General features: G+C 61.6%; 62 protein-coding genes and 1 pseudogene (2 of these 63 only partly in view). 29 read left to right on the top strand and 34 right to left on the bottom strand.

Features of this window, described 5'->3' with window-relative positions; genetic code table 11:
• The 3 genes in view from mutY to AC25BC_RS03530 are tightly spaced (at most 5 nt apart) and all read left to right on the top strand, a layout consistent with a single transcriptional unit that may run on beyond the window.
• Positions 1–1015 carry the 3' portion of an A/G-specific adenine glycosylase gene (gene mutY / locus AC25BC_RS03540; RefSeq protein ID WP_128407839.1) on the top strand. Its footprint begins 77 nt before the window's first position, so the window shows 1015 of its 1092 coding nt (coding positions 78–1092); its start codon lies beyond the left edge, outside the window; it ends in the stop codon at positions 1013–1015.
• 2 nt (positions 1016–1017) lie between these two features.
• Positions 1018–1632 carry an HAD family hydrolase gene (locus tag AC25BC_RS03535; protein WP_026157271.1) on the top strand — a complete coding sequence of 205 codons (615 nt, stop codon included), beginning with the start codon at positions 1018–1020 and terminating at the stop codon, positions 1630–1632.
• Positions 1633–1637: 5 nt separating this feature from the next.
• Complete coding sequence (locus AC25BC_RS03530; RefSeq protein ID WP_128440098.1) at positions 1638–2003, top strand: nuclear transport factor 2 family protein; 366 nt, start codon at positions 1638–1640, stop codon at positions 2001–2003.
• A 99-nt stretch (positions 2004–2102) separates the two neighbouring features.
• On the opposite strand, the gene AC25BC_RS03525 is transcribed toward AC25BC_RS03530, so the two are convergent.
• The 3 genes from AC25BC_RS03525 to AC25BC_RS03515 form a co-directional block, all read right to left on the bottom strand.
• Entirely contained in the window at positions 2103–3242 is a 1140-nt protein-coding gene (locus tag AC25BC_RS03525) for a site-specific DNA-methyltransferase (RefSeq protein ID WP_017993203.1), read from the bottom strand.
• Positions 3243–3420: 178 nt separating this feature from the next.
• Positions 3421–3771 (bottom strand): antibiotic biosynthesis monooxygenase family protein, encoded by a 351-nt coding sequence (locus tag AC25BC_RS03520; protein ID WP_128440097.1) that lies wholly within the window; start codon positions 3769–3771, stop codon positions 3421–3423.
• Complete coding sequence (locus AC25BC_RS03515; RefSeq protein ID WP_018069138.1) at positions 3768–4097, bottom strand: NIPSNAP family protein; 330 nt, start codon at positions 4095–4097, stop codon at positions 3768–3770. The genes AC25BC_RS03520 and AC25BC_RS03515 overlap by 4 nt, the downstream gene beginning before the upstream one ends.
• A 72-nt stretch (positions 4098–4169) precedes the next feature.
• On the opposite strand from AC25BC_RS03515, the gene AC25BC_RS03510 reads away from it, so the two are divergent.
• Positions 4170–4856: an ArsR/SmtB family transcription factor gene (locus AC25BC_RS03510; protein WP_020397366.1), complete on the top strand. Its 687-nt coding sequence runs from the start codon at positions 4170–4172 to the stop codon at positions 4854–4856.
• Positions 4857–4891: 35 nt separating this feature from the next.
• Here AC25BC_RS03510 and AC25BC_RS03505 read toward each other — a convergent pair whose 3' ends face one another.
• Positions 4892–5332: a hypothetical protein gene (locus tag AC25BC_RS03505; RefSeq protein WP_245459902.1), complete on the bottom strand. Its 441-nt coding sequence runs from the start codon at positions 5330–5332 to the stop codon at positions 4892–4894.
• A gap of 147 nt (positions 5333–5479) precedes the next feature.
• On the opposite strand from AC25BC_RS03505, the gene AC25BC_RS03500 reads away from it, so the two are divergent.
• The gene (locus AC25BC_RS03500) at positions 5480–5704 is read left to right on the top strand and encodes a hypothetical protein (RefSeq protein ID WP_012756369.1); all 225 of its coding nucleotides are present in this window, start codon (positions 5480–5482) and stop codon (positions 5702–5704) included.
• On the opposite strand, the gene AC25BC_RS03495 is transcribed toward AC25BC_RS03500, so the two are convergent.
• Complete coding sequence (locus AC25BC_RS03495; RefSeq protein WP_003557162.1) at positions 5701–5910, bottom strand: hypothetical protein; 210 nt, start codon at positions 5908–5910, stop codon at positions 5701–5703. The two genes, AC25BC_RS03500 and AC25BC_RS03495, sit on opposite strands and share 4 nt — an antisense overlap.
• 262 nt (positions 5911–6172) lie before the next feature.
• On the opposite strand from AC25BC_RS03495, the gene AC25BC_RS03490 reads away from it, so the two are divergent.
• From AC25BC_RS03490 to AC25BC_RS03475, 4 genes and pseudogenes are all read left to right on the top strand, one after another.
• The gene (locus AC25BC_RS03490; RefSeq protein ID WP_012756368.1) at positions 6173–8005 is read left to right on the top strand and encodes a methyl-accepting chemotaxis protein; all 1833 of its coding nucleotides are present in this window, start codon (positions 6173–6175) and stop codon (positions 8003–8005) included.
• Positions 8006–8042: 37 nt separating this feature from the next.
• Positions 8043–8271: pseudogene (locus AC25BC_RS03485) on the top strand (hypothetical protein); the annotation flags it as partial.
• Positions 8272–8421: 150 nt separating this feature from the next.
• Positions 8422–9831: a Dyp-type peroxidase gene (locus tag AC25BC_RS03480; protein ID WP_128440095.1), complete on the top strand. Its 1410-nt coding sequence runs from the start codon at positions 8422–8424 to the stop codon at positions 9829–9831.
• A gap of 358 nt (positions 9832–10189) precedes the next feature.
• Positions 10190–10879, top strand: a complete 690-nt coding sequence (locus AC25BC_RS03475) for an HAD family hydrolase (RefSeq protein ID WP_012756366.1) — start codon at positions 10190–10192, stop codon at positions 10877–10879.
• A 302-nt stretch (positions 10880–11181) separates the two neighbouring features.
• On the opposite strand, the gene AC25BC_RS03470 is transcribed toward AC25BC_RS03475, so the two are convergent.
• Positions 11182–11826: a hypothetical protein gene (locus tag AC25BC_RS03470; RefSeq protein WP_012756365.1), complete on the bottom strand. Its 645-nt coding sequence runs from the start codon at positions 11824–11826 to the stop codon at positions 11182–11184.
• A 275-nt stretch (positions 11827–12101) separates the two neighbouring features.
• On the opposite strand from AC25BC_RS03470, the gene thrC reads away from it, so the two are divergent.
• Genes thrC through AC25BC_RS03450 form a run of 4 tightly spaced genes read left to right on the top strand, consistent with a single transcriptional unit; the run spans position 12102 to position 18381 of the window.
• The gene (gene thrC / locus AC25BC_RS03465) at positions 12102–13526 is read left to right on the top strand and encodes a threonine synthase (protein ID WP_128440094.1); all 1425 of its coding nucleotides are present in this window, start codon (positions 12102–12104) and stop codon (positions 13524–13526) included.
• Between the two features lie 3 nt (positions 13527–13529).
• A complete protein-coding gene (locus AC25BC_RS03460) occupies positions 13530–14828 on the top strand; it encodes a M16 family metallopeptidase (RefSeq protein ID WP_012756363.1) in 1299 nt (432 codons plus the stop codon).
• 29 nt (positions 14829–14857) lie between these two features.
• Positions 14858–15472, top strand: coding sequence for a GNAT family N-acetyltransferase (locus AC25BC_RS03455; RefSeq protein ID WP_012756362.1), 615 nt, complete (start codon positions 14858–14860; stop codon positions 15470–15472).
• Positions 15469–18381 (top strand): sensor domain-containing phosphodiesterase, encoded by a 2913-nt coding sequence (locus tag AC25BC_RS03450; RefSeq protein ID WP_128440093.1) that lies wholly within the window; start codon positions 15469–15471, stop codon positions 18379–18381. Before AC25BC_RS03455 ends, AC25BC_RS03450 begins: the two co-directional genes overlap by 4 nt.
• A 25-nt stretch (positions 18382–18406) precedes the next feature.
• On the opposite strand, the gene AC25BC_RS03445 is transcribed toward AC25BC_RS03450, so the two are convergent.
• The 4 genes from AC25BC_RS03445 to AC25BC_RS03430 form a co-directional block, all read right to left on the bottom strand.
• Positions 18407–18916 (bottom strand): DEAD/DEAH box helicase family protein, encoded by a 510-nt coding sequence (locus tag AC25BC_RS03445; protein WP_128440092.1) that lies wholly within the window; start codon positions 18914–18916, stop codon positions 18407–18409.
• A 112-nt stretch (positions 18917–19028) separates the two neighbouring features.
• Positions 19029–19655 (bottom strand): class I SAM-dependent methyltransferase, encoded by a 627-nt coding sequence (locus AC25BC_RS03440; protein WP_128440091.1) that lies wholly within the window; start codon positions 19653–19655, stop codon positions 19029–19031.
• Between the two features lie 280 nt (positions 19656–19935).
• Positions 19936–21045 (bottom strand): sulfite oxidase, encoded by a 1110-nt coding sequence (locus AC25BC_RS03435; RefSeq protein WP_281024028.1) that lies wholly within the window; start codon positions 21043–21045, stop codon positions 19936–19938.
• 314 nt (positions 21046–21359) lie between these two features.
• Entirely contained in the window at positions 21360–22031 is a 672-nt protein-coding gene (locus AC25BC_RS03430) for a DUF938 domain-containing protein (RefSeq protein ID WP_128440089.1), read from the bottom strand.
• A gap of 410 nt (positions 22032–22441) precedes the next feature.
• Between AC25BC_RS03430 and AC25BC_RS03425 the strand changes: the two genes are divergently transcribed.
• Positions 22442–22792 (top strand): DUF2200 domain-containing protein, encoded by a 351-nt coding sequence (locus tag AC25BC_RS03425; RefSeq protein WP_128440088.1) that lies wholly within the window; start codon positions 22442–22444, stop codon positions 22790–22792.
• 87 nt (positions 22793–22879) lie between these two features.
• On the opposite strand, the gene AC25BC_RS03420 is transcribed toward AC25BC_RS03425, so the two are convergent.
• Positions 22880–23578 carry a TetR/AcrR family transcriptional regulator gene (locus AC25BC_RS03420; RefSeq protein WP_128440087.1) on the bottom strand — a complete coding sequence of 233 codons (699 nt, stop codon included), beginning with the start codon at positions 23576–23578 and terminating at the stop codon, positions 22880–22882.
• Positions 23579–23769: 191 nt separating this feature from the next.
• Here AC25BC_RS03420 and AC25BC_RS03415 point away from each other — a divergent pair, with 191 nt between their 5' ends.
• The 4 genes from AC25BC_RS03415 (at position 23770) to AC25BC_RS03400 (ending at position 25920) form a co-directional block, all read left to right on the top strand.
• Positions 23770–24249 carry a RidA family protein gene (locus AC25BC_RS03415; RefSeq protein ID WP_128440086.1) on the top strand — a complete coding sequence of 160 codons (480 nt, stop codon included), beginning with the start codon at positions 23770–23772 and terminating at the stop codon, positions 24247–24249.
• 141 nt (positions 24250–24390) lie between these two features.
• The gene (locus tag AC25BC_RS03410) at positions 24391–24816 is read left to right on the top strand and encodes a hypothetical protein (protein ID WP_128440085.1); all 426 of its coding nucleotides are present in this window, start codon (positions 24391–24393) and stop codon (positions 24814–24816) included.
• A 133-nt stretch (positions 24817–24949) separates the two neighbouring features.
• Positions 24950–25258 (top strand): Dabb family protein, encoded by a 309-nt coding sequence (locus AC25BC_RS03405; protein WP_128440084.1) that lies wholly within the window; start codon positions 24950–24952, stop codon positions 25256–25258.
• 77 nt (positions 25259–25335) lie between these two features.
• The gene (locus tag AC25BC_RS03400; RefSeq protein ID WP_128440083.1) at positions 25336–25920 is read left to right on the top strand and encodes a cation efflux transmembrane domain-containing protein; all 585 of its coding nucleotides are present in this window, start codon (positions 25336–25338) and stop codon (positions 25918–25920) included.
• 112 nt (positions 25921–26032) lie between these two features.
• Here the strand turns inward: AC25BC_RS03400 and AC25BC_RS03395 are convergent, their stop codons facing one another.
• From AC25BC_RS03395 to AC25BC_RS03350, 10 genes are all read right to left on the bottom strand, one after another.
• Positions 26033–26932: a metal ABC transporter substrate-binding protein gene (locus AC25BC_RS03395; protein WP_128440082.1), complete on the bottom strand. Its 900-nt coding sequence runs from the start codon at positions 26930–26932 to the stop codon at positions 26033–26035.
• 17 nt (positions 26933–26949) lie between these two features.
• A complete protein-coding gene (locus AC25BC_RS03390) occupies positions 26950–27822 on the bottom strand; it encodes a metal ABC transporter permease (RefSeq protein ID WP_128440081.1) in 873 nt (290 codons plus the stop codon).
• Positions 27819–28568, bottom strand: coding sequence for a metal ABC transporter ATP-binding protein (locus tag AC25BC_RS03385; protein ID WP_128440080.1), 750 nt, complete (start codon positions 28566–28568; stop codon positions 27819–27821). Before AC25BC_RS03385 ends, AC25BC_RS03390 begins: the two co-directional genes overlap by 4 nt.
• The gene (locus tag AC25BC_RS03380) at positions 28565–28693 is read right to left on the bottom strand and encodes a hypothetical protein (RefSeq protein WP_258719863.1); all 129 of its coding nucleotides are present in this window, start codon (positions 28691–28693) and stop codon (positions 28565–28567) included. The genes AC25BC_RS03385 and AC25BC_RS03380 overlap by 4 nt, the downstream gene beginning before the upstream one ends.
• 689 nt (positions 28694–29382) lie before the next feature.
• Complete coding sequence (locus AC25BC_RS03375) at positions 29383–30075, bottom strand: amino acid ABC transporter permease (RefSeq protein WP_012756346.1); 693 nt, start codon at positions 30073–30075, stop codon at positions 29383–29385.
• A gap of 19 nt (positions 30076–30094) precedes the next feature.
• Positions 30095–30802, bottom strand: coding sequence for an amino acid ABC transporter permease (locus tag AC25BC_RS03370; RefSeq protein WP_017993182.1), 708 nt, complete (start codon positions 30800–30802; stop codon positions 30095–30097).
• A 56-nt stretch (positions 30803–30858) separates the two neighbouring features.
• Positions 30859–31683: an amino acid ABC transporter substrate-binding protein gene (locus tag AC25BC_RS03365; protein WP_012756344.1), complete on the bottom strand. Its 825-nt coding sequence runs from the start codon at positions 31681–31683 to the stop codon at positions 30859–30861.
• A gap of 16 nt (positions 31684–31699) precedes the next feature.
• Positions 31700–32440 carry an amino acid ABC transporter ATP-binding protein gene (locus AC25BC_RS03360; protein ID WP_017993181.1) on the bottom strand — a complete coding sequence of 247 codons (741 nt, stop codon included), beginning with the start codon at positions 32438–32440 and terminating at the stop codon, positions 31700–31702.
• A complete protein-coding gene (locus AC25BC_RS03355) occupies positions 32433–33923 on the bottom strand; it encodes an NAD(P)-binding domain-containing protein (RefSeq protein WP_128440078.1) in 1491 nt (496 codons plus the stop codon). Before AC25BC_RS03355 ends, AC25BC_RS03360 begins: the two co-directional genes overlap by 8 nt.
• Positions 33920–34918 carry a LysR family transcriptional regulator gene (locus AC25BC_RS03350; protein ID WP_017993179.1) on the bottom strand — a complete coding sequence of 333 codons (999 nt, stop codon included), beginning with the start codon at positions 34916–34918 and terminating at the stop codon, positions 33920–33922. Before AC25BC_RS03350 ends, AC25BC_RS03355 begins: the two co-directional genes overlap by 4 nt.
• 161 nt (positions 34919–35079) lie before the next feature.
• On the opposite strand from AC25BC_RS03350, the gene AC25BC_RS03345 reads away from it, so the two are divergent.
• The 6 genes from AC25BC_RS03345 (at position 35080) to AC25BC_RS03320 (ending at position 38597) form a co-directional block, all read left to right on the top strand.
• Positions 35080–35562 (top strand): CMD domain-containing protein, encoded by a 483-nt coding sequence (locus AC25BC_RS03345; protein ID WP_113545762.1) that lies wholly within the window; start codon positions 35080–35082, stop codon positions 35560–35562.
• On the top strand, positions 35559–36134 hold the full coding sequence (locus tag AC25BC_RS03340; RefSeq protein ID WP_017993177.1) for a peroxidase-related enzyme: 576 nt from the start codon (positions 35559–35561) through the stop codon (positions 36132–36134). Before AC25BC_RS03345 ends, AC25BC_RS03340 begins: the two co-directional genes overlap by 4 nt.
• Positions 36135–36266: 132 nt before the next feature.
• Positions 36267–36854 carry a TetR/AcrR family transcriptional regulator gene (locus AC25BC_RS03335; RefSeq protein ID WP_017993176.1) on the top strand — a complete coding sequence of 196 codons (588 nt, stop codon included), beginning with the start codon at positions 36267–36269 and terminating at the stop codon, positions 36852–36854.
• A gap of 110 nt (positions 36855–36964) precedes the next feature.
• Positions 36965–37699: an SDR family oxidoreductase gene (locus AC25BC_RS03330; RefSeq protein ID WP_017993175.1), complete on the top strand. Its 735-nt coding sequence runs from the start codon at positions 36965–36967 to the stop codon at positions 37697–37699.
• A gap of 143 nt (positions 37700–37842) precedes the next feature.
• Positions 37843–38232: a nuclear transport factor 2 family protein gene (locus tag AC25BC_RS03325; protein WP_017993174.1), complete on the top strand. Its 390-nt coding sequence runs from the start codon at positions 37843–37845 to the stop codon at positions 38230–38232.
• An 11-nt stretch (positions 38233–38243) separates the two neighbouring features.
• On the top strand, positions 38244–38597 hold the full coding sequence (locus tag AC25BC_RS03320; protein WP_012756335.1) for a DoxX family protein: 354 nt from the start codon (positions 38244–38246) through the stop codon (positions 38595–38597).
• A gap of 100 nt (positions 38598–38697) precedes the next feature.
• Here AC25BC_RS03320 and AC25BC_RS03315 read toward each other — a convergent pair whose 3' ends face one another.
• Together AC25BC_RS03315 and AC25BC_RS03310 are read right to left on the bottom strand one after the other, a co-directional pair.
• Positions 38698–39183 carry a peroxiredoxin gene (locus AC25BC_RS03315; protein ID WP_011650769.1) on the bottom strand — a complete coding sequence of 162 codons (486 nt, stop codon included), beginning with the start codon at positions 39181–39183 and terminating at the stop codon, positions 38698–38700.
• Between the two features lie 100 nt (positions 39184–39283).
• Positions 39284–40147 carry a protein-disulfide reductase DsbD domain-containing protein gene (locus AC25BC_RS03310; RefSeq protein ID WP_017993173.1) on the bottom strand — a complete coding sequence of 288 codons (864 nt, stop codon included), beginning with the start codon at positions 40145–40147 and terminating at the stop codon, positions 39284–39286.
• A 141-nt stretch (positions 40148–40288) separates the two neighbouring features.
• Here AC25BC_RS03310 and AC25BC_RS03305 point away from each other — a divergent pair, with 141 nt between their 5' ends.
• The 3 genes from AC25BC_RS03305 to AC25BC_RS03295 all read left to right on the top strand — a co-directional run bounded on the left by AC25BC_RS03305 (position 40289) and on the right by AC25BC_RS03295 (position 42435).
• Positions 40289–40894, top strand: coding sequence for a YqgE/AlgH family protein (locus AC25BC_RS03305; protein WP_012756333.1), 606 nt, complete (start codon positions 40289–40291; stop codon positions 40892–40894).
• A 114-nt stretch (positions 40895–41008) separates the two neighbouring features.
• The gene (locus AC25BC_RS03300) at positions 41009–41200 is read left to right on the top strand and encodes a CsbD family protein (RefSeq protein WP_003584739.1); all 192 of its coding nucleotides are present in this window, start codon (positions 41009–41011) and stop codon (positions 41198–41200) included.
• A 149-nt stretch (positions 41201–41349) separates the two neighbouring features.
• On the top strand, positions 41350–42435 hold the full coding sequence (locus AC25BC_RS03295) for a zinc-binding metallopeptidase family protein (protein WP_012756332.1): 1086 nt from the start codon (positions 41350–41352) through the stop codon (positions 42433–42435).
• A gap of 170 nt (positions 42436–42605) precedes the next feature.
• Here AC25BC_RS03295 and AC25BC_RS03290 read toward each other — a convergent pair whose 3' ends face one another.
• Positions 42606–43172, bottom strand: a complete 567-nt coding sequence (locus tag AC25BC_RS03290) for a flavodoxin (protein WP_128440077.1) — start codon at positions 43170–43172, stop codon at positions 42606–42608.
• A 25-nt stretch (positions 43173–43197) separates the two neighbouring features.
• The gene (locus AC25BC_RS03285) at positions 43198–44394 is read right to left on the bottom strand and encodes a (R)-mandelonitrile lyase (RefSeq protein WP_128440076.1); all 1197 of its coding nucleotides are present in this window, start codon (positions 44392–44394) and stop codon (positions 43198–43200) included.
• Between the two features lie 257 nt (positions 44395–44651).
• Here AC25BC_RS03285 and AC25BC_RS03280 point away from each other — a divergent pair, with 257 nt between their 5' ends.
• Positions 44652–45545, top strand: coding sequence for a LysR family transcriptional regulator (locus tag AC25BC_RS03280; protein ID WP_012756329.1), 894 nt, complete (start codon positions 44652–44654; stop codon positions 45543–45545).
• A gap of 47 nt (positions 45546–45592) precedes the next feature.
• Here AC25BC_RS03280 and rnhA read toward each other — a convergent pair whose 3' ends face one another.
• From rnhA to AC25BC_RS03255, 5 genes are all read right to left on the bottom strand, one after another.
• A complete protein-coding gene (gene rnhA, locus AC25BC_RS03275; RefSeq protein ID WP_011650766.1) occupies positions 45593–46048 on the bottom strand; it encodes a ribonuclease HI in 456 nt (151 codons plus the stop codon).
• Positions 46045–47010 carry a homoserine kinase gene (locus tag AC25BC_RS03270; RefSeq protein ID WP_128440075.1) on the bottom strand — a complete coding sequence of 322 codons (966 nt, stop codon included), beginning with the start codon at positions 47008–47010 and terminating at the stop codon, positions 46045–46047. The genes rnhA and AC25BC_RS03270 overlap by 4 nt, the downstream gene beginning before the upstream one ends.
• A gap of 68 nt (positions 47011–47078) precedes the next feature.
• Positions 47079–48080 carry a 4-hydroxy-3-methylbut-2-enyl diphosphate reductase gene (gene ispH, locus AC25BC_RS03265; protein WP_128440074.1) on the bottom strand — a complete coding sequence of 334 codons (1002 nt, stop codon included), beginning with the start codon at positions 48078–48080 and terminating at the stop codon, positions 47079–47081.
• Between the two features lie 240 nt (positions 48081–48320).
• A complete protein-coding gene (locus tag AC25BC_RS03260) occupies positions 48321–49076 on the bottom strand; it encodes an SURF1 family protein (protein WP_017993170.1) in 756 nt (251 codons plus the stop codon).
• Positions 49069–49449, bottom strand: a complete 381-nt coding sequence (locus AC25BC_RS03255; RefSeq protein WP_003545995.1) for a DUF983 domain-containing protein — start codon at positions 49447–49449, stop codon at positions 49069–49071. The genes AC25BC_RS03260 and AC25BC_RS03255 overlap by 8 nt, the downstream gene beginning before the upstream one ends.
• Positions 49450–49685: 236 nt before the next feature.
• Between AC25BC_RS03255 and AC25BC_RS03250 the strand changes: the two genes are divergently transcribed.
• Positions 49686–50327 (top strand): chloramphenicol phosphotransferase CPT family protein, encoded by a 642-nt coding sequence (locus tag AC25BC_RS03250; RefSeq protein ID WP_128440073.1) that lies wholly within the window; start codon positions 49686–49688, stop codon positions 50325–50327.
• 494 nt (positions 50328–50821) lie between these two features.
• On the opposite strand, the gene AC25BC_RS03245 is transcribed toward AC25BC_RS03250, so the two are convergent.
• The 4 genes from AC25BC_RS03245 to AC25BC_RS03230 form a co-directional block, all read right to left on the bottom strand.
• A complete protein-coding gene (locus AC25BC_RS03245; RefSeq protein WP_012756324.1) occupies positions 50822–51700 on the bottom strand; it encodes a cytochrome c oxidase subunit 3 in 879 nt (292 codons plus the stop codon).
• Between the two features lie 61 nt (positions 51701–51761).
• Positions 51762–52370, bottom strand: coding sequence for a cytochrome c oxidase assembly protein (locus AC25BC_RS03240; protein WP_012756323.1), 609 nt, complete (start codon positions 52368–52370; stop codon positions 51762–51764).
• On the bottom strand, positions 52367–52507 hold the full coding sequence (locus AC25BC_RS03235; RefSeq protein ID WP_012756322.1) for a hypothetical protein: 141 nt from the start codon (positions 52505–52507) through the stop codon (positions 52367–52369). The genes AC25BC_RS03240 and AC25BC_RS03235 overlap by 4 nt, the downstream gene beginning before the upstream one ends.
• Positions 52507–53159, bottom strand: partial view of a heme o synthase gene (locus AC25BC_RS03230; protein ID WP_012756321.1) — the 3' portion only. The gene runs 298 nt beyond the window's last position; 653 of the gene's 951 nt are visible here — the last part of the coding sequence; the start codon falls outside the window, past its right edge; the stop codon is at positions 52507–52509. The genes AC25BC_RS03235 and AC25BC_RS03230 overlap by 1 nt, the downstream gene beginning before the upstream one ends.

The raw sequence follows: 53159 nt of genomic DNA, 5'->3' as shown, positions 1-53159 counted from the left end.
CTGGCGCGTTTCGCCCGGCATGGCGGCCCGCGGCGTCAAGGCCGATCCCTATCGCGTCTGGCTGTCCGAGGTGATGCTGCAGCAGACGACGGTGCAGGCGGTCAAACCCTATTTCGAGCGATTTCTCCAGCGCTGGCCCGAGGTAACCGATCTTGCCGCAGCCGAAAACGACGCGGTGATGGCCGCCTGGGCGGGGCTCGGCTATTACGCCCGGGCCCGCAACCTGAAGAAATGCGCCGAAGCGGTGGCGAACGAGCATGGCGGCGTCTTTCCCGATACCGAAGAGGGCCTTAAATCCCTGCCCGGCATCGGCGACTATACGGCCGCCGCCGTCGCAGCCATCGCCTTCAACCGGCAGGCGGCTGTCATGGACGGCAATGTCGAGCGGGTGATCTCCAGGCTCTATGCGATCGCCACGCCGCTACCGGCCGCAAAGCCCGCGATGAGAGAGAAGGTGGCGCTGTTGACGCCTGCCGATCGGCCCGGCGATTTCGCCCAGGCGATGATGGATCTGGGTGCCACGATCTGCACGCCGAAGCGGCCGGCCTGTTCGCTCTGTCCGTTCCGGGGTGCCTGCGAGGCGCTCAAACTTTCCGATCCCGAGCTCTTTCCGGTCAAGGCGGCAAAGAAGGAGAAGCCGGTCAGATATGGCGCAGCCTTCATCGCGGTAACAGGTGATGGCGAGATCCTGCTGCGGCGGCGCATCGACAGCGGCCTGCTCGGCGGCATGACCGAGGTGCCGACGACGGCGTGGACGGCGCGCATCGACGGCGAGACCTCGGCCGCCGCCGCGCCCTTCGATGCGGCATGGCAGGCCTCTGGCACCGTCATCCATGTCTTCACCCATTTCGAGCTCAGGCTTTCGATCTGGCGTGCGGCAATCGCTGCCAAGGTCGGCACGAATGACGGATGGTGGGAGCCGGTTACAAATCTTGAAGCACAGGCACTGCCAACCATCATGAAAAAAGCGATCGCAGCGGCTATTCCTCTCGCGTTTAAAACATCCAAGGGATGACCATGACCACCGACATAAGACATATCGTTTTCGATATCGGCAAAGTCCTTATTCACTACGATCCGCATCTTCCCTTCAGCCGCCTCATTCCCGATGAGACCGAGCGCAACTGGTTCTTCGCCAATATCTGCACCCATGACTGGAACATCGAGCAGGACCGCGGCCGCACCTGGGCGGAGGCCGAAGCGCTGCTGATAAAACAGCACCCTGCCCGCGAAGAGCATATCCGCGCCTTCCGCAAATATTGGCATGAGATGGTGCCGCACGCCTATGACGACAGCGTCGCGATCATGGAAGGGCTGATCGCCGAAGGGCGTGACGTGACGATGCTGACAAACTTCGCCTCCGACACCTTCCGCGAGGCGCAGGCGCGCTTCCCCTTTCTGACCAAACCGCGCGGCGTCACCGTTTCCGGCGATGTCGGCCTGATCAAGCCCGATATCGCGATCTACGAGACGCATACGAAAAGCTTCGGCCTCGATCCGGCAGCGACGATCTTCATCGACGACGCACCTGTTAATGTCGAAGGCGCCAAGGCCTATGGCTGGAATGCGGTGCTGTTTTCGGGGCCTGAGAAGCTGCGTAGCGATCTTGCCGCTTATGGATTGAAGGTCTGAGACCCATGGCATTCGACCCCGCAGAAGAAATCGAATGTTTTCACGCCGCCATCAACGCCCTCGATTTTCCCGCCATCGAGGCCTATTTCGCCGAGGACGCGACCTATGTCTCGAACGGCGTCGGCGATCTCACCGGCCGCGCCGAGATCATGGCGGCCTTCCGGCGCTACTTCGACGACTATCCCGATCAGACGGCGGAAAATTCGCTGGTGGAAACGTTGACGCCGCTCTCCGGCCGATCGGTCTGGTCGGTACGCGCCACCCACAGCAAATCAGGCAAGCCGCTGATCCGCGAGGGCGAGGAGACGATCACCTTCAACGCGGAAGGCCGTGTCACACGGGTTGAGGTCACCGATTACCAGGACTTTTGAAAAGAGGACGCCCGGGTTTGACCCCGGGCGCCTTGGTCTTCTTCCGCAACTGGAGGGAAATCGGAAGAAGGTGGTTTCGATCCGTAGAGGCGTTGCTCACTACGCCTTTGCCAGATCACTGCGGATGACGGACCTGAGATCGTCGATCGGGCGCAGGGACTGCCCGTCTTCGAAATGCCAGAAGGTCCATCCGTTGCATGCATCGAGGCCCTGCACCTTGGCGCCGAGACGATGAATGGAGCCGGCCTCGCCGCCGGATGCTACCGTGCCGTCGGCGCGGACAATCGCGCTATAACGGCGCTTGGCGTCGGTCAGCACCTGGCCGGGCTTGATCAGGCCGCTTTCAACAAGCACGTTGAAGGCGACGCGAACTTCGGCCTTCTTGCCGGTCATGACGGTCAATTCCGCCTTGCCGAGCGGCTCGACGGCGGCGATGCGGGCCGAGGCCGCATCGATATAATCCTGTTCGCGCTCGATGCCGACGAAGTGGCGGCCGAGACGCTTGGCGACGGCGCCCGTCGTTCCCGAGCCGAAGAACGGATCGAGCACGATATCGCCGGGCTTGGTCGAGGCCATGATGACGCGGGCAAGCAGCGCCTCCGGCTTCTGCGTCGGATGCGCCTTCTTGCCGTCCTCGCCCTTCAGCCGCTCGCTGCCGTTGCAGATCGGGAACAGCCAGTCCGAGCGCATCTGCACGTCGTCATTGGCCGCCTTCAGCGCATCGTAATTGAAGGTATAGCCCTTGGCCTTGGCGCTGGGGCTTGCCCAGATCATCGTCTCATGGGCGTTCTGGAAGCGGCGGCCCTTGAAATTCGGCATCGGGTTGGTCTTGCGCCAGATGATGTCGTTGAGGATCCAGAAATTCAGATCCTGCAGCGTGGCGCCGACACGGAAGATATTGTGGTAGGAGCCGATCACCCAGATCGAGCCGGTCGGCTTCAATACCCGCCGGCAGGCCAGCAGCCAGGCACGGGTGAAGGCGTCATAGGCCTCGAAGGAGGCGAACTGATCCCATTCGTCGTCGACCGCATCGACCAGCGACTGATCGGGACGATGCAGCGTTCCGCCGAGCTGGAGATTATACGGCGGATCGGCAAAGATGATATCGACGGAGTGGCTGGGCAAAGCTTCAAGGGCACTGACGCAATCGCCCTTGATGATCGTGTCAACCCAAGAGCCCGGCCGGGAATCCGACTTGACGGAAGCCTTGAGGTCGGCAAGCGGAAAAACTGATGCCATTCTGATACTCACTCATACGCTCTACGCTTAACTGTCCGTTATGGTTACGCAACTTAGTTACCAAAGCCTGAAGCGGTGGCCGATTTCGGGAATTTATTCGGCCGGCCGATGAGTGAGCGGCAGACTTTGCCGACGTCGGCCGGCTGCCGAGCGGCGTCAAGAATGCCGCCGCCGGCGATCAGGCGGCGTCGTGAACCCTGCGGCTGTCGGCCGGCGCCTCGTCGCGTTCGAACATGCCGTAATCGCGGACGACACTGGCAATCCGCAGGCGATAGTCGGCAAAGATGCCGCCGCGTCCGGCCTGCTGCGCTGCCCGGTGCGCCTCGAGATTGCGCCATTCCTTCACCGCCTCCTCGTCGCGGAAAAACGAGAGCGACAGCAGCTTGCCGCGGGTCGTCAGGCTCTCGAAACGCTCGATCGAAATGAAGCCGTCGATCGTTTCAAGCTCGGCGCGCAGCTCGCCGGCAAGATCCAGATATTTGTGGCGTTCGCCCATATAGGGCACGACTTCGAAGATGACGGCGATCATGGCAGCACCAGCTTTGCGTGAGGGGCGGAGACATTTTTGAGGAAGATGCGATCCTCCTTCAGGATGAAGCCTTCGCGTCTGGCAAATTCGTAATTCTCACGGCCGAGCGGGTCGGCCGCCAGCCTGGCGCGATAGGCTTCGTAGGCGGCGAGGCTTTCGATATTGTAGACGCCGTAGGCGGTCGTTGCCGATCCCTCATGCGGGCCGTAATAGCCGATCAGGTCGGCGCCGTTCTTCGGAATTGCCTGGCCCCAGTTGCGGGCATAGTCGGCAAACGCCTCCTTCTTGAAGGGGTCGATCTGATAACGGATGAAGCAGGTGATCATATCGTTTCTCCTTTGGCTGCCCACCCGTTTTCGCACATTGCCTGACGGCGATGCTTCGGTTACGATCGAACTATGAAGGAAGGTCCTGACATTGCGCAGATCGGCGCGCTCATCGGCGATCCCGCCCGCGCCAACATGCTGGCGGCACTCACCGGCGGCCGGGCGCTGACGGCGACCGAGCTTGCCGGCGTCGGCGGCATCACCGTGCAGACGGCGAGCACGCATCTTGCCAAGCTCGAGGCCGGCGGGCTGCTAACCCAGCGCAAGCAGGGCCGCCACCGTTATTTCACGCTCGCCGACGAGGCCGTCGCCCGGCTGATCGAAAGCATGATGGGTTTTGCCGCCGGGCGCGGCCATCTGCGCCACCAGCCGGGACCGAAGGAGCCGGCGCTGCGCAAGGCGCGCATCTGCTACGATCACCTTGCCGGCGATTACGGCGTGCGCATGCTGGACAGCCTGATTGCCTCCGGCTCGATCGACGCGGTCGGAGACGGCCTGGCGCTGACGGAAAAGGGCGAAAGCGATCTCAAACGCATCGGCATTAATATCGGCGACCTCAGATCGTCGCGCCGGCCGCTCTGCCGCTCCTGTCTCGACTGGAGCGAAAGACGCGCGCATCTGGCCGGCAGCCTCGGCAAGGCGCTGCTTTCAAGCTTCCTCGACAAAGGCTGGGCGCGGCGCACGGCCGAAAGCCGCTCGATCCTGTTCTCTCCGGAGGGCGACCGGCAGTTTCTGAAGCTCTTCCCGGTCGATCCGTAGGTTATTGCGGACCTGCAAGAGGTTCCGAGGCGGTATCAAGCGCCCTCATCCCCTGCCCTCTTTTCATCTTCCTGCCGCACATGCGCCCGCAGCGCAGCGAGAGTGAGCGCCAGCGCCGCGTGATTGCTCTCGGCTTCACCCAGCACGCTTTCGCTCTCCTTGATCTCGCGCAGCTGCGCACCGTAGAGCGAATCATCCGGTGTCTGGCGGCCGCGGGCAAGGTGCCAAACCGCATCCGGCCGGACTTCCCGGCACAGATCGATGGCGTGATTGACGTCGTGCGTGAAGGGTCGCGCCATCAGGAAGCCGTGCTCAGACTTGATACTGCTCGGCAGGTAATCGTGAGGACCGTCGAAATCGTTGGGCTCGGCCGGCCGGAGTTGCTTCAACAGAAAGGCACAGGTGATGAAGGCGTCGATCCGGCTGTCGGGCATGTCAGTCTTTTCCAGGGTTTCGATGATGTCCTCGATCGTCATGCAGTCTTCCTCTTCATCCATTCTCTAGACATGCCGCTTGTTCTCCTCCCAAGAGCGGCGGTGACGTCCTCCTCGATCGCCATCTAGTGCATGAGAATGCCAAAGGTAGTCCCCGGACTGCGGTTAGTCTGGCATGAGGCGGATTTGATGGATGTCGCGCCATCCTCAACGAAGGCGCATCTCTGCCGTCTCGGCAACAGGCTCGCCTGCTTCCAGACCGTGTTCTCTCGGTACTCGCAAGCTAGCGGCGACTTGCCTCTAGAGCATGATGCCGAAAAGTGTGAGCGGTTTTCGGACGACATCATGCTCTACTTCTTTGATTTAGATCAGGATGATTTTAGGCCGATCGGGCCTAAAATCATCCTGATCTAGCAGCCTTTCTTCCTCATCTTCCTTTCGATCTTGGCTCTCTTGTCGGTGCCATCCCCGGCATGCTTTCCGCCGGTCAGGGCATTATCCTTCATCGCCTGCAGCTGCGCACAGCTTCGGTGCTTGCCCTTGGCGATGACGTCGGTGGATGTGAAGGCAAACAGCAGCACTACGGCTGCCGCCGGTCGGACGAAAGCTGAAAGCCTCATGGTCCCTCTCCCATTGTACGTGCATCGTACGCCCCAGACCGGTAAGCAGCAATGAGCCTCGACGAGGCCGCGGCACTCGCGCAGGTCCGTCATCCTATCGGTAGCGGGCATCCGCCCGACCCACAAAGAGCTCAACCCTTCTTCGAAAGTGAAATATCCGCTACAACCTGTTGTTTTCGCGCCGTTAAGCCATATGGTGCTAAGAAAATAATTAAGCATGTTCGGCTACTCTCACGTTCTAAATTAACGAGAGAGCCCTGTCATGGCGTCGATCCAGCATAAGATCATCATTGCGAGCATCGCGATTTTCGCATTGGCGGGCGGCGCTACGGGCGTCGGCATCTGGTCCGCCTCGACCCTCTCCGAAAACAACGCCGACGTTGCCCGGTCGGCGCAAATTCTGCGCAACCACATGCAGGCCGACATGATGCATGATGCAATGCGCGCGGATGTGCTGGCGTCGATGCTTGCCTCCAACCCGGCAGCAGGCATAGACCCTGCCGCGGTGAAGGCGGATCTGGTGGAGCACGACGCGTCGTTCCGTGAGATGATTGGCGCCAATAAGGCTCTTGCCGCCGACGAAAAGACCAAGGCGCTGCTTGCCAGCATCGAACGTCCCCTTCTGACCTATATCGAAAGCGCCACGAAGATTGTCGATCTGGCGAGCCAGGATCCCTCGGCGGCATTGAAGGCCTTGCCGGAATTCATGGCGCAGTTCTCGACGCTGGAAACGGCCATGGAACAGACCGGGGACCAGATCACGGCGGCGTCGGACGATATTTCCAAGCATAGCGCCGACATAAAAGCTTCGGTCGATATTGTTCTGAAAGCACTTCTGGCTGCGGCCGCGCTGTTTGCGCTCGGGCTCTATTTCCTGACCCGCAAGACCGTCACCAAGCCGATCCTTTCGCTTTCCAACGACATGCAAAAGCTTGCCGACGGTGACACAGCAATTGCCTGCACCGGGATCGGCCGCACCGATGAAATCGGAACGATGGCATCGGCCGTCGAAATCTTCCGCCAGGCGGCGATTGCCAATAAGCAGCTTGAGCAAGACGCCGAGGCAGCCCGATTGCAGGGCGAAGCCGAGCGGATCACGGCGCGCAAGCAGGCCGACGAAGATGCAGCCGAACGGCTGCGGGCGGCGACATCAGGCCTCGCCGCAGGCTTGAAGAGGCTTGCATCCGGCGATCTTGCCTTCCAGATCGATGAGCCGTTCGCGCCTGATTTCGAGAACCTCCGGCATGATTTCAACATGTCGATCCGGCAGCTCGATCAGACGCTCAGCGCGATTGCGACCGCCATTGCCGCGATCGACGAAGGCACCAGGGAAATCGCATCCGGGGCCGGCGATCTGTCAAAACGAACCGAACAGCAGGCAGCCTCTCTCGAAGAAACCGCCGCAGCGCTCGATCAGATCACCGCCAATGTCTCGAACTCGAGCAAGCGGACCGACGAGGCGCGCACGGAAGCGACCGATGCAAACCGCAACGCCGCCAAGTCTTCGGAAGTCGTGTCGCATGCCGAAGAAGCCATGCGCCGCATCGAGGCTTCGTCGCAGCAGATTTCCAGCATTATCGGCGTGATCGACGAGATCGCCTTCCAGACCAATCTGCTGGCGCTGAACGCCGGCGTCGAAGCGGCACGCGCCGGCGACGCGGGCAAGGGTTTTGCCGTGGTCGCCCAGGAAGTGCGGGAACTCGCCCAGAGATCGGCTCAGGCGGCAAAGGAAATCAAAGGCCACATCCAGAAATCCTCGGTGGAAGTGGAAAGCGGCGTCAAACTGGTTCTCGACACCAGCCAGGTTCTGAAGGCGATCAGCGAGCAGATTGCCCGCATCAACCAGCACATGGATGCAATCGCCGTATCGGCCAGAGAGCAGTCGACCGGCCTTGCCGAAGTCAACACCGCCGTCAATTCCATGGACCAGGTGACCCAGCAGAACGCCGCGATGGTGGAGCAATCCACCGCGGCATCCGGCCAGCTTGCTCAGGAAGCTGCCACGCTGCGTGAACTGGTTTCCCGGTTCAGGCTTCGGGCGACGGCTTCGACGCAATCTGCAGCCGGACGCCGGGGTGGGCAGCTGGCGGCCTGACGGCTGCTATCTGCTCGCCATTGTTCATTCCGGCGACGTCGGGGACCTCAGATCATCGCGGCTGCCGCTCCTGCCTCGACTGTAACAAAAGGCGGGCTCATCTTGCCGGCAGTCTCGGCGAGGCCCTGCTGTCAAGTTTCTTCGACAAAGGCTGGGCGCGCCGGGCGGCGGAAAGTCGCTCCATCCTCTTCTCAGCGGGAGACGACCGGCAGTCACTGCACTCTTCAGCCGATCTGGCAGCAGAGCCTATCCAAGAGGGCGGGTGAGCACCCGATATCAATAGGTTCGTTTGTAGATCAAAAATGGCAAAAGATTCAAACCGTCATTAGAAATACAAATCAAATAATAAATGGTTGCGTTGACTCTAATATGCTACCTGTTGTTTAATGACGACGTCATTAACGGAGGAATGCAAGATGTCCGTCACGTTAAACTCTCCAATCTCATGGAAAAATCTATCAACTGACGACAGCACTATGCTTAACAATCTTCAGCCGAACATCATCAAGGCGCATGTTCGTGAGTTTTTGACTCTGTTTTTTCTGCGGTTTGACGATAAGGAGGCTGCGAAAAGCTTCCTTCGGGCAATTTCCACGACGCTGATGAAATCGGCGAAGCAACATTTAATGGAAATTGAAGCATTCAAAGCCAAACCTTCGACGCCGGGAACGCCGTACATTGGGCTTGGCCTTACTGACGCGGGCTATCAAGCCCTCCAAATCGCCCAAAGACCGAGCGATCCGATATTCCGCGCGGGTATGCAAAATTCCGACTTGAATGACCCCGATGTCAGCAGGTGGGATTCTTATTTTCGCAATCCCATCCATGCGGTCGTTTTGGTGGGAGATATGCTCAATGACACCAAGGTCACTGCTCATGATCAGGTGGTAAACTTGATCCAAGCCTCGCAAGGGGTAACAATCGTAGGGACGCAAGATGGCCTGGGCCTTCACAATGACAATGAAGAAGGTATCGAACACTTTGGCTATGTCGATGGGCGCAGCCAGCCGCTGTTTCTGCTGGAAGACATCGACGCGGAAGAAAACGCGACAGATGGGATTGCGAACTGGGATCCGGCTTTCCCATTAGAACAGGTTATTGTTCCAGATCCAGCAGCGCCCGATCCGGCCGTTCATTTCGGAAGCTACTTCGTATACCGGAAGCTGGAACAAAACGTCCGCCGCTTCAAAAGGCAGGAGCAGAAACTGGCAGATCGCTTATTCGGATCTGATGACGAAAGGGCCGGCGCCATGGTCGTCGGGCGCTTTGAGGACGGAACGCCGGTCACGATGCAGTCAGAAGACGGAGTTGAGTCACCCGTCCCGAACAACTTCAACTACTTCAGCGACAAGAGCGGCGCGAAGTGTCCCTTTTCAGGGCATATCCGGAAAACCAATCCGCGAGGGTCGGGCGGGTTCGAAAACATTGCCGGCGAGCGCAAGCACCTCATGGCCCGACGCGGCCAGACCTATGGCGTGCGAACAGATAATCCGAACGATGGCAAGATCGCCAACAAGCCGAGTAAATACGTCGGTCTGTTGTTCATGGCGTTCAACAGTGACATAGGCAATCAGTTCGAATTCACGCAGAAAAATTGGGCCAACAATCCCGGTTTCCCAGCCGTTCCAACTGGCTTTCCACCGCCTGGGGTCGATCCGGTCATCGGTCAAACAAAACAAGATGCTGCGCGACCAGATATGGAAGGAGCTGCCATCTGGGGTGATCCCAGCTCCCTCAAAACCGTTGCAACAGTTCCTCAAGCGGTGAAGATGAAGGGAGGCGAATATTTCTTTATGCCGTCCCTCGCGTTTCTGAGCTCGCTTTAAACTTGCCATGACGTCGGCGGGCAATCCTGCCGACGTCATTCCATCGTCATCTCCAGGCGCTCTCATTTTATGGCGCCGCGCACGATGCGCCCGGCGAGCATTCGGCTGATGCGGCTTGCGATTGTGCCTTCCTGTTCCCTCCCCATGCGCGTTCGGTGACGAGCGGGTTCCTGCTTGTCGAGGCCGGGATGCCGACGGCCAACGCCGCCGATCCGGCAGCGACGCCGGAGCCGGCCGTCTGCCGCATCGCAGCCATGCTTGAGATCTGGTTGAGCTTTGGCCGGGCATCGTGTAAAGCCGCAGCATTCCCGGACAAGACCCAGGCTTCCAGCCCAGACTTTCAGCAAGGCGTGAACATATGGACGGCTTCGACCTCATCATCTTCGACTGCGACGGCGTTCTCGTCGATTCGGAAATCATCGCGGCGGAAGTCGAATCCGTGCTTTTGACAGAGGCCGGATATCCGATCGGCGTCGAGGAAATGGGCGAGCGCTTCGCCGGCATGACATGGCGCAACATCCTGCTGCAGATCGAGCGCGAGGCGAGCATCCCGTTTTCGGCCTCGCTGCTCGATAAATCGGAGCATATGCTCGACCTCAGGTTGGCAGAGGACGTCCAGGCCATTCCGGGCGTCGAATTCGCCCTCTCCAGGCTGCCGATCAAGCGCTGCATCTGCTCGAATTCGAGCACCAAGCGGCTCGATATGATGCTGACCAAGGTGGGCCTGAAGCCGCTGTTTGCGCCGAACATCTTTTCCGCCAAGGATCTTGGCCCGGACCGCGCCAAGCCGAAGCCCGACATCTTCCTGCACGGCGCAAGCCAGATGGGCGTTTCGCCTGACAAGGTTGTTGTGGTCGAGGATTCCGTCCACGGTGTACATGCGGCACGTGCCGCCGGCATGCGCGTCATCGGTTTTACCGGCGCCTCGCACAGCTATCCCGCCCATGCCGACAAATTAACGGATGCCGGCGCCGAAACGGCAATCTCGCGCATGAACGACCTGCCAGGTGTCGTCGCCGCGCTGGCGGCCTGGGACAACGTTCTCTGAGGCGCCTCAGGCCTTAAGCCCGACACCGCGGAGCTGTGGACTGACACCACGCCTTGACTCTGCCGAGCCCATAGAATGGCCGAGATCAAGCCGGAATGCTGTGTCAGGCGAGCACGCCCTCTCCTTCCTCATCCCTGTGCTCGTCACAGGGATCCAGTGCGCCCAAGTCCTTGGGCGCGAGAGAAAGGCTTCGTCGATGAGAGTCATTCACAGCGCAGACGCGCCGTGGCTGGATTCCTGTGACGAGCACAGGAATGAGGGAGGTCGTGCATCCGTATCTCGGAAGCAGCCGCTGGAATTGCTTAGCTGCTCTTCTTGGTCTTTGCCGGCAGGGTATCGAAGCCGATATTGACGCGCACCAGTGCGCCGGAGCCGACCGGCATCTTGATGCCGTCCTTGCGGAAGATGACCTGCGTGCCCGGAGCACCCGCCGGGATTTCGGTCGGGAATTTGGTAACCTCGGAATAGAGCACCGTCTCGCCGTCGACGACGGAGATGCGGATCGGCAGCGTCAGCGGGCCTGGCGTGCCGGCCGGGCCGGTGATCAGGCGCAGCTGGGCGACGATGGTCATCGTCAGGTTCGAGTCGTTCAGCGTGCATTGGCGAGTGTAATCGCCGAAGGAGGCCTGGTAGACGATCTGCTGCGGATCGTCCTTCTTGCCCTTGGCATAGGTGCGGAAGATCGCGTCCTGGTCACGCATGAAGATCTGTGGGCAGGCGCCCTGGACGACGGGGGCGACCGTGCCCTGCGCCGTCGTGGCGGTGCCGATCGAAGGATTGTTCGAGGACGGGTTGGCGGGCGCCAGCGGCATGATCTGGGCGGTGCCGTTCGGCTGGGTCGGCGCCGACGACTTGCTGTCGCCGCCTATGCCGAGCGAGTTGCAACCAGTAAGCAGGGCAAGAAAAGATGCGGAGACGATGAGACGCGAGACCTTGCCGAGCACCATATTCCATCCCTTGTACAAGCGTTTCTTGGAGGCCCCGTGTCTTTTCAGCAGGGCCTTTCATGACGGTTTGCGATGGTCTATATCAGCGGCGCAAACAAAAATCGATTGGGTAAGCGCCGTTTTGATGCACTTTTCGACGCCGGATGCGGGCAACTTCAAAAGCATACGAGCAAAGCCCTGCCGGCAGGGCGGCGCCTTTTCGATTTCCGGCCCGATTTCAGGCAGAGCGGGCCATGGTGCCGGCCGGCCGGGTTTCCTCCAGCGATAGATCAAGGATGACGAACGTGGATTATATCTCGACCCGCGGCGAGGCCCCTTCCCTCGGCTTTTGCGACGCCCTTTTGACCGGGCTGGCGCGCGATGGCGGGCTCTACGTTCCCTCGAAATGGCCGAGCTTTTCCAAGAAGGAGATCCGGGCGCTCAGGGGCAAGACCTATCAGGAGATCGCCTTCACCATCCTGTCGCCCTTCACCAATGGCGAGATCCCCGACGACACGTTCCGGGCGATGATCGACGAGGCCTACGGCACCTTCCGCCACCCGGCGATCGCGCCGCTCGTCCAGACCGGGCCGAACAGCTTCGTCATGGAGCTCTTCCACGGCACGACGCTCGCGTTCAAGGACGTGGCAATGCAGCTGCTCGCCCGGCTGATGGACTATGCGCTGGAAAAACGCGGCGAGCGGGCGACGATCGTCGGCGCTACCTCGGGCGACACCGGCGGGGCTGCGATCGACGCCTTTGCCGGCCGCGAGCGCACCGACATCTTCATCCTCTTCCCGCACGGTAAGGTCTCGCCGGTGCAGCAGCGGCAGATGACGACCTCGTCGTCACCGAACGTGCATGCGCTTGCCGTGGAGGGCAATTTCGACGATTGCCAGAACCTGGTGAAGGCGATGTTCAACGACGTGGCTTTCCGCGACCGGGTCAGGCTATCAGGCGTCAACTCGATCAACTGGGCGCGCATCATGGCCCAGATCGTCTATTATTTCACGGCATCGGTGGCGCTCGGCGGGCCGGACCGGAAGATCTCGTTCACGGTGCCGACCGGCAATTTCGGCGATATCTTCGCCGGCTACTGCGCCAAGCGCATGGGCCTGCCGATCGACCGGCTGGTGATCGCCACCAACGAGAACGACATCCTGGCGCGGGCGCTGAAGACCGGCCGCTACGACATGAAGGCGGTCAAGGCGACGAGTTCGCCGTCGATGGACATCCAGATCTCGTCGAACTTCGAACGGCTGCTGTTCGAAGCCTGTGACCGCGACGCCTCGAAGGTGCGCGCGGCGATGGAAAGCCTCAAGCAATCCAACGGCTTCGAGATCGGCAGCCAAGCGCTGAAGGCGATCCGCCGCGACTTCCGCGCCGGGCGTGCCAGCGAGAAGCAGGTGGCCGAAACGATTCGCAAGACCCATGCCGAGACCGGCTATCTGCTGGATCCGCATTCGGCGATCGGCGTCTTCGTCGCTGCCAAGAAAGAAAAGCCGAATACGCCGATGGTGACGCTTTCGACCGCGCATCCGGCGAAATTCCCCGCCGCTGTAAAATCCGCCTGCGGTATTGACCCGGCGCTTCCGACGTGGCTTGCTGATCTGATGCACAGGGAGGAGCGTTTCCAGATCATCAAACCGGAGCTGAAAGCCGTTGAGACTTTTATCGGCAAGCATGCCCGCGGCGAGACGACAGCAGGCGCAGAAAGATAGCCAATGACAGTTGAGTGCACCCGGCTAAAATCCGGGCTGACAGTAGTCACAGAGACCATGCCGCATCTTGAAAGCGTTGCGCTCGGAGTCTGGATCAAATCGGGATCGCGTAACGAGACGGACAACGAGCACGGCATCGCTCACCTGCTCGAACACATGGCCTTCAAGGGCACGGCGCGCCGCACGGCCCGCCAGATTGCCGAGGAGATCGAGGATGTCGGCGGCGAAGTCAATGCCGCGACCTCGACCGAGACGACCTCCTATTATGCCCGCGTGCTCAAGGACTACGTGCCGCTCGCCGTCGATATCCTCGCCGACATCCTGACGGAATCGGCCTTCGAGGAAGAGGAGCTGGAGCGCGAGAAGCAGGTGATCCTGCAGGAAATCAACGCCGCCAACGACACGCCCGACGACGTGGTGTTCGACCGGTTCTCCGAGGTCGCCTATCGCGACCAGACGCTTGGCCGGGCGATCCTCGGCACGCCGGAGACCGTCGTCTCCTTCACGCCGCAGCAGATCCGTGGCTATCTCAGCCGCAACTACACGACCGACCGGATGTTCGTGGTCGCCACCGGCGCCGTCGAGCATGAAGAATTCCTGCGCATGGTCGAGGATCGTTTCGCCAACCTGCCGACGGCCCCTTCGGCGCCGCCCGTCATGGAACCGGCGCGTTATATCGGCGGCAGCGTGCGCGAACCACGCGACCTGATGGACGCGCAGATCCTGCTCGGTTTCGAAGGCAAGCCCTACCACGCCCGCGATTTCTACTGCTCGCAGATCCTCGCCAATATCCTTGGCGGCGGCATGTCCTCCAGGCTCTTCCAGGAGGTGCGCGAGTTCCGCGGCCTCTGTTATTCGGTCTATGCCTTCCACTGGGGTTTTTCCGACACCGGCATCTTCGGCATTCATGCCGCAACCGGCGGCGAAAACCTGCCGGAGCTGGTGCCCGTCATCATCGATGAGCTGCACAAGTCAGCCGATGCGATCCACCAGAAGGAAATCGAGCGCGCCCGCGCCCAGATCCGCGCCCAGCTGCTGATGGGTGCGGAAAGCCCGGCTGCCCGGGCCGGCCAGATCGCCAGGCAGATGATGCTCTACGGCCGGCCGATCTCCAATCCGGAGATGATGGAGCGGCTGGAAGGCATCACCGTCGAGCGGCTGACCGACCTTGCCGGCCGGCTGTTTTATGACACGGTGCCGACGCTTTCGGCGATCGGGCCATTGGACCAGCTCGCACCGATGGAAGATATCACCGCCTCGCTTTCGGTCCCGGCGTCGAAGACGCTGCAGGCAAGCCGCTGAGCCGACGTTCGTCCTGCCGGGAGTGATCGATGCCAAAATCGGTTTTTCGGTTCCTGCAGCGGCAGCCGGAAGCGGTGGAGCTGGAGAACGACAGGTATTTCCTGCGCCTGCCGCGCTACCAGGATTTCAACCAGTGGCACCGGCTGCGCGCCGAAAGCCGCAAGTTCCTCGAACCCTGGGAGCCGACCTGGCGGCGCGACGAGTTGACGGAGGGCGCCTACCGCGCCCGTGTCGTCCGCGGCAAGCAGGAATACGCCTCGGGCCAGGCGGTGCCGCTGTTCATTTTCCTGAAAGGTGACATGACGCTCGTCGGCGGCGTCACCATCGGCTACATCAGAAGGGGTGCGGCACAAAGCTGCATGATCGGCTACTGGATGGGCGAACGCCACGCCGGCCAGGGGCATATGTTCGCCGCCCTTCAATTGGTTATTCCTTACATCTTCGCCGGGCTTGAGTTGCACCGTATCGAAGCAGCCTGTATTCCAGATAACGCGCGCAGCATCCGTCTGCTTGAAAAAGCCGGGTTTCAACAGGAAGGCTATCTGCGCGGATATTTGAAGATCAACGGTCAGTGGCATGACCATGTGATGTTTTCACGTCTCGCCACCGATACGGATAAAGGCAGGATAACCGACAGCCGATGACAAGAGACCGCATGCTGCCCAAGTCACCGTCCGGACGAGTGATCGCGGTGATCGCAGCCCTTTTCCTGGCGGCCTTCGCCTTCGTGGCGGGTGTTGCCCAGGCGGCCGAACCTGTAAAAATTTCCCGTGACGATACTGCGCTCGACCTGACGGCAACGACGGAGATCTACGCCAACCAGGGCGAAGCCTTCCAGGTTTCGACGGCGGCCGGCGCCGACGGCATCCGCCGCCGCATCGAGGTCAGGGCAAGCTCGGAGAACCATCAGGGCGACTGGGCGGTATTTGCGCTTGCCAATGTCTCGGAAGAACAGCTCGAGCGCGTCATCGTCGCGCCGCATTTCCGTCTGGTCAATTCCAAGCTGTTCTGGCCGGATCTCGGCTCGCAGCGCATCAGCGCGATTACGCCGAGCGAAGGCTTCGCGCTCGACCGGCAGCCGAGCGACGAGGCCGACGTCTTCCGCATCACGCTGAACCCCGGCGCCGTCATCACCTTCGTCGCCGAACTGTCGACGCCGGAACTGCCGCAGATCTATCTCTGGGAACCGAACGCCTACAAGGACACGATCAACGCCTTCACGCTCTATCGCGGCATCGTGCTCGGCATTGCCGGCCTGCTTGCCGTGTTCCTGACCATCCTCTTCGTCGTCAAGGGCACCTCGATGCTGCCGGCGACGGCAGCCCTCGCCTGGGCGGTGCTCGGCTATATCTGCGTCGATTTCGGTTTTCTCGGCAAGCTGATCAGCGTCGCCTCGGCCGACCAGCGAATATGGCGCGCCTGCGCCGAGGTGGCGCTGGCGTCGAGTTTCGTCATCTTCCTCTTCACCTATCTCAACCTCAACCGCTGGCATGCGCATCTGGGTTACGCCACGCTTGCCTGGGTGCTCGGCCTTGCCCTGCTCTTCGGCGTGGCGATCTACGATCCGTCGATTGCCGCCGGCATTGCCAGGCTTTCCTTCGCGCTGACGGCGACGATGGGGTTGCTGCTGATCATCTATCTCGGCTTCAACCGCTACGACCGCGCCATCCTTTTGGTGCCGGCCTGGGCGCTGATCCTCGTCTGGCTGTTTGGGGCGTGGCTGACGGTCACCGGACGGCTCGACAACGACATCATCCAGCCAGCACTCGGCGGCGGCCTGGTGCTGATCGTGCTGTTGATCGGCTTCACCGTCATGCAGCATGCTTTTGCCGGCGGCGCCTTCCAGCAGGGGCTGTTTTCCGATCTCGAGCGGCAATCGCTGGCGCTGACCGGCTCCGGCGACATGGTCTGGGATTGGGACGTGGCGCGCGACCGCGTCGTCACCATTCCCGACGTCTCGATCAAGCTCGGCCTTTCCCAGGGCGCCATGCATGGCGCGGCGCGCAACTGGCTGCCGCGGCTGCACCCCGACGACCGCGACCGCTTCCGCGCTACGCTCGACGTGCTGCTCGAACACCGCCGCGGGCGGCTGAACCACGAATTCCGCATCCGCGCCGAGGACGGGCATTTCCACTGGCTGCTGATCCGCGCCCGGCCGGTGCTCGGCTCGAACGGCGAAATCATCCGCTGCGTCGGCACGATCGTCGACGTGACCGAACAGAAGAATTCCGTCGAGCGGCTGCTGCACGATGCGCTGCACGACAATCTGACCGGCCTGCCGAACCGGCAGGTCTTCCTCGACCGGTTGCAGTCGGTGTTGGCACTGGCGCCGGGCGGCGACACGCTGCGGCCGACGGTGATGGTGATCGATATCGACCGCTACAAGCTGGTCAATGATTCGCTCGGCGTTGCCGCCGGCGACAACATCCTCATCGCGCTGACGCGGCGGCTACGCCGCCTCTTGAAACCGCAGGACACGCTGGCGCGGCTTGCCGGCGACCAGTTCGGCCTCATCCTGGTTTCCGAGCACAATCCGGCCAAGGTCGCCGATTTTGCCGATGCGATCAGCAAGGCGATCATGGTACCGATCAACTTCGCCAATCGCGAGATCATCCTGACCGCCTCGGTCGGGCTTGCCTCCTGGGTCGACCGGCAGGAGAGCGCCACCGGCCTGCTCAGCGACGCCGAGCTTGCGATGTACCGGGCAAAACGAGCCGGCGGCAACCGTGTCGAGCCGTTCCAGCCGGCCTTCCGCGACTTCGGCACCGACCGGCTGCAGCTCGAAACGGATCTGCGCCGCGCCATCGAGCGCAAAGAATTGTCGATGGTCTACCAGCCGATCGCAAGGCTGGAAGATGTCGAGGTCGCCGGTTTCGAGGCGCTGATGCGCTGGGAACATCCCAAACGCGGCAATATCCCGCCGTCCGAATTCATCCCGATCGCCGAGGCCTCCGATCTTATCGGCCCGCTCGGCATGTTCGCACTGGAACAGGCGACCAACGATCTGATGAGCTGGCAGCACCAGACCGGCGAATTGCCGATCTTCGTCTCGATCAACCTGTCGAGCGTGCAGCTGCTCAACAACGAGCTCTATGACGACGTGCGTTCGGTTCTCGCCAAGACGCATTGCCAGCCCTCGCGCCTCAAGCTCGAACTGACGGAATCCATGGTGATGGAAAATCCGGAACAGGCCCGGCTGGTGCTGCAGAAGCTGAAGGAAGCCGGCATCGGACTGGCGCTCGACGATTTCGGCACCGGCTATTCGTCGCTCGCCTATCTCACCCGCTTCCCCTTCGACACGATCAAGCTCGACAAGACTTTGGTGCGCGACAGCAGCGACAAGAAGGCGATCGTGCTCCGGTCGGTGATATCAATGGCGCGCGAACTCGACATGAAGGTGGTGGCGGAGGGGATCGAATCCAACGAGGATGCGATCGAGCTTGCCAAGATGGGCTGCAACTACGGCCAGAGCTACCTTTTCGGCCCGCCGATCCCTTCGGAATCGGTGCTGCGGCTGCTGCGCGACCGCTTTCCGCTGACGAAACGGGCCTGAGCGGAGCGGCCGGCCTCATCGGTCGTCAGGTGAGTTGAGCGAGGATATCGTCGACGACACTTGGGACAGTACCCGTCGTGTCGATATTGATGCCGATGGGAAGATATTCCCGGGTATGATGATAGCGGAGCACCAGCGCCCGCTCGGCCGGCTCGAAGCCCGGCTCATTTGGCCGCCCATCCAATCGTCGGTTCAAGGTCTCAACGTCTATGTCGAGCACGAAAACCTTATCGAACAGGTCCAGGAATTTGTGGAAATTGCGCGAGCCGCCACAGAAGAAGGTGGCAGGATGGGTGGTGTCGGCAGCAATAGCGCGGACCTTGTCGACACGCCAGATCCAGTGCGCGTATCCCCAAACGATGCGGTCCGCGCCTTCGGGTGGTCCTGCGAGTGCCTGGCCCGTCTCGGGGTCGCCGACATAGGCCAAGACCCGGTCACCATGGACGACATGGTAGCCCCGCCGCTCCAGTTCGGTAGCGACAGACGTTTTCCCAGTGCCGGAACCGCCTTCGATCAGATAGTTCTTGATTCCCATAGGCGCCGCTTATCATGGACTTCGATCTGGTGAAAAGACACTCTGCCTGGCAGTGACCACCTAGAGTTCATAGTCGCGCCACAACCGGCCATTCCCGCAAGTTCTATGTGCGTCACGCCCGACTCGCCCGGACACTCAGCCACCGATCATGGGGCTTTCCGACGCACCGACGTAGCTCGCTGACGATCCAGCCGGCGTCTGTGAGTGCGGACCGCAGGGCAGACTCGCGCCAGTACGTCTCGACGTAGCGCCGGGGCACTGCAGCACTGCCATGTGTGGACACATCCTCGCCTTCGCCCTCTCTTACCGAGGCGTGCAATCGGCCACCGGTCCGGGTCGCCTCGGCAAGCCGTCCAAGCACCGTGCCGAAATCCTCGCGCGCGACATGAATCAGGCAGGCACAGGCCCAGATCCCGTCATACGGCGTGCCGGGACGCTGCGGGTCGGCCAAGTCATCGGTCAGCGGGTCCAACAGGTCGGCTTCGAAGCCACTTTCGCGAAGCAGTTCGACGAAACCGTTTGCAATGTCGGTGCGCCGGACGCTCATTCCCCGCTTCTCAAGCTCAAGTGCATCTCGCCCGCCACCGCTTCCGATCTCCAGCACCCTGCCCGAGCCGCCCAGCTCGGTCACGAACGCATCGATCTCTGTCGCGACCCATTCGGGCATCGCCGCGGCCTCCGCAGCGTACTCCGCCGCGACCGCATCATAGGACAGCACGGTATCCAGGTCAGTGCTCATCCTAGCGCTCCTCCTTCAAGGCAAGAGGCCTGATGAGCGAGAGGCCCGTCAGCCCGTTGCGCCCTTCACACTTCGGCAGTTGGTGATCGCGGGCAATTTGCTTCCGAGCTTTAGCAGAAATGCGGTCAGAGACACCACCGACCGAGCCAATGCTGCCGGGCGGCAATGCGCCCTCATCATGGTCATCGAGCCACCCGTCGCTGCTGCTGCAAAGCGGACATGACGGAGTGACAACGCGGGTCGAAGTTGCGCCAAGCCGCCATTCCGCCCCATGCGGTGATTAGATCACGAATTCCTCCTCGTACGTCTGTGGCTCGGGAACGACCGTAACCTCCACCGGAACGATCCAATTGGCCGCGTAGCTCTCGCAGTCGGAACGCTGGAGGTCGGGCTGCACGCACCCCGCCCCATCGACCGCGCGACATCGCAGTATATATCGCCCCACTTCTTCAGGGGTCCACATGTACTCCCACAAGCGCCATGCAAAGGGACGTTCTGTTTCGAGGAGCCTCCCCTCGCGCCAGCCCCTGCCATCTCCGGTGCAGACCTGCACCTGCCGGATAGCAGCCTCTCCGCTCCAGGCGGCTCCGAAAATCCGATACGGTTGGCCGGCGATGAGATGCGCCCCCTGTACGGGACGCGCGATCTGCGCTTTGACCTCCATCTCCGCAAGGGGGACCAGCCTGGGTTCCCCGAGGTTGCGCTCCCAACGGAAATAGTCGCGCACCTGCCAGTAGCCAAGGAAGGGTTGCTCCACAACCGTGATATGCGTGATCCACTTGACCCAAGCCATGCCGAACCAGCCACCCACGACCGCGCGCAGCGGGTAGCCGTGATCGCGCGTCAACGGCTCCTCGTTCATCGAATAGGCAAGGATCGTGCTGTCAGCGATGGCCTTCTCAAGCGGTAAACTGCGCGCAAAAGCGATGGGGCCGGGAGAAGCCGTTTTCTTGTTCGTGTCGACGACGCCGCTGTCTGCGCCTACGAGCAGAACCTCACATGCGGTTCGCTTAACGCCCGCCATTTCCAAAATCTCGCGCAGAAGAACACCTGTCCACGCGGCATTGCCGACGGCTCCGTTCTGCCACTGCAACCCCTCCTTCGGCGGCTCATAGTAGACGCGGCCGTTCCCTGCACACTCGACGACGGCGGTGAAAGTCGTGCTCCGCATCGCCTTGATGCTGCCGAGGTCAAGTTCGATCGGCCGCTCCACCGCCCCGTCAATGCGCAATCTCCAGTCTCGCGCATCGAGGTCCGGCGACGCGAAATGGTTTCGCACGAAGAACAGCTCGGTTGGGATCAGCCAATCGGAGAGCGACGCAAACGGAAACTCGATGTTCTGTGGGGATTTCTGTCGAACTATTAGACTGGGTTGCTCTGGTGTCGGCATAGTCCTCGTCTCCCCTTCCAAGAGCACAACGTTGGCACTCGGTCGCGCGAATTCCGGTTCGATCACACCGCCCCTCGCAGTGCGTCTGTCGCGTTCCACCTTCGGCCGCATTCTAGAGCAATTCCAGGAAAAGTGCGAAGCGGTTTTCCGTCCGGAATTGCGTAAAAACAAAAGGATAGAGCGGTTCTGCGCTTCCGTTAAAAGCTGAACCGCTCTAGTACATACCGCACGTTCCTCGGATCGACCTCGAACGGCAGCAAAGGGCCGCCCGAATGCTGCTATGGGCCCACGTCTCTTTCGCGCCCGCTTGTCGTTCAGGCACTACCGCTGGAGAAGACCAGCAACGTGTTGTTGGTAGGCATCTCGATCGTCTCGCGGAGATTAAGTCCAGCGGCCTCACCCACTTGTTCAAGATCAGCGATATCACGCACCCCCCAGGATGGGTTGCGCTCCTTTAGAGCCGCGTCGAAAGCAGCGTTCGAGGGGGCGTTGTGTGCCCCGTCGCGCATGAATGGGCCGTAAAGAAGAAGAAGCCCACCAGCGTGAAGCAAACGGCCAGCTCCTGCGAACAATCCTAAGCTTGCCGCCCATGGCGCGATATGGATCATATTGATCGACACGATGGCGTCAAAATGCCCCGTTTGTTCGACGCCCCATTGTCCTGAGCACACATCAATATCCCGCGGTGCCAGCACATTCTTCAGCCCTGCGAATTTGATCCAGCTAGACGTGCTGGTGCGGGCGTCGGCATCCGGATCGCTCGGCTGCCAGGTGAGGTTGGGCATTGCTCCCGCAAAACACACGGCGTGCTCGCCGGTCCCGCATCCAATCTCCAGCACGGCGCCACGTGTTGGAAGGACACGTTTTAGGACCGCGACGATCGGCGCCGAATTTCGCGCAACGGAAGGTGAGAACATGCGCTGGTCGGCGCTTATGTCGCGCTGTTCCAGCGCAACAGGCGAACGGTCCTTCTTCTCTGGGGGCATTGGCCTTGAATCCCCTTGGGCGATGTCTTCCACCTTATAGCTGAAATGATGGGACTGAAACCAAGGATTTCGGACTTACGAAGGGGTCGCCGGCGCGTGCGTTCGGCCGAGGGCGACAGAACGTCCACTTCGCGTCAGATCACGCGCCCGCCAGGCTCAAGGTCTGCATTCGAAAATCGGAGCCCGGAAGCCGACCGACGGCTTTCGGCCCCGTAGCGGTCGTCTACCCAAGCCGAGCCGATGTCCGTTGTTGGTGCAATCCGGTCGAAGACGCGCGGCGGTGGAGAGATGCCGCCTTTGCACTGATCTACTTCGCGCCCGCAGAAGCCTGCCGATTATCGGCCACTTGTTGAGGTCTTGAAATCAGCTATCTCAAGCCGGAAAATATCCGGAACGTTGAGAAGCACTCGATGACGAAGCATCGCATCTATTCCATCAGCGTCGCGAGCGTCTATCCCCACTATGTCGCCAAGGCAGAGAAGAAGGGGCGCACGAAGACGGAGGTCGATGACATCATCTGTTGGCTGACGGGGCATAGCCGGCAGAGCCTGGACGATCAGTTGGCTGCGAAGACCAACTTCGAGGATTTCTTTGCACAAGCGCCTCGGATGAATCCCTCCCGATCGTCGATTACGGGCGTGATCTGCGGTGTCCGCGTGGAAGACATCCAAGAAAAGACGATGCGGGAAATCCGCTATCTGGACAAATTGATCGACGAACTCGCCAAGGGGAAAGCGATGGAGAAAATCCTGCGGAAATAGCCGGGAAACCGTGTCGCGGCAGTACCCGCGATCACCCACGGCCGGCGCGCAGAATCCGGCACCGTCTCGTCCAGGAATGACGAATGTTCACTGTCGCGGAGCGAGGCCATCGAGCAGGAAGTCGAGACCCTTCCTGAAAGCGCCGTCCCAATCATTATCCAGCAGCAGACGAGAGCGCTCGATCGTCGGGTAGTGTTGGCTGAGACCTGTCAGGCGCTGCTGCGCGGCCGCCCTGTCGTGGTCCGAGAGGTCGAAGTTCGCCCGGGTGATGGTCGCGCCGATCACATAGTTCCAGAGCGACCAGATCGCGACGTTCAAATCCGCATCAGTGACACCGGCTCCGGACAAGGTCTTGCTCAGCAGTTCCAGGCGAATAAGGATGTTCGGGCCGAGCGCCCGGCGCGCCAGCAGCGAGGCCGACCAGGGATGGCGCAGCATGCTGGCGCGCCAGCCTTCGAGCATATGAACGATTTCCCCGCGCCAGTCTCGAGACTCGACGATTTCCGGCGGGCCGCGATATTCGAGCACCGAATCCAGCGCCAGATCGAAGACCTCCTCCTTGTTGCCGACATGCCAATAGAGGCTCATCGCGCCCGAGCCGAGGCGATCGGCCAGCCGACGCATCTTCAATCCGTCGACGCCCTCGGCGTCCAGCAGGTCCACTGCGGTCGCCACGATCCGCTCCAGCGAGAGAGGCGGCTCACTGCGCGGCTCCTGCCCGGACTGAGGTGACGCACCTCTCCGTCCAGACCCTTTACTCTCAGCACCGCTGCGTTTGGCTGCCATTCGTCTTCCTCACCGATCGGACGTCGATCTAAGCCGACAATGCGGGGAATGTCGATGCTGACCGATTGACTCGTACGGCGTACGATGCAATTTAATCGTACGCCGTACGAGTCAATCGCATGGCGATCAGGTTCCATCCTGCTGGCTGCGAGGGTCCGTCGCTCGCAGTCCTGAGAAGCCGAGAGAAAATCATGTCAATCAAGCATCTCATTATCGGAGGACTCATCATGACCATCAGCGTTCCCACCGCGGCGACAGCCAATGAGGACGATCTCAAGCTAACCATCGTCAATCCGAAAAACCTCTATGACCCCTCGCCGAATGGCTACAGCACGGCGGTGATTGTGCCGCGCCAAGGCCGGCTGGCCTACATCTCGGGACAGAGCGGCCAGGACAGCACGGGGGCCTTGTCGCCCGACTTCGCTGTCCAGGTGAAGCAGGCCTATGCGAACTTGCGCACCGCCCTCGATGCGCTCGGCGCAAGGCCGGATCAGGTCGCCAAGCTGACGGTCTTCGTGGTCGATCACGATATGTCCAAGCTCGAGGTGTTGACCAGCAACGTCAAGGACATGTTCGGCGCAGCACTGCCGGCGCAGACGCTGATTCCCGTTCCCAAGCTTGCCATCGACCCCATGCTTTTCGAGGTCGAAGCCGTGGTCGTTCTGGATTAGCGGCGGCGTCGGATCTGCACAATTTCGGATTTTCCCGGTGGCGCGCCAACCTTTGTTGGGCGCGCCATCTTCCTTTTTTTGATGGCCATTGACCAACGGCTTGCGATGTGCGCCACTCATTCCTTGCACAAGGAAAATCCCATGCTCAAGTTTCTGCTCGCCCTCTCGATGGGTGTTTTTTGCGTCTCGCCGCTTCAGGCCGGCGACATCACTCCGGTCACCAAGAGCTGCCAGCCGGGGCCAAAACAGGCGCAATGCGAGCGATGGGTCACGGATATCAAGAAAGCCGTCGGGCTGGCCTATAAAGGCGACCACGGGGCGCAGGTGACTGTTGCCTTCTGCCTCTCCACCGGTTGCCATGGTGCCGTCGCCATCGACAAGGTCGCCTCCTGCAGCTGGCATCTCGTCATCGCCAATTCCGGTTCTACGACAGTGCTCGACAGTTCAAACACCCGGAATACCTGCCGGCCGATGACGGCGGCTGAGAAAGACGAAGCCCGCGCGCTGGCGAGCGATCTCGTCCAGAAGATCTACAAGCGGCCGCTGGTCAAGACCGACCAGATGTAATCTGCCCGGGTCCCGGCTCGCGCAACGCCCGCGTGAAAATAAATCTCATTGCTCTCCCGGCTTTCGTCGCTATTCTCCACCCAAAGAAAATCGGGCCAAAGAAAATCGGCCAAGGAAATCGGGAGGACCACGGATGATCCTGCACTGCGTATTCCTGCGGCTGAAGACCGCGGTGACGGCGGACGACAAGCAGTCGCTGTTTGCGGCGATCGTCGCCCTGAAACAGCTCATTCCCGGCATATTGGATATCAAATACGGGCCGAATGTTTCGCCGGAGGGTTTGCATGGCGGCTTCGTCGACGGTTTTGCCGTGACCTTCGAAAGCGCCGAGGCCCGCGACGCCTATCTCATCCATCCCGAGCATGTGACTGTGGGCGAGCGCATCGTCTCGTCGACGGATGGAGGCCTTGCCGGCATCCTGGTCTTCGACCTCAATTTGTGAGGGCTGTTGGCCGGCCGCGCTAAAACGGGATCAGCCTCGGCGATGGCGGCGGGTTTATCGAAAAGGCTGAAAGGGACATGCATAGCTCCACTCTCCGCCGCGCAGTCACGACCGTCGCGCTCGCAAACCTCGGCTATTTCGGGGTCGAGTTCGCCGTCGCCCTTTCGATCGGGTCGGTCTCACTGTTTGCGGACTCGGTCGATTTCCTCGAAGACGCCTCGGTCAATCTCCTGATCCTGATGGCGCTCGGTTGGGCGGCTCGCTCCCGGGCACGCGTAGGCATGGCGCTCGCTGCAATTCTGCTGGCACCGGCAATCGCAACGATCTGGACCGCTTGGCAGAAGTTCACCGTGCCCGTCGCACCGGAGCCCTTTGCGCTGTCCTTGACTGGCCTCGGCGCCCTCGTCGTCAATCTGAGTTGTGCATTGCTGCTCGCCCGCTTTCGTCATGACGGTGGAAGCCTGACGAAAGCGGCCTTCTTGTCTGCCCGCAACGACGCGGTCGCGAATATCGCCATCGTCGGCGCCGGATCGATCACCGCGTTTTTCTGGAGGTCGGCGTGGCCCGATCTGATCGTCGGAGTCGGCATCGCGATCATCAATGCCGATGCGGCGCGCGAGGTGTGGACCGCAGCCCGTGACGAGCACCGGGCTGCAGCCTGATCGCTCGCTAGAGCGGTTCAGCTTTTCATGTAAGCGCAGAACCGCTCTGACTTTTTGTTTTTGCGCATTTCTCGGCAAAACCGCTTCGCGCTTTGCCTGGAATAGCTCCAGCTCAGCTCGATTTCGCCATGGCGGCGGCGAGCTGGTCGACATTGTACTTGAACATCTTCTCATAAGTCGGCGCCGGCCCCTTGGCGTCGGACAGCGATTCGACATAGAGCTCGCCGCCCGGCTCGGCACCGGTTGCCTTGGCGACCTGCTTGACCAGGCGCGGATCGTTGGAATTCTCGAAGAAATAGGCCTTCACATGCTCGCCCTTGATCTGTTCGATCAGCTTGGCGACGTCGGCGGCCGATGCCTCGCTTTCTGTGGACAGACCAAGCGGGGCGAGGAAGCTGACATTATATTCGCGGCCGAAATAGCCGAAAGCATCATGGCTCGTCAGCACTTTGCGGCGATCGTCGGCCACCTTGTCGAATTTCGCATGGGCATAAGCGTTCAATTCATCCAGCCTCCTGGTGTACTTCTCGGCATTGGCCTTGAAGGCGGCGGCGTCCGTGGGATCGGCCGATGACAGCGCCTTTTCGATATTGGCGACCCAGATCTTGACGTTGACGGGGCTGTTCCAGACATGCGGATCGGTGATTTTTTCGCCGTCCTCTTCCATGGTGCGGGTGTTGATGCCTTCGGAAACGGTGACCGGCTTGCCCTTATAGCCCGAGGCGGTGATCAGCCGGTCCATCCAGCCTTCCAGCCCCTCGCCGCTGACGAAGGTAACCTGCGCCGCGTTCAAATTCTTCGCGTCGGCCGGCGACGGCTCGAATTCGTGGGGATCGCCGTTCGGCCCGACGAGGCTCGTTACCTTGACGTGCTCGCCGCCGACCTGTTTGACGACATCGGCAAGCACGGTGAAGGACGCCACCACCTTCAGTGTTTCGGCGGAGGCGGGCACGGCCGACAGCGCCATCAAAGCGGGGATTGCTGCGGAGAGAAGCAGTCTGTGCGGTGTCATCGAAGTCTCCTTGGGGATCAGCCCTTCAAATGCGGGCGGGGAAAGAAGCGCCGGGCCAGGCCGGAGGGCGCGAAAAGAATGGAAAAGCCGTAGAGCAACGCCGCCGTCATGATGATCGTCGGGCCGGAGGCAAGCTCGAGATGGTAGGAGGCGATCAGGCCGAGATAGCCGGAGGCGGCAGCACTTGCGGCTGCTATCACCATCATGACAGGCAGACTGCGCGACCAGAGCTGGGCGACGGCTGCCGGCAGCATCATCAGGCCGACTGCCATCAGCGTGCCGAGCGCCTGGAAGCTGGCGACGAGGTTCAGCACCACGAGCAGCAGGAAGAGCACGTGATAGACCGGCCCGCGCCCGCCGACGGCGCGCAGAAAACCCGGATCGAAACATTCGGCCACCAGCGGCCGGTAGATGAAGGCGAGGATGACGAGGGTCAGCGAGGTGATCGCGCCGATCAGATAAAGAGCGGGAGCATCGATCGCCAGGATGGTGCCGAAGAGCACATGCAGCAGATCGATATTCGAGCCGCGCAGCGAGACGATCAGCACGCCGAGCGCCAGCGAGGCGAGATAGAAGCTGGCAAAGCTCGCATCCTCCTGCAGCACGGTCATGCGGCTGACGGCGCCGGACAGCAGCGCCACCGACAGGCCGGCGATGAGGCCGCCGAGGCCCATCGCCGTCAGCGACAGCGAGCCGGCGACGAGGTAACCGATCGCCGCCCCCGGCAGCACGGCATGGCTCATCGCATCCCCCATCAGGCTCATGCGCCGCAGCATCAGGAAAACGCCGATCGGTCCGGAGCCGAGCCCGAGGCAGAGGCAGGCGACGAGCGCGCGGCGCATGAAACCGTAATCGGCAAAGGGCGCCAGGAAGAGATCGTAAGCCGTCATGCTGCCGGCGCCTCTTCCGGTGCGCAGGCATTCGCATCCTCATCCCAGCGCTCGGCCATGGCGCGGGCCTTCAGGAGATTGACGGAGGACATGACGTCTGCGGTCGCACCCCAGCCGACCAGTTCGCGGGCGAGCAGCAGCGTTTGCGGGAAATGGGCGCGAACCAGCTCGAAATCGTGGAGCACGGCGATCACCGTGCGGCCTTCGCCATGCCAGCGGGTGACGATATCGACGAGGTCCCTGGTCGTGCGGGCATCGATTGCCGTAAACGGCTCGTCGAGCAGGATGATGCCGGCATCCTGCAGCAGCAGGCGGGCAAAGAGCACACGCTGGAACTGGCCAGCCGAGAGCGAGCCGACATGACGGCGGCCGAAGCCGTCGAGGCCGACGGCAGAGAGCGCCTCGCCTGCCCTCTTCACCTCGGCGGGCGCGATGCGGCCGAAGGCGCCCGTCTTCTTCCAGGCGCCGAACATGACGGTGTCGATCACCGAGATCGGAAAGCGCCGGTCGATCTCGGCCGCCTGCGGGAGATAACCGAATTCCGCCCGCCCCAGCCGATGCTCGACCCTGCCTTCGGCGGGACGAAGCTCGCCCATGATCGCCTTCAACAGCGTCGACTTGCCCGCCCCGTTCGGCCCGGCAATCGCCGTCAGGCTGCCCGAGGCAAAGGCGCCGGAGACATGGTGGATGGCGGGGTGCCGGTTATAGGCGACGGTCAGATTCTCCAGACGGATCAGCGGCGTCATGGCAAGAGAACCGCCCAGTGGATCGCCAACCAGAGGAGCGCAATGACCAGCGCCATGCCGATCACCCTAGATAAAGCCGACTGTCCCAGCAGGCTGACGGAGGGGCGGTCGGGGCTCGGGGGCATGGCGCATCCTACAATGTAATAACATTACGGTTATGTTATAACAATTGCGGCGAGATTGAGGCGGGAGCTAATTCCAGTTTCATTGCCAGGCTAATACGGGCAGCATTCGACATGAGATGATCGCGTGCGTGCATCCATTTGACAGCCATATGCTGCTGAGCCAGACTTGACGCATGATCAGGCCATGGCCCCTACTTGTTGACCATATTCGCAACGCGCGAGGACGTTCGGAAGACGAAAAATTCTCGTCAGCCTTGCAAGGCATTGAGCAACTTGCCGATTTCATCGCTCGAAGTTCGCTTCGGGATGCGCTGTTCGGATGGACATCCATGGCTGATCTATGCGTCCAACAAACCGACCATGCCCCTCCCTCAGTGGCCTACCTTCGGATTTCAGCGCAATCATCGGGCCTGATAGAGTTTCGCTATATCGATACGAATGTGGAACGCCGGCAATGGACGCGGACGGAAACGCCAGAACGAGCTGTTCACAGGCTTAGGACCTTCTTAGACCAGCTTCATTGGGTTTCAGGTCCTGACAGCTTTGCTGCCATCCCGAACTAAGAGTTTGCGGCCTGGCCATCCAAACTCGCATCGGCTATCCCGCCTTCAACCAGCCAACCAGCGCTATGCAACGCGTAAATCTGGTGATCTGGAATATCATCGATCAAAGAAAGCGCCCGACGCGCTTTAGGCCCATACCCTCAGAGCCCGTTCCATCCGGTCGGCGGCGTAGGTGACGATATAGGCGATCACCATGTAGATGACGACCGCGATCAGGAAGGCTTCGAGATAGTAGAAGTTCAGCGCCGCGGTCAGCTGTGACTGCGCGAAGATGTCGACGACCTCGATTGCAAATCCCAGCGACAGCGCCTTCATGATCACCATGATCGAGTTGGCAAGATCCGGGATGGCCGCGACGATGACCTGAGGCAGCATGACCCGGCGGAACACCTGGCTGCGCTTGTAGCCCAGGGAATAGGCCGCATCGGCCTGACCGTTGTCGAAGGAGTTGAGGGCGCCCTTGACGACTTCCGCCTGGAACGCCGCGACGCAGGCGGTCAGGGCGACGATCAGCGTGATCCAGTTCGGCGTCGAGTGACCATTATAGTCGATGCCGACGAGCGAGGTCAGAAACTGCAGCGTCGGCGGCAGGCCGTAATAGGCGAGGAAGATCACGATGACCATCGGAACGCCCTTGAAGACGACCTTGTAGGCGACGACCAGTTCCCGAAGCAGCGGGACTCGCCGATATTCCACCATCGCGAAAAGGCTGCCGACGATCGTAGAGAAGACGAAGATGCCAAGCGCCATGGCGAGCGTCACCGGGACCGCGCCGAGGATGTCCCAGAGATCGGGAAGAAGGACTTCGGAATCGAACATGTGATGACCTCCTATTCGATCAGACGCTTGCCATCATCGTGGCCTTGGCCGGTGCGGTATTGGGCGTAAACTTTGCGTTTCGCGTTTCGAAAAAGCGCACGACGATCCATGCCACGAGGCATAGCAGCGAATAGATCACCGCCAGCACAAGGTAGGTCTCGAACTGGTACTGGTTGTAGTCACGCTCCATGACCAGATGGGCGGTCGCCATGACATCAGCGGCGCCGATGTACATGACGAGTGCGACGTTGTGGATGAGGTAGATGATCGAGTTGCCGTAACCTGGCAGGGCGATGTGCACCGCCTGGGGTCCGACGACCCGAAGGATCTTCTGAAGGAAGGTGTATCCGAGGCTGTCGGCGGCGTCGTGCTGGCCGCGTTCCACGGCGAGGTAGGCTGGCCGCAGAACCTCGGAAAGATAGCCTCCATGGTAGAGGCTGAGACCGACGATCGCCGCGACGTTCGGGGACACGAAGTCCTCGACCTCGAACAAAGCGACGACCAGCGGCAGCCCGTAGAAGGCAACGAACAACTGGAGCACGACGGGGACGCTCCGGGCATAGGAGACGTAGAGGTCGGCCAGCTGGCTGACAATCGGTATCCTGCGCACCCGGAACGTCGTCGTTATCAGGGCCAGCAGGAAGCCGGCGATCATGGCCGTGAACGTGATCGCAAGCGTCAGCGGCAGCGCCTTGAGCAGCTCGGGGATCATGATGGATAGGTCCACTTCGGAACACTCCTTGTTTACGTCTTGGGCCTGATCGCCGGTATCGTTGGCCGGCGTTACTTCATGTAGGTGGTGATGTCCTCGCCGAACCATTTCTGCGAGAGCTTGGCCAGCGTGCCGTCGGCCTTGAGCTCCTTCAGAGCCTTGTCGATGTCTGCGGAGAGCGCCTTGTTCTCCTCGGAGCGATGGATCAGGACGAAGGTGTTGTTGATCGCGACCGGCTCGCTCGCCTTGACGTCGAGCTTCTGCTGGTCGATGACCGTCTGCTCGCCGAGGTTCGACGGCAGAACCAGCGCGTCGTATTTGCCGTTCTCGACCTCTTTCAGGCGATCCGGATAGGGAATGCCGGCGCTGGATGCGGTGATCTCGATTTTAAAGTCGGGGTTCTTTTCCTGCCAGGCAGTGGCGAACTTGTAGATGCCGCCGCCGGCCGTCACGGGCACGATCTTCTTGCCGACGAGATCCTTCATTTCGTTGATGCCGCTGTCCTTGCGGCTGTAGATCTTGATCAGGCTGGCGCCGATCGGGCTCTCCGGAAGGAGGAACTGCTTTTCGCGAGCGGGCGCCCGGTAGTAGCCGCCGGTCGCGATGTCGTACTTGCCGGTGGCGAGGCCGGTCTCCTGAGCGATGTCGGCAGCACCCTCCATGACGAATTTGTACTGGGGCAGCTTGGCGTTGATCGCCTTCAGGACGTCGGGCTCGTAACCCTGCGGCTCGACGCCGATGGCACCCCAGGAGAGCGGCTTGGATTCGGCAGCCGTCGCGATCTTGATGGTGCGCACGTCCTCGGCATGCGATAGGCCCGCGGTTGCGAGGGCAAAGGCAACGCCGGCGACAGCGAGGCCGAAGGTGCGGCGGGAAGTCGACTTGATGGAAGACATGTCAGGCATCCTTTCTTTACTGGATGGAGTGTTCGGAATTCAGGAACTGGGCAAGGCGCGGGTTGGAGGGCGTGTCGAAGATCTCGGCAGGGCTGCCTTGAGCGGCGACGACGCCCCGATCCATGAAGACGATGCGGTTCGAGATGTTCTTTGCGAACTGCATCTCGTGGGTGACGAGGAGCGAGGTGATGCCGGACGACGTGACGTCCCTGATCACCTTCAAAACCTCGCCGACGAGTTCGGGGTCGAGCGACGACGTCGGTTCGTCGAAGAGCATGACATCCGGCTTCACGGCCAGCGCACGCGCAATGCCGGTCCGCTGCAGCTGGCCGCCGGAAAGCTGGGACGGGTAGCTGTCGATCTTGTTCGAAAGGCCGACCCGCTCAAGCTCCTGCAAGGCGATCGAACGCGCCGCGTCCTTCGACTTGCGTTGCACGACCACGAGCGGATCCATCACGTTCTGAATGACGGTCATGTTCTTGAAGACGTTGAACTGCTGGAAGACCATCGCCGTCCGCAGCCGGATCGCCTGGACCGCAGTGTTGTCCGGTTTCTGGTAGTCCATCCTGACCTGATCGAAGGCGATCGTGCCGGAGGCCGGCTTGGCCAGATAGTTGATGCACTTCAGCAACGTCGTCTTGCCGGTGCCGCTGGGGCCGATGATCGACACCACGTCGCCGCGGTTCACCGAGAGATCGACGCCGTTGAGGACCTGGGTGTTTCCGTAGGACAGCTTTAGGTTTTTGATCTCAAGCATTTCGGGTCGGTGTCCTTTCGGCAGATAGGTCGGAAAACGTCGCGGTCTCGTCGTCGGCCCACTCGTCTCCGAGCAGCTCGGGCGTATCGAAGGCCTGGAGATCGGCGAAATGACGCTCGCGGTCGGCGACGAACAGCGCCCTGACGATGCCGCGCGCGAGCCGGTCGGCACCTTCGCTGATGGCGGGAATATCGCCCGTGAGCTTGCCGTGGCTGAGCGTGGCCGGGAAGTTGAAGCAGTGAATGCGGGCCAGCGCCGGGCAAGCGCCGGGCTCGGCCTCGAGGAACTCGAACGCCTCTCCGAGGTCGGGCGAGGTTTCAAGCTCGTCGTTTCGCATGTCCGCGGGCACAGGAAAGCGGTCGCGCCAGAGGCCGATATGGGATGCGACGGCGGCGAGTTCCGGCCGGTTCTTCAGGTCGACCCTGAAGCCGGTGCCGAAGATCAGGAAATCGACGGGATAGCTGCCTTTCGGCGTCGTCACAACGGTATGGTCGCCTTGCTGCTGCAATCGATCGATCGGGCTTCCGAGATGAAGATGGGCCTGCGGGAATGCGCTGACACGCAAGACGCTCGGGCGCGGAGGCGGCGTCTGCGAGCGCATGGCGTAGTCGAGAAAGCGCCACTTCCAGTCATCCGGCAGACCGGCGAAGCCATGCACCACGCCCTGGCTGCCGATGCCGGTGAACTTGTTGATCCGTGGCAGGTCGGTCCTGCGCACGAACATGTCAAGCCGGGCGGCACCTGCCTCGAGCGCGGTGGCGGCGTTGTCCATCGCCGAGGCGCCAGCTCCGACGACGCCGACCCGCTTGCCGCGCAATGCGGCGAAATCGATAGGGTCGGCGGTATGGGCCCAGAACTTGCGCTCGATGCCGTGGGCGATCGACGGTACGAAGGGACCGCCGAGACCGTCGCGGCCCGTTGCCAGCACCACATGGCGCGCGATCTTCGTTTCGGACCGGCCATCATGACGGCAGACGACATCGAGCAGGCCGTCGGCGCGCGGACGAATGGCATCGACGGCGACCCCATTGCGTACCGGCAGGTCAAGCACGCGCCGGTACCAGACCAGGTAATCCATCCATGTCTGACGCGGCGCCCGGTCGAGCGCGGTCCAGGCATCGCGGCCATGACGCGCCTCGTAGTAGGCGCGAAACGTCAGGGCCGGCAGGCCCATTGCCGGCCCGGTCAGTTGCTTGGGGGAGCGAAGGGTCCGCATCCTGGCGAAGGTGACCCACGGCCCCTCGCTTCCTGCAGGCGCCTTGTCGAGAAGGATGTGGTTGGCGACGCCGAGCCGCTTCAGCATGGCGGAAGCCACGAGCCCGGCCATGCCCGCACCGATGATCACAACGTCGACGACCCCATGGCCATCGACGATGCGGGGCGGAACCCATGACTTGGCCGGCAGCTCCAGCCAGGCAAGGTCCTGGCGCAGGCGTGCCTCGAGCGCTTCAAGACTGTTCGGAAACGTCGAGAGGTCGCTCATGACGGCACGTCCTCGGTCATCGGGCTGCCGCCGTAGACGGTGTCGGCCAATGCTTCGACGCCGCCTGCGTCATGCAGCCGGCAACCGGGCATCGCGAGCGCCACGGCGCGCGCCGCATCGATCACGGCGGCAACTGTCGGGGTCAGCGGCATCGCGGCAGGCGAGATGGCGCCGAACAGGAAGGGGATGGTGTGGTCGAGGACGCGCATCACGATCCCCTCGAGCGGAACGCCGCAGACCGTCGCCGGCTCGACGATGGCGACACCCAGTCCGGCCCGGACCATCGTCAGGGCCGTCAGCGAGGCGTTGACGTCGATCATCCGTTGCGGCGCCACACCCGCCCGCTCCAGGGCCTCGTCGATGCGGTGCCGCAGGCGGTAAGGATTAGCGAGCGTGATGATGCGGCGCTCGGCGAGATCGGAGAGACGCACCACGTCATCGTTGGCGAGCGGATCGTTGGCGGCGAGAGCGACGACACACGACGCTTCGGCAATCCAGTGCACGTCTAGGCCGGGATGTTCCAGCGGCAGGCTTGAGATCCCGAAGTCGGCCGAGCGGGCGAGCACGGCCTGCACGACATTCTCGGCCGCCAGCGCCTGCACATGGAGATGACGCGGTATCAAGTCCGGCGCGACGGCCGCGATCGCCTGCGGCAGAACGCCGGCCGCAAGTGAAGGCGTGGCGGCGATCGTCAACGACGGCGGCTCATCGAGACCGATGGCATTCGCCCGCTCGCGGATGTGGGCGAGGCTCGCGAGATGGCGTTCCACTTCGGCGTGAAACAGCAGACCGCGCGCGGTCGGGCTGATGCGCGGGCCGCTTCGATGCAAAAGCGCATAACCGATATCGGCTTCCAGATCCTGGATCAGCCTTGTGACCGCCGGCTGCGACCGGCCGAGCAGTCGCGCCGCCCCGGTCACGCTGCCGGCGGACATCACCGCTGCGAAGGCTTCAAGCTGCCGGATATCGAAAGAGTTAGAATGCATAATGGACATCAAACACTCTCCTTCATGTCAGTAAAGCATGACAATTCTCATTTGACGACTGGCTGTAGATAAAAAATTCACATCAAAGTCTGCCTAGCATTCCAGTTTGACATAATGAGAGGTCCGGCCTACCTAAGACTTATGTCCGCTGACGTATTGAGGAGCTTGTTTTGACACTCATCGAAACTCTTGCCTCTGTGAGGCCGGGTTCCGCGCTCGCGGAAGCCATGGGCAAACGCGCGGAGATCCTGCGCCTCAGTGAAGCGGCCCACGACGCAGTGCTTCTGCCACGCGATCCCGGCGGGCTGTCGCACGGCCTGAGGGCTGCGCTCGCCGCCCGCATGGCGCGCCACAACCGCAGCCCGGCGCTCGCAAGCCACTACGACACGCTCGTTGCCCGCGCCGACGAACCGGCGACAGCCTTGCTCGCCGAGCCGGACACGAACGTGTCGGATCCGCGCACCGCCGAGATCGTTCGCCATGCCGACCGGCTCACGGTCGCGCCGCGCGATGCCACGCGCGCTGATGTGGAGGCATTGCGTCAGGTCGGCGTAACCGACGCCGACATCGTCCGGCTCGCGGAACTTGCGGCTTTCGTCAATTACCAGGTGCGGGTTCTCGCCGGCCTGAAGCTGCTGGGAGAAATGCGATGAGCGAGGTCGTCCACACCTTCACCACCACGGTGCCGCGCTGGCAGCCCTATGTCGTTCCGGTCGATTTCGCGACCGCCACCGACGAGCAGCATGCGGCGATGCAGACGACGCCGTCGAACAAGGGCATCTCGCCCTATGTGCTGACCCTGGCGCACGACCCCGAGACGCTCGCGGTCCGCTCACCGCTGTTCAACCTGATCATGTACGGCAAGGACGGACTGGCGGCCAGCGAGCGCGAACTGGGTGCCGTCGCCGCCTCCGTCGTCAACCGCTGCGTCTACTGCGCCGCCGTCCATGCATCGCGGTTCAACAACCTGACAAAACGCACGGATGTCATCGACGCCGTGTTCGCCGATGGTCTCGAGGCGACGCTCGACGAGCACCTCCAGGAAATCTTCAACTTTTCGGCCCGATTGTCGACCACGCCGCCCGAGGCGGTCGCAGCCGACGCGCAGGCGCTGGCGGACGTCGGGCTCGACGAGCTTGAGGCTCTCGATCTCGTCCTCTCCTCGGCGATCTTCGGCTGGGCGAACCGCCTGATGCATACGCTCGGCGAGCCGATGAAGGACTAAAGCGCGTCACACGCTTTAGATCTTTGGTTTTCCGCATGTCGTTTTGCGCGACATTCGCGCATTTCTGTCGCTGGACGACAAATGGCATGATGTGTCAAAAGAAGCCCGCCGCATGTCAGCGTGGAGACAATCTTGGGACTTCGGGAAGATAAGAAGGATCGCACGCGAGCCCAGTTGCTCGAGGCCGCGTTGGATCTGATCCACAAGCGTGGATTCGAGGAAACGACGGTCGCCGACATCGCGGCCGCCGTCAGCGTGTCGCCCCGTACCCTGCTTCGCTATTTCCCGACAAAGGAGGATGTGATCGTCAGCTGGGTGCAGGATGGTATGACGATCGTCCGTGCGGAACTGACGGAGCGGCTCGCCTCGGAGCCGCCGGTTGTCGCACTTCTTGCTGCCGCGCGGGCGATGCTTTTGGCGTTCGATGAAAAGTCGCGTTTCTTTCTCGCCATCGAGACGGCGATCCGCTCCAACAGGAGCATTTCTGCGCGAAAAGAACAGATGATCGCCGAACTGATCGACGAAGTCGCCCATATTCTCGCCTCGCCGGACAGGCGGTCTCCGCTCCCTGACGTTGTCGCCTATACGGTGGCGGGAACGGTTTTCGCGCTCATTCGGGCATCGATAAACAGTTGGGTGGATGGCGGAGCGGCAATGTCACTCGCCGATCTCTTCGATCGCGCCGCCGGTATCGTCCATTTCGAGCAAAATGTCACTTAGTGTCATTTGTCGTTGACAGACATAATTTCCCATGCAATTTCACGATGCGTTGCTGAGCAACGTCATTGCAAACAGCCTCGCCCTGCGAGCGCGCCTGCTTGGGAGATAGAATGTCCACAGATCAAAAAATCGCGCTCGTCACCGGCGCGACCCGCGGCCTTGGTTTTGAAACGGCTCGACAGCTCGGCCGGGAAGGCGTCTTCGTCCTTCTCGGCGCACGCGATCTTGCCGCAGGCCAAGCAAAGGCCGAAACATTGCGTGCAGAGGGATTGGCGATCGAAGCGATCGAGATCGACCTCAATCGCCCTGAGACGATCGACGCTGCCGCATCATCGATCGGCGAGCGGTTCGGCAGGCTCGACATCCTGATCAACAATGCGGGAATCCTGCTGCTCGACACCGACGATTTCCCCAGTATGGCCTCCATCGAAACCCTGCGCGAATCCTATGAGGTCAATTTCATCGGAATGGTGATCGTGACCCAGAAACTGTTGCCGCTGATCCGCAAGGCGGTGAGTGGGCGCATCGTCAACCTTTCCAGCAGCGTGGGTTCGCTTTGGTGGACGGGCGATGCAAATAATCCGTCCCCCGACGTCAAATGGCTTGGCTATGCCGCCTCCAAGGCGGCGGTCAACATGCTGACCGTGCAGCTTGCCCTTGAGCTGAAAGATACGCCGATCAAGGTCAACGCGGTCTGCCCCGGCTATGTCATGACCGAATTGAACCGAGGCGGCGGCTACATCACGATCGAAGACGGCGTTCGCGCCCCGGTCAAATATGCTTTGCTTGATGATGCCGGACCGACCGGCCAGTTTTTCAACACCAATGGCCCGATCAACTGGTGACGGCCCGCGGCCCCGCGCTTGGATAACCCGGCATGCGCCGGACCGTTCAGCGACACGGGGATGTTGCGTCCTGAGAACGCGGCATCCGCCTTTTCGCCGCGATCGCGAATTCGCACCCCTTCCCCTTTCAAGGACCATGAAAGATGAAACCAACGACCGATGACATCGTCGAGATCAACCAGATCCTCTCGCTCTGGGCACACCTCGTCGACAATCATGCGTGGGACAGGTTCGGTGAAGTCTTTACCGAGGATGCACATTTCGACGCGGGCGTTTTCGGCTTTGCGCCGGTCACAGGCATTGCAGCGATCTGCCATATGGCCAGCCAGGACGGCCATGCGACGGCCCATCACACGACGAATGTGCACGTTCAGGAAGGCGCGGGCGACGAAATCGTCGCCGTCTCGAAGGGCCTTGGTCTGTTGTCGAACGGGGCAGTGGCGAGCGTGACCTATACCGACCGGCTGCGGCGGACGCCGGAGGGCTGGCGTTTGGCGCGCCGCACTCTCGCGCTCCAAGCGCCGTCGCATTGAGGTCGCCCCCTATGTCTCTCGTCAACCTATCCCTGGCAAACGTCATTGCCTGGCTGCTTGCAGCCTTCTTCTTCGTCGGCGCCTATGGCAACACTTTCGTCAGCCCCGAAATTGCCGCGGACTACGCCCGCTGGGGCTATCCGGAAAGCTTTCACTATCTGACCGCCATCTGTGAATTCACGACCGCGGTCATGCTCATCTTCAAACCGCTCCGCCTCTACGGTTCACTGCTCGGAAGTGCGGTGATGCTGGCCGCCGCGGGCACGGTTCTGTTCCACGGCGAATATGCTCATGCAATTCCGCCCCTGGTGGTGCTGGGTTTTTGCGGGCTCGTCGCTGTTCTGACGATGAGGCGAGCAGGATGATGCCCGCATCCGGCAGCAGGGGCCGCCCGAGAGCGAGCCGATCACACAATCGAAAAGAGGCGACCGAACGGCCGCCCCTTCATCCATCAGGAGTGAACGCTCAGAGCTGTTCCAGCATCGCGGCAGCGCCCGAGACGGTTGCCTGGCCGGGGCTTTCCTCGACGTTGAGGGCTTTCACCACGCCGTCCTCCACCAGCATCGAATAACGCTTGGAGCGAAGGCCGAGGCCGCCGGCGGAGAGGTCGGCGTCGAGGCCGACGGCCTTGGTGAAACCGGCATCCCAATCGGCGAGGAAGTGGATCTTGCCCATGCCGCCGGATGATTGCGCCCAGGCGCCCATCACGTGCCAGTCGTTGACGGCGACGACGGCGATGTCGTCGACGCCCTTGCCGAGGATGGTGTCGCGGTTTTCGAGATAACCCGGCAGGTGGTTCAGCGAGCAGGTCGGCGTGAACGCGCCCGGCACGGCAAAGAGCACGACGCGCTTGCCGGCGAAGAGCTGATCGGTGGTGATTTCGACCGGGCCGTCAGCCGTCTTTTCCTTGAAGGTGGCGGCAGGAAGCTTGTCGCCGATCGCGATGGTCATGGTTTTCTCCTTGAGTTCTGGATTGGGAGTTCTGGCTTTGGGAATTCCGGCTTGGCGGCGGCGGGCGCCGCAGGGGATCGGAGGCGACTATAGGAGCCCGTCATTGAAAGGCAAGTGTGGTCTCCATCGCCCTTTCGCCGTCGATGACCAGCACGCTCCAGCGCTTGCCGGATATGTCGTAATTCTTCGGCAGCTTACCGATAGCGACATCGACCTTGAAGGTGGCGCCGTCGCGTTTGCCGCCGATCTGCTTGGTGAAGGCATAGCCGCTCGGGCCGGTGACGATGATATCCGGCGCGTCCGTCCCCTCGCCAGGCCCCTCGCCCGGCCCCCCGCCCGGCAGAGCGAGTGTCAGCGACAGCGTCTTCCTGTCGGGCGACATCGCATGCGCCGTCACGTCGAAATCCGGCGATGGCGGCTTCGGCAGCCTCGCATCGGCGGCCTGAAGGATCGCCTCCTCTTGCGGGTGCGACTGGATGGCGGGGCCAAGCTTCAGCTGCAAATTCGCCTGGAAGGGAATGCAGATATCCTTGCAGATGCCGATGAAGGCGGCAGCATCGATCGTAACCGGGCCTTTGCCGGCCGCCGTCAGCGACAGCGGCAGCGTCACCGGCGCGTCATAGGCGATATCCTCGATCGCGCCGTTGAAAAAATGCTTCGGAACGGGATAGGCGATGGCATCGAGCGTGACGCCGCTTTCCGCCGCGACAGTGATTTGGGGCGGAATGCCATTGCCGCCGGGTTCTTTCCAATAGGTGATCCAGCCGGGCTTCGGCTCGATCTGAAGGGCGGCGCGGATTTTGCCGGCGGCATCGGGGGCGAGCGCCACGAGGCGCATGCGGCCGCCCTCGTTGTCCGCCCAGGCGCTCATTTCCGCATGGGCGGAATAAAACGGGAGAAGGGCTGCGACCGCTGACACAACCACGATCAAAAGCCTGCGCGGGCCTGAGGAAATAACCATCATGGAACAAAGGTTTACCGAATGTGCCGTTTGGCCGCCAGAAGTCGCGGCGATTTAAATCTTCATTTTCAGTTGATTGATGTGTGACATTGGCCCATGTTTCTCTTGTCGAGGCCTTGGTGCGGTCTAGCAGCAGGAGGAACGATGTCCTTATTGACGCTGAAGAACAGACGGGAACGTGGCTTCTTCGATGGCCAGTTCCTCATCGCCATGCCGGGCATGGAAGACCGCAATTTTGCGCGCACGGTCATCTACATCTGCGCGCATTCGGATGCCGGCGCCATGGGCTTCGTCATCAACCGGCCACAAAGCCTCACCTTCACCGATGTGCTGCTGCATCTCGACATGATCAAGCAGGAAGATTCGATCGTGCTGCCGAAGCGGGCGCGCGACTTCCCGATCCAGACCGGCGGCCCGGTGGAAAGCGGCCGCGGCTTCGTGCTGCATTCGGACGATTATGCCAGCGACTCCTCGATCCCCGTCAGCGACGACATCTGCCTGACGGCGACGCTCGATATCGTGCGCGCCATCTCCAAGGGCGATGGGCCGACGCGGGCAACGATGCTGCTCGGCTATTCCTCCTGGGCGGCCGGCCAGCTCGAAAGCGAAGTCGTCAACAATGGCTGGCTCACCTGCCCCGCCAATGAGGAATTGATCTTCGACCGCAGTCTCGACGACAAATACGAGCGGGCGCTCGCCGGCATGGGCGTGACCGCTGCGATGCTTTCGGCCGAAGCCGGCCACGCTTAAGAGACTGGCCTGACGATCGCTGACCTGACGGCAGCGGGAACGAATAGCCGCGAGTGACGTTTCATTTCGGCAAGCATGGACAAGAAGCCCATGCCGACCAAGGAGACATCACATATGGGTAGCACCAGCGACAAGATTTCCGGTAAGGCAAACGAAATTGCCGGCAAGACCAAGCAGGCCGTCGGCAAGGCCGCGGACGATCGCGAAATGCAGGCCAAGGGCGCTGTCCAGGAAGCCAAGGGCAAGGGACAGGTCGCAACCGGCAAGGTCAAGGACAAGCTCAAGGGCGCCGTTGACCGGCTCTGAGCGACAGCACTAAGACGCCCAAAGGACGCTGTGCTTCCGATTTAAGGAATGCGCAGTAGACGCTCATCCTTTATCACCATGCCTGTTGCGCCCCTCGCGCGGCAGGCATTTTTAGTCTGCCACCCTCATGCTCTGCAGAGATTGACCCAATGAAGCTTTTTGCCTGCGACAACTGCGATCAGGTCGTCCACTTCGACAACCGTCGATGCGTGCGTTGCAACCATCGCCTCGGCTTCCTGCCCGGCGATCTCGCCATGCATGCGCTGGAACCGCGCGACGAGACGCTCTGGCAGCTCGTTTCCAATCCCGACCGCGACGTTCGCTTCTGCGCCAATGCCAGTCTCGATATCTGCAACTGGCTGGTGGACGGCGACGGCGAGAGTGAATTCTGCGTTGCCTGCCGCCACAACCGGCTGGTTCCGAACACCGACACCCAGGACGGCATCGATCGCTGGCGGCGCATCAGCCAGGCCCAGCGTCATCTGTTTTATTCGCTGCTGCGCTGGAAGCTGCCGCATCCGGATCGGGCGCAAGACCCGCAAGGCGGCCTGGTCTTCGATTTCCTCGAGGATTCGATAGAGAGCAACGGCTATGTCGTGCCGGCTATGACCGGCCATGAGGAAGGCCTGATCACCATTCGCGCCGCAGAGGCCGACGATGCGACGCGCGAACAGGCGCGCAGCTCGATGAACGAACCCTATCGTACGCTGCTCGGCCATTTCCGCCACGAGGCCGGCCATTTCATCTGGAACAAGCTGGTGCGCGATCGGGGCGGCCTTGCCGATTTCCGCAGGGTCTTCGGCGACGAACGGCAGGATTATGCGACAGCCCTGCAGACCCACTATGCCGGCGGCGCGCCCTTGGGATGGCAGGACGATTTCATCAGCGCCTATGCGGCATCACACCCCTGGGAGGATTTCGCCGAATGCTTCGCGCATTACCTCCATATCGTCGATACGCTCGAAACGGCGCGCGCCTTCGGCATCGCCATCGATCCGCGCGGCCATGAGGAAATATCAGGCGAGGTGGATTTCATCCCCTACAGGGCAAGAAGCGCCGAACAGTTGGTCAGCGCCTGGGTGCCGCTCAGCATCGCGATCAACGCCATCCAGCGCAGCATGGGCCAGCCCGACTCCTACCCCTTCGTGCTGTCCACGCCGGTCGTGGCAAAACTCGAATATCTGCACCGGCTGATCCAGGGCGCGGCGACGGCGCCGCAGCAGCGGGCGGCGTGAGCTACTGGAAAGCCGTCGCATCGCTGCCGTGAGGCGCCGCAATATCCCACCGTCGGGTGAGTGCCCGCCTGACGGAAGCCGACCCGCTATCCCGCTGCACCAGCGGGAAATTTGGGTTGGAACCGATCCTCACCCTCCGTCATCCCAGGCCCTGTGGAGCTAATTCTTATTCAACCCAGCCAGCTCCTCACCTGTTCCATCGTCCGGCGTTCCTGGTCCGCTTCCAAGGAGAACGGCGGCTCGATCGTAGCACGCGGCGCCAGGGAGCTGATCACTTCAAGGCTGTTTCCAAGGCCGTAACCGCCATGAGTGATGAAGGGGCGGATGATCTTGCCCGAAAGATCATGAGACCGCAGAAATGAGCGGATAACAGGCGGTGCCGTTGTTCCCCAAATCGGGAAGCCCAGGAAAATCTCCCGATACTGATCGAGGTTGGCAACCAGTTGAACCAAGGGCGAGAGGAAGCCTTGCTCGGTTTCCCGGCGAGCCTGGGCAACAGTTTCCTCATAGTCTTCCGGATAGGGCTCGGCCGGCTGAAGTTCAATCAGCGCGGCCTGCCGTGCCCGGCGGACCTGCAGGGCAATGACCCGTGTGTTGCCTGTCCGGGTAAAATACGCGACCAGCGTGTTCGCGGACGGAGTTTGCTGAGCCCCAGCACCTGCGGAGGTCATAGCCAGCCCGATCGCCGCCAGGGGCAGCGATGTGAGAAAGTGCCGGCGTGCGCTCGATTTCTGCATGCGCTTTTTCCTCGCAGCTTGTCGGTCAATTATCGGCCTGGCGACCTTGGCTATAGTCCTCGGCAGCGACTTTCTCCATCCAGGTCACGCTGTTACCGTCGAGTGCTTCCGATACCGCAAAATGCACCATCGCTTGATCAGCCGACGCACCGTGCCAGTGTTTTACCATCGGGGGGATCCAGACGATGTCACCCGGTTCCATGACCTGGACCGTGCCGCCTTCCTTCTGGACCCAACCTCGGCCGGAAACGACAAACAGCGTCTGACCGAGCGGGTGCGAATGCCAGGCCGTATGGGCGCCGGGTTCGAAGGCAACCGTGGCACCGCCAATGCGGGCAGCGCCATCACCCTTGTAAGCGGCCGATACCTGGACCTTGCCGGTGAAACGCTCGGCTGGACCGCTTACCGGTTGGCTGCCGCGTTTGACCACCTTGATATCTGCTTCTGCCGGATTGCTCGCGGCGGAAGCTTGACGGCTGGCGAAGACGGTTTTGAGAACCGGCACTGCCGACATGGCGCGAGGCCAACCGGCATAGAACCCGGCGTGGGTAATAGCTTCAGCTGCCTCTTGCCGGCTGAGACCGTTATCCATGGCGCGGTTGAGATGGAAGGCCAGTTGGTCAGACTGCCCCATCGCCACCAGAGCGGCCACCGTAACCAGGCTGCGATCGCGGGCCGACAGATCCGGGCGCTGCCACAGATCGCCGAACAATGCCCGGTTTGTCAGGTCGGCAAGCGCCTGCGCGGTAGGCGCCACCTCGGCGTCGACGGACGCGCTGCGGGCGGCTTCCGTTGCGGCATCGAACTGAACGCGTGTGTCATCGCTGTCCGCCACGGGCGCGATCTTCAGCTCGTCAAAAACCTTCTTGATCTCCGTCACAGCCGATATCGCATTGGGCCAGCCGGAATAAAATGCGAGATGCGTGACGACCTCGCCGACTTCCCTCGGCTCGATACCATTTTCGAGGGCGCGCTTTACATGGTTGGCAAGGACGTGCCCCTTGCCGGTTGAGATCAGTACCGAAATGGTGACCAGGCTGCGGTCGCGCGGGCTCAGATCGCCGCGCTTCCAAAACTCGCCGAACAGAACGTCATCCGTGAAATGGCCAAGGCCAGGGGCGACCTGATAGACGGCCGGCGGAGCGACGCGGGGGTTCTGCTGCGCTTCGGCGCCTGCGGCTGCGAATGCCGAGATGGCAAGGCTTGCGGCGACGGTTTTCATGGTGATCTCCTTGTTGACTGTCCGCTCCGACATAGGATCGGAGGACACGCCGGATTAGGCATCGGATTCCGAAAGGGGCTATATCCGCCATTCATGAAAGGGGCGGCCTGCGGGACGCCGCTCCGCTGGGCAGTTGGTCCGCGGGCCTTTGTTCCTGGCGGATCAATAGGCCGCTGGCTGTCGAGGAGAATTTACTCCTGGCTGATTACTCCGACTAGATGCTAGGATCCAAATGGACTTATATTGAGGATTCATGAATGAAGCGCGATGAACTGGGTGACCTGGCGGCCTTCCTGACGGTCGCTGAAGAACGAAGCTTCACACGTGCGGCCGCGCTGCTGGGGACCTCGCAATCGTCCCTCAGCCATACAGTGCGCCGACTGGAAGATCGCATGGGCCTCCGGCTCCTGACGCGGACGACCCGCACCGTTGTTCCAACCGAGGCCGGAGAGCAGCTGGCCGAAACGCTGCGGCCTGCGTTCAATGATATCCGCAGCCGGCTGGATGCACTTGGCGCTATGCGTCATGCGCCGGGAGGCACGATACGCATCACTTCGATCCGGCATGCCGCAGAAACGATCCTCATGCCTGCCGTAAAGGGATTGATGCAGTCCTACCCGGATATCAACATCGAGATCTCTGTCGACAGTCGGCTGATTGATCTTGTGAACGAGCGCTTCGACGCCGGGGTCCGACTTGGGGAGCATATCGAAAAGGATATGATCGCGCTCAAGATCGGACCGGAAATGCGGATGCTGGTCGTTGCCTCGCCGGATTATTTCGCACGGAACCCGAAACCGGCCACGCCGCATGACCTGACGCAGCACCGCTGCATCAATCTCAGGCTTGCAACGGTTGGCGGCTTGTACGCCTGGGAGTTCGAAAAAGACGGCAAGCCGCTGAATGTTCGTGTTGAAGGTCAGTTCATCTGCAACGACGTCCCGATGATCGTCGATGCGGCGCTCGGTGGTTTTGGTCTGGCATGCCTGCCAGACGATTACCTGCTGCCGCTGATCCGTGAAGGAAAACTGGTGCCCGTGCTGGAGGACTGGTCACCGCCATTTCCCGGATATCACCTTTACTATCCGAGCAGACGGCTTGCTTCCCCCGCATTCTCGCTTCTGGTGAATGCATTGCGTTATCGCAGTTAATTTCGCGCTCAATGTCGCCGAGACGCACAAAGGCAAATGCGCAGGACTTAAAACGAAACCGCCTTGCCCTTCTTGAAAGGCTCCATGCCCTTGCGGGCGAGTTCGTCGGCGCGTTCGTTTTCCGGGTGGCCGGCGTGGCCCTTGACCCAGTGCAGCGTCACCTTGTGGCGGTCACGGGCCGCCTCCAGCGCCTGCCAGAGTTCGGCATTCTTCACCGGCTTCTTGTCAGCGGTCTTCCAGCCGTTTTTCTTCCAGCCGAAAATCCACTTGGAAATGCCGTCCTTGACATAGGCGCTGTCGGTATAGAGATCGACCTCGCAAGGGCTCTTCAAGGCCGACAGCGCCGAGATCGCCGCCAGCAGTTCCATGCGATTGTTGGTCGTATCCGCCTCGCCGCCGCAAAGCTCCTTTTCGACATCGCCATAACGCAGCACCGCGCCCCAGCCGCCGGGGCCGGGATTGCCGGAGCATGCGCCGTCAGTGAAGATATCGACGTGTTTCATAGGCTCAATCCGTATTCGGCGGGCGATTTGATCTGGCGGTGGAAGCGCAGCTTGCGGAGATATTCGAGCGGATCCTTTTTGGTGACCATGGCGCCCTCCGGCGTCGTCAGCCAGTCATAGAGCCGGGTCAGGAAGAAGCGCAGCGCAGACCCGCGCGACAGCACCGGCAGGGCTGCGATTTCGGCATCGCTCAGCGGCCGGACGCTCTGATAACCCTCGAGCATCGCCGTGCCCTTGGTGATGTTGTAGGCGCCGTCCTTCTCGAAGCACCAGGCATTCAGGCAGATCGAGACGTCATAGGCGAGCAGGTCGTTGCAGGCGAAATAGAAATCGATCAGGCCGGAGAGCTGGTCGCCGAGAAAGAAGACGTTGTCGGGGAAGAGGTCGGCGTGGATGACGCCGGCCGGCAGGCCACTCGGCCAGGCGGCGGAGAGGAAATCGAGTTCGCTGCGGATCTCGGTCTGCAGGCCGGACTCAACCTCGCCGGCGCGCGCTTCGGATTTTTCCCACAGCCCCCGCCAGCCGTCGATCGACAGCGCATTCGCCCGCTTCAACTCGAAACCATCGCCGGCCACATGCATCTCGGCCAGCGCCTTGCCGACTTCGCGGCAGTGTTTTGCCTCCGGCTTTCTCAGCCACATGCCTTCGAGGAAGGAGATCAGCGCCGCCGGACGGCCGGACAGTGAGCCGAGCAGCGCGCCATCGCGGCGCGGCAGCGGCAGCGGGCAGGACAGGCCGCGGGCGGAAAGATGCTGCATGAAACCGAGGAAGAAAGGCAGGTCGCTCTTTTCCACCCGCTTCTCATAGAGCGTCAGGATCAGCGGATCCTTGGAGGTGTGAAGCAGGAAGTTGGAGTTTTCGACGCCTTCGGCAATGCCCTTGTAGGAGAGCAGCGTGCCCGCGTCATATTCCGTCAGGAACCATTTCAGATCGTCTTCGGCGATATCGGTATAGACTGCCAAGTGAGGTCTCGCCTTCATGCCTGTTGATATTGGATTTGCCGGAGTGGACGCCAGGCCGAAAGGCCGATCTAGCCGTTGACGAAGGCCATGTCGGCTGCCGTCAGCTCGATATTGCGCAGTTCGCGGTTGACGAGGAAATTTTCGGTTTCCTGCACCGTTTCGGCCAGTTCGACGCCGGCGTCGAAGCGGGCGCGGAAAGCCTCGATGATCTCGTTGACGATGACCTCGGGTGCCGAGGCGCCGGCCGAGAGGCCGAGCGTCGAAATCGCGCCGATCTCGTCCCAGTCGAGCTCGGCGGCGCGCTGCACGAGGATGGATTTCTTCGCCCCTGCCCTGAGCGCCACTTCGACGAGGCGCTTGGAGTTGGAGGAGTTCGGCGCGCCGACGATGATGAAAAGATCGCAGCCGGGCGCTGCCTGCTTCACCACTTCCTGGCGGTTGGTCGTCGCATAACAGATCGAATCCGCTGCCGGCGCCGTCAGGTTCGGGAAGCGCTCGTGCAGGCGGGTGATGACGCCGGCCGTATCGTCGACCGACAGCGTCGTCTGGGTGACATAGCCGAGATTGTCGGGATCGACGGGGACATAGGCGTCGGCATCCTCGATCGTCTCGATCAGCGAGACCGATCCCTCCGGCAGCTGACCCATCGTGCCGATCACCTCGGGATGGCCGGCATGGCCGATGAGGACGACATGGCGGCCGAGGCGATTGTGGCGCATCGCCTGCTTGTGGACCTTGGAGACCAGCGGGCAGGTGGCGTCGAGATAGAAGAGGTTGCGGCTTGCCGCATCCTCGGGCACGGATTTCGGCACGCCGTGGGCGGAAAAGACCACCGGCTGGGCGCGATGTTCGGCCGGGATCTCGTCCAACTCCTCGACGAAGACGGCGCCCTTGGCTTCCAGCCCTTCGACGACATAGCGATTGTGGACGATCTCGTGGCGCACATAGACCGGCGCACCATAGGATTTCAGCGCCAGCACGACGATCTGGATGGCGCGGTCGACGCCGGCGCAGAAGCCGCGCGGGCCGCAGAGCCTAATCGTCAAAGGAGGTTTCGCCGCAATATTCATGTCTGTTCCGTCAAATTCCTCATTCCTGTGCTCGTCACAGGAATCCAGCCACGGCGCGTCGGCGCCGTGAATGACTGTCAACATCCAAGTCCACCTACCGCGCCCAAGGACTTGGGCGCACTGGATTCCTGTGACGAGCACAGGAATGAGGGAGAACTCGGCAACGTCCAGCTTCAACAGCAACGTCCCGCGTGGGGCTAAGGGACCTCTAGCCCAATATGGTCGAGAATTGAAGTGATACTATTGCTGAGGTGCCTTGGCACCCTTGCGAAACCAGGAGATCGCCACCACGACAACGAGCACGGCGGCCAGCCCGTACCAGGTGAAAGCATATTGCAGATGGTCGTTCGGCAGATCCACCTGGGTGACGCCGCCGATCGGCAGGCCGGCCGGATTGGGGGTGGAATCGGCATCGACGAAGAAGGGAATGACGATCGCTTTCTCCAGCCCGACGCTCTCGGCCATGACGTCGAGATCCTTCCAGTAGAAGATGTTCTTGGCGACGTCGTTGTCAGGCACCACCCAGGAAGGCTTGCCGGGAAGCTTTTCGCGCGCCAGGCCGGTGACGGTCTGCTGATCCGTCAGTTGGCCCTGCATGCGCATTTCCGGCTCCTTGTTGTCGAAGGGAACGAAGCCGCGATTGACGAAGAGAATGCGCCCGTCGGCAAGCTCCAGCGGGGTATAGATGTAATAGCCGGTCTGGCCGCGCCAGGTGGCGAAGAAGTGCCGCTCCTTGTTGTTGATGTAGCGGCCGGTGGCGGTCACCTTGCGGTATTCGATATCGCCGCCTGCAGCCGCCATCGCCTCGATATCGGCAAGCGGCACGGGGCTTGCTGCCTGGCGCGCGGCGATATCGGCGATAAGGCCCTCCTTCCAGTGCAGGCGCTCCACCTGCCAGGTGCCGAGCGAAATCAGGATGGCAAGGGCAATCAACACCAGGATGCCGGTGAAAACCGGCAGCCGGCGGCGCGGCGCGGCATGGTCGATATCAGTCACTCAGGCGTCCTTCGCGGGCATTATGGCGGTATTGCATGGCGATCAGGATGCCCTTGAACCAGCGCAGCGTCAGTAGCGACAGGATAATCGTCAACGGAGCAAAGAGCAGGATATGCACCCAGATCGGCGGCCCGTAATTCACCTGCAGCCACAGCACCATGCCGATGACGATGAAGCCGACGATGAGGATGACGAAGACGGCCGGGCCGTCACCGGAATCGGCGAAGGAATAATCGAGGCCGCAGGCGGCGCAACGCGGCTTTACTCCGAGCAGGCCGTCGAAGAGTTTGCCCTGGCCGCAGCGTGGGCAGCAGCCCTTGATGCCTGTTTTCACCGGATCGACGGGCGGAAAATGGGCGCTGTCCTCGTTCATTCCATTCCTTCTGGCAGCCTTGGCGGCCGCGGCCTTTTTCGATGCTGCCTTAACTCTCCCATAAATTATTCGCAGGACGAAGGGAAATGCCCGCGTGATTTCGTCCCGCCGATAGTTCTTCGCATCGGAATCGATGTGAGGAACTATCAGCAATTCAAAGTGTTACAGCGTCCTTGCCACGTCTGAATTGTCACGCGGCGCTGTAATGATTCGCGCCAAACAGAAGAAGAAGACTGATGATCAATGATAGCCATTCCGTGCAAATCATTATCCTGAACGGCGCGCCGCGGAGCGGCAAATCAAGCATCGCGCGCGCGGTACAGGAACACTTCGAGGGGCCGTGGATCAACCTCGGCGTCGACAGCTACAATGCCATGACACCGAAGCGCTACCTTCCGGGCATCGGACTGCGGCCGGGCGGCGAACGGCCGGACCTGGAGGAACTGGTGCCGTTCTTTTATGCAGCACTCTACGAATCGATCGCCATCCATGCCAGCCTGGGGCTCAATGTCGTCGCCGATCTCGGCCACCATGACAGCTATTCGCAGCCACTCGGCATCCTCGGCGATTGTGCCCGGCGACTGGAAGACTTTCCCGTGCTGTTCGTCGGCGTGCGCTGTCCGATCGAGACGATCATGCAGCGGCGCGACATTGTCCAGGAGGGGCGCGAGACGCTTTATCTCACCGCCACGGAGGACGTGCCCGTTCCTGAACCGGTGCAACGCTGGCAGGACGAGGTGCATCGGCCCGGCATCTACGACATGGAGGTCGATACCTCAGTGCTGACACCGCTCGAATGCGCCGAGGCGATCCGCCACCAGCTGGATCTCGGCATTCCCCAGCCTTCGGCGTTCGAACGGATTGCCGGCGCGCGCTGAGGCGATGAAAAGCGGGAGCCCTTACCTCGGCCGAAGAGGTTGCCGATGGCAGCCCCTCATCCGCCTGCCGGCACCTTCTCCCCGCTCGCGGGGCGAAGGAAATATGCTGCAACCTCTCGATTCCCTCTTCTCCCCAGCGGGGAGAAGGTGCCCGTAGGGCGGATGAGGGGGCCGGCGAATCCGGTCTTTCCAACAACATTCATGCGCGATTCGACCGCGCTCGCGTCGGCATGGCGGGATAGTTGAGATGAGAGGGCCTGCCGCGTGGCCCCCTCATCCGACCCTTCGGGCCACCTTTGCCTGGGTTGAGCCACCGGTCTCAACCCGTCCTTCGGACCCCCGCTGGGGAGAAGAGGACACATGCCGCGGCCTCTCCGTTCCTCGCCCGCTCTCGCATGGCACGTCCCTCGTCTCCGGAAAGGTGCGGGCTGTCGCGGATCCCACCAACAAAAAAGGCGGGCACCAGGCCCGCCTTTTCTCAAGTTTCGTTCCGATCATCCGGCTGCGACGGGTGCGCCCCAGCCGCCCCAGACGTAGATGCAGAAGAACAGGAAGAGCCAGACGACGTCGACGAAGTGCCAGTACCAGGCGGCCGCCTCGAAGCCAAAATGCTGTTTCGGGGTGAAGTCGCCGCGCAGCGCACGGATCAGGCAGACAGCCAGGAAGATCGTGCCGACGAGGACGTGGAAACCGTGGAAGCCGGTCGCCATGAAGAAGGTCGCGCCGTAGATCGAATTCTTGAAGGCGAAGGGCGCGTGGGCATATTCATAGGCCTGGACGCTGGAGAAGAAAATACCGAGCAGCACCGTCAGCGTCAGGCCCTGGATCAAGCCCTTGCGGTCGTTGTGCAGCAGCGCATGGTGCGCCCAGGTGACCGTCGTGCCCGACAGGAGCAGGATGACGGTGTTGTAGATCGGCAGATGCCAGGGATCGAGGACTTCGATGCCCTTCGGCGGCCAAGTGCCGCCGGTATAGAGCAGGCGCGAGGCCTGGATCGCTTCGTTCGGATAGAGGCTGGCGTCGAAATAGGCCCAGAACCAGGCGACGAAGAACATCACTTCCGAAGCGATGAACATGATCATGCCGTAGCGCAGGTGCAGCGAGACGACGCGGGTGTGGGCGCCCTCATGGGCTTCCTTCACCGTATCGGCCCACCAGCCGTACATGACGTAGAGCACCAGCGCGAAGCCGATGTAGAAGAGCCAGGGATTGGCGAGTTCCGCGCCGGCGACCTTGAACGAGCCGCCGTTGAGATAACGCATGTAGCAGACGCCGCCGATTGCCATGATGAAGGCGCCGAGCGAGGCGAGAATCGGCCAAGGGCTCGGATCGATGATGTGATAGTCGTGATTCTTCTGGTGAGCATCGGCCATGTCGTTATCCCCGGATGTCTTCCTTCACTCCGCTCCCGGCATAGCCGGAAACGAGCCTTGATCAAAGTTTCTTTTCAATCTTTTCCGCTCCACCCTCATTCGAAGCCACCGGCTTCGGACCCTCTTTCGGGTAGAACGTATATGACAGCGTGACCGTGTGGATATCCCTGGATTCCACGGCCTTGACGATTTCGGGATCGATGTAGAACACGACAGGCATGTCGAGCTTCTCGCCCGGCTTCAGGTCCGTTTCCGTAAAGCAGAAACATTGTACCTTGTTGAAATAGACGCCGGCTTCACCCGGCGTGACGTTGAAAACCGCCTGGCCGCGCTGGGTCTCGTTCGAACGATTCTCGGCGGTGAAATTGACCTGGATGGTCTCGCCGATCTTCGGATTGACCTCGCGCTGGACCGGCTTGAAGTCCCATTGCAGCCCGGGGGCGACATTGGCGTCGAAGGTGACGCGCATCGTGCGGTCGAGCACGACGCTCGACACCTGGTCGACGCGCTGCGTCGTGCCGTTATAGCCGGTCACCTGGCAGAAGATGCGGTAGAGCGGCACGGCGGCATAGCTCATCGCGCCCATGCCGAAGACGAAGCTCAGGCACATCATGACGACGGCGCCGTTGTTGCGGACCTGCTTCTTCGGTGCGGCGGGGTTATCGCTCATCCGGCCGTTCCCCCGCCGATCTTCACGATTGCCATCACGTAGAAGAGAACGACGAGGCCGGCAAGCACCAGCCCGAGGGCGACGTTGCGGTTGCGGCGCGACTTGAGCTGCTTTTCCGTGAGCTTGACCAATTCCATCAGAACCAACCTCCCGCATGCGAGACCAGCAGCGAGGCCAGCCGGTCGATCATCAAGGCGGAGAACACGGCGAAGAGATAAAAGATCGAGAAGCCGAAAAGCTTCTTCGCCGGGATCATCTTCAAATCGCCGTCGGGCATGCGCCAGACGGCGATGGAACAGTATATGAAGATCGCACCGAGGGCGGCGGCGACGAGGCCATAACCGAAGCTGGCGAAACCGAGGAAGGACGGCAATACCGCGCAGACGGCGGTCAGCACCGCATAGGCGACGATCTGATGCTTGGTCACCCGTTCGCCGGCAACGTTCGGCAGCATCGGCACGCCGACGGCCTCGTAGTCGCGCATCTTGAAGAGGGCGAGCGCCCAGAAATGCGCCGGCGTCCACAGGAAGATGATGAGGAAGAGAACGGTGCTCTCGATCGTCACGCTGTTGGTCACGCAGGCCCAGCCGATCATCGGCGGGAAGGCGCCGGCAGCACCGCCGATGACGATGTTCTGCGGCGTCGAGCGCTTCAGCCACATGGTGTAGACGACGGCATAGAAGAAGATGGTGAAGGCGAGGATGCCGGCCGAGAGCCAGTTGACCGCCAGGCCGAGAATCACCACCGAGAAGCCTGAAAGCACCAGGCCGAAGGCGAGTGCCTCGGAGG

The organism is Rhizobium sp. WSM409 (genome assembly GCF_057653825.1).
Note: the sequence above shows the minus strand (reverse complement) of the source record. Positions and strands in the feature narration are given on the sequence as shown.

Excerpts from the sequence above, each read along its gene's own strand:
- thrC (WP_128440094.1), top strand. The coding sequence starts at position 12,102 with ATGACGAACGTGGATTATATCTCGACCCGCGGCGAGGCCCCTTCCCTC.
- AC25BC_RS03340 (WP_017993177.1), top strand. The coding sequence starts at position 35,559 with ATGAGCGAGGTCGTCCACACCTTCACCACCACGGTGCCGCGCTGGCAG.
- AC25BC_RS03285 (WP_128440076.1), bottom strand. The coding sequence starts at position 44,394 with ATGAAAACCGTCGCCGCAAGCCTTGCCATCTCGGCATTCGCAGCCGCA.
- AC25BC_RS03480 (WP_128440095.1), top strand. The coding sequence starts at position 8,422 with ATGTCCGTCACGTTAAACTCTCCAATCTCATGGAAAAATCTATCAACT.
- AC25BC_RS03495 (WP_003557162.1), bottom strand. The coding sequence starts at position 5,910 with ATGAGGCTTTCAGCTTTCGTCCGACCGGCGGCAGCCGTAGTGCTGCTG.
- AC25BC_RS03320 (WP_012756335.1), top strand. The coding sequence starts at position 38,244 with ATGTCTCTCGTCAACCTATCCCTGGCAAACGTCATTGCCTGGCTGCTT.
- AC25BC_RS03290 (WP_128440077.1), bottom strand. The coding sequence starts at position 43,172 with ATGCAGAAATCGAGCGCACGCCGGCACTTTCTCACATCGCTGCCCCTG.
- AC25BC_RS03420 (WP_128440087.1), bottom strand. The coding sequence starts at position 23,578 with ATGGCAGCCAAACGCAGCGGTGCTGAGAGTAAAGGGTCTGGACGGAGA.
- AC25BC_RS03330 (WP_017993175.1), top strand. The coding sequence starts at position 36,965 with ATGTCCACAGATCAAAAAATCGCGCTCGTCACCGGCGCGACCCGCGGC.
- AC25BC_RS03325 (WP_017993174.1), top strand. The coding sequence starts at position 37,843 with ATGAAACCAACGACCGATGACATCGTCGAGATCAACCAGATCCTCTCG.
- AC25BC_RS03300 (WP_003584739.1), top strand. The coding sequence starts at position 41,009 with ATGGGTAGCACCAGCGACAAGATTTCCGGTAAGGCAAACGAAATTGCC.
- AC25BC_RS03525 (WP_017993203.1), bottom strand. The coding sequence starts at position 3,242 with ATGGCATCAGTTTTTCCGCTTGCCGACCTCAAGGCTTCCGTCAAGTCG.
- AC25BC_RS03430 (WP_128440089.1), bottom strand. The coding sequence starts at position 22,031 with ATGCCCCCAGAGAAGAAGGACCGTTCGCCTGTTGCGCTGGAACAGCGC.
- AC25BC_RS03410 (WP_128440085.1), top strand. The coding sequence starts at position 24,391 with ATGCTCAAGTTTCTGCTCGCCCTCTCGATGGGTGTTTTTTGCGTCTCG.
- AC25BC_RS03425 (WP_128440088.1), top strand. The coding sequence starts at position 22,442 with ATGACGAAGCATCGCATCTATTCCATCAGCGTCGCGAGCGTCTATCCC.
- AC25BC_RS03515 (WP_018069138.1), bottom strand. The coding sequence starts at position 4,097 with ATGATCACCTGCTTCATCCGTTATCAGATCGACCCCTTCAAGAAGGAG.
- AC25BC_RS03245 (WP_012756324.1), bottom strand. The coding sequence starts at position 51,700 with ATGGCCGATGCTCACCAGAAGAATCACGACTATCACATCATCGATCCG.
- AC25BC_RS03295 (WP_012756332.1), top strand. The coding sequence starts at position 41,350 with ATGAAGCTTTTTGCCTGCGACAACTGCGATCAGGTCGTCCACTTCGAC.
- AC25BC_RS03310 (WP_017993173.1), bottom strand. The coding sequence starts at position 40,147 with ATGATGGTTATTTCCTCAGGCCCGCGCAGGCTTTTGATCGTGGTTGTG.
- AC25BC_RS03415 (WP_128440086.1), top strand. The coding sequence starts at position 23,770 with ATGTCAATCAAGCATCTCATTATCGGAGGACTCATCATGACCATCAGC.
- AC25BC_RS03365 (WP_012756344.1), bottom strand. The coding sequence starts at position 31,683 with ATGTCTTCCATCAAGTCGACTTCCCGCCGCACCTTCGGCCTCGCTGTC.
- AC25BC_RS03280 (WP_012756329.1), top strand. The coding sequence starts at position 44,652 with ATGAAGCGCGATGAACTGGGTGACCTGGCGGCCTTCCTGACGGTCGCT.
- AC25BC_RS03380 (WP_258719863.1), bottom strand. The coding sequence starts at position 28,693 with ATGCCCCCGAGCCCCGACCGCCCCTCCGTCAGCCTGCTGGGACAGTCG.
- AC25BC_RS03375 (WP_012756346.1), bottom strand. The coding sequence starts at position 30,075 with ATGTTCGATTCCGAAGTCCTTCTTCCCGATCTCTGGGACATCCTCGGC.
- AC25BC_RS03250 (WP_128440073.1), top strand. The coding sequence starts at position 49,686 with ATGATCAATGATAGCCATTCCGTGCAAATCATTATCCTGAACGGCGCG.
- AC25BC_RS03255 (WP_003545995.1), bottom strand. The coding sequence starts at position 49,449 with ATGAACGAGGACAGCGCCCATTTTCCGCCCGTCGATCCGGTGAAAACA.
- AC25BC_RS03455 (WP_012756362.1), top strand. The coding sequence starts at position 14,858 with ATGCCAAAATCGGTTTTTCGGTTCCTGCAGCGGCAGCCGGAAGCGGTG.
- AC25BC_RS03505 (WP_245459902.1), bottom strand. The coding sequence starts at position 5,332 with ATGACGATCGAGGACATCATCGAAACCCTGGAAAAGACTGACATGCCC.
- AC25BC_RS03305 (WP_012756333.1), top strand. The coding sequence starts at position 40,289 with ATGTCCTTATTGACGCTGAAGAACAGACGGGAACGTGGCTTCTTCGAT.
- AC25BC_RS03530 (WP_128440098.1), top strand. The coding sequence starts at position 1,638 with ATGGCATTCGACCCCGCAGAAGAAATCGAATGTTTTCACGCCGCCATC.
- rnhA (WP_011650766.1), bottom strand. The coding sequence starts at position 46,048 with ATGAAACACGTCGATATCTTCACTGACGGCGCATGCTCCGGCAATCCC.
- AC25BC_RS03350 (WP_017993179.1), bottom strand. The coding sequence starts at position 34,918 with ATGTCCATTATGCATTCTAACTCTTTCGATATCCGGCAGCTTGAAGCC.
- AC25BC_RS03405 (WP_128440084.1), top strand. The coding sequence starts at position 24,950 with ATGATCCTGCACTGCGTATTCCTGCGGCTGAAGACCGCGGTGACGGCG.
- AC25BC_RS03390 (WP_128440081.1), bottom strand. The coding sequence starts at position 27,822 with ATGACGGCTTACGATCTCTTCCTGGCGCCCTTTGCCGATTACGGTTTC.
- AC25BC_RS03520 (WP_128440097.1), bottom strand. The coding sequence starts at position 3,771 with ATGATCGCCGTCATCTTCGAAGTCGTGCCCTATATGGGCGAACGCCAC.
- AC25BC_RS03445 (WP_128440092.1), bottom strand. The coding sequence starts at position 18,916 with ATGGGAATCAAGAACTATCTGATCGAAGGCGGTTCCGGCACTGGGAAA.
- AC25BC_RS03400 (WP_128440083.1), top strand. The coding sequence starts at position 25,336 with ATGCATAGCTCCACTCTCCGCCGCGCAGTCACGACCGTCGCGCTCGCA.
- AC25BC_RS03385 (WP_128440080.1), bottom strand. The coding sequence starts at position 28,568 with ATGACGCCGCTGATCCGTCTGGAGAATCTGACCGTCGCCTATAACCGG.
- AC25BC_RS03535 (WP_026157271.1), top strand. The coding sequence starts at position 1,018 with ATGACCACCGACATAAGACATATCGTTTTCGATATCGGCAAAGTCCTT.
- ispH (WP_128440074.1), bottom strand. The coding sequence starts at position 48,080 with ATGAATATTGCGGCGAAACCTCCTTTGACGATTAGGCTCTGCGGCCCG.
- AC25BC_RS03315 (WP_011650769.1), bottom strand. The coding sequence starts at position 39,183 with ATGACCATCGCGATCGGCGACAAGCTTCCTGCCGCCACCTTCAAGGAA.
- AC25BC_RS03240 (WP_012756323.1), bottom strand. The coding sequence starts at position 52,370 with ATGAGCGATAACCCCGCCGCACCGAAGAAGCAGGTCCGCAACAACGGC.
- AC25BC_RS03440 (WP_128440091.1), bottom strand. The coding sequence starts at position 19,655 with ATGAGCACTGACCTGGATACCGTGCTGTCCTATGATGCGGTCGCGGCG.
- AC25BC_RS03355 (WP_128440078.1), bottom strand. The coding sequence starts at position 33,923 with ATGAGCGACCTCTCGACGTTTCCGAACAGTCTTGAAGCGCTCGAGGCA.
- AC25BC_RS03395 (WP_128440082.1), bottom strand. The coding sequence starts at position 26,932 with ATGACACCGCACAGACTGCTTCTCTCCGCAGCAATCCCCGCTTTGATG.
- AC25BC_RS03475 (WP_012756366.1), top strand. The coding sequence starts at position 10,190 with ATGGACGGCTTCGACCTCATCATCTTCGACTGCGACGGCGTTCTCGTC.
- AC25BC_RS03490 (WP_012756368.1), top strand. The coding sequence starts at position 6,173 with ATGGCGTCGATCCAGCATAAGATCATCATTGCGAGCATCGCGATTTTC.
- AC25BC_RS03435 (WP_281024028.1), bottom strand. The coding sequence starts at position 21,045 with ATGCCGACACCAGAGCAACCCAGTCTAATAGTTCGACAGAAATCCCCA.
- AC25BC_RS03500 (WP_012756369.1), top strand. The coding sequence starts at position 5,480 with ATGGATGTCGCGCCATCCTCAACGAAGGCGCATCTCTGCCGTCTCGGC.
- AC25BC_RS03360 (WP_017993181.1), bottom strand. The coding sequence starts at position 32,440 with ATGCTTGAGATCAAAAACCTAAAGCTGTCCTACGGAAACACCCAGGTC.
- AC25BC_RS03450 (WP_128440093.1), top strand. The coding sequence starts at position 15,469 with ATGACAAGAGACCGCATGCTGCCCAAGTCACCGTCCGGACGAGTGATC.
- AC25BC_RS03460 (WP_012756363.1), top strand. The coding sequence starts at position 13,530 with ATGACAGTTGAGTGCACCCGGCTAAAATCCGGGCTGACAGTAGTCACA.
- AC25BC_RS03470 (WP_012756365.1), bottom strand. The coding sequence starts at position 11,826 with ATGGTGCTCGGCAAGGTCTCGCGTCTCATCGTCTCCGCATCTTTTCTT.
- AC25BC_RS03510 (WP_020397366.1), top strand. The coding sequence starts at position 4,170 with ATGAAGGAAGGTCCTGACATTGCGCAGATCGGCGCGCTCATCGGCGAT.
- AC25BC_RS03235 (WP_012756322.1), bottom strand. The coding sequence starts at position 52,507 with ATGGAATTGGTCAAGCTCACGGAAAAGCAGCTCAAGTCGCGCCGCAAC.